The 57,671-nt window shown below is 68.2% G+C and carries 42 protein-coding genes, 6 pseudogenes and 2 CRISPR repeat arrays; of the genes and pseudogenes, 30 read left to right on the plus strand and 18 right to left on the minus strand.

What is annotated here, in order from left to right; translation table 11 throughout:
- Positions 1 to 142 precede the first annotated feature (142 nt).
- The 4 genes from JK363_RS36540 to JK363_RS36555 all read right to left on the minus strand — a co-directional run bounded on the left by JK363_RS36540 (position 143) and on the right by JK363_RS36555 (position 4,494).
- Positions 143 to 1,087, minus strand: a complete 945-nt coding sequence (locus JK363_RS36540; RefSeq protein ID WP_201882144.1) for a PrgI family protein — start codon at positions 1,085 to 1,087, stop codon at positions 143 to 145.
- Positions 1,084 to 2,652, minus strand: coding sequence for a TrbL/VirB6 family protein (locus JK363_RS36545; RefSeq protein ID WP_201882146.1), 1,569 nt, complete (start codon positions 2,650 to 2,652; stop codon positions 1,084 to 1,086). Before JK363_RS36545 ends, JK363_RS36540 begins: the two co-directional genes overlap by 4 nt.
- A 377-nt stretch (positions 2,653 to 3,029) precedes the next feature.
- Positions 3,030 to 3,407 carry a pilin gene (locus JK363_RS36550; RefSeq protein ID WP_201882148.1) on the minus strand — a complete coding sequence of 126 codons (378 nt, stop codon included), beginning with the start codon at positions 3,405 to 3,407 and terminating at the stop codon, positions 3,030 to 3,032.
- 325 nt (positions 3,408 to 3,732) lie between these two features.
- On the minus strand, positions 3,733 to 4,494 hold the full coding sequence (locus JK363_RS36555; protein WP_201882150.1) for a hypothetical protein: 762 nt from the start codon (positions 4,492 to 4,494) through the stop codon (positions 3,733 to 3,735).
- A gap of 468 nt (positions 4,495 to 4,962) precedes the next feature.
- Between JK363_RS36555 and JK363_RS43260 the strand changes: the two genes are divergently transcribed.
- From JK363_RS43260 to JK363_RS36570, 4 genes are all read left to right on the plus strand, one after another.
- Positions 4,963 to 5,616 carry a hypothetical protein gene (locus JK363_RS43260; RefSeq protein WP_236076413.1) on the plus strand — a complete coding sequence of 218 codons (654 nt, stop codon included), beginning with the start codon at positions 4,963 to 4,965 and terminating at the stop codon, positions 5,614 to 5,616.
- Between the two features lie 14 nt (positions 5,617 to 5,630).
- Positions 5,631 to 6,584, plus strand: coding sequence for a TRM11 family SAM-dependent methyltransferase (locus JK363_RS36560; RefSeq protein ID WP_236076414.1), 954 nt, complete (start codon positions 5,631 to 5,633; stop codon positions 6,582 to 6,584).
- 502 nt (positions 6,585 to 7,086) lie between these two features.
- Positions 7,087 to 7,479: a helix-turn-helix domain-containing protein gene (locus tag JK363_RS44870; protein ID WP_201882153.1), complete on the plus strand. Its 393-nt coding sequence runs from the start codon at positions 7,087 to 7,089 to the stop codon at positions 7,477 to 7,479.
- A gap of 114 nt (positions 7,480 to 7,593) precedes the next feature.
- Complete coding sequence (locus tag JK363_RS36570; protein ID WP_201882154.1) at positions 7,594 to 8,823, plus strand: tyrosine-type recombinase/integrase; 1,230 nt, start codon at positions 7,594 to 7,596, stop codon at positions 8,821 to 8,823.
- A gap of 222 nt (positions 8,824 to 9,045) precedes the next feature.
- On the opposite strand, the gene JK363_RS36580 is transcribed toward JK363_RS36570, so the two are convergent.
- Positions 9,046 to 10,737: an ISAzo13 family transposase gene (locus JK363_RS36580; protein WP_215911623.1), complete on the minus strand. Its 1,692-nt coding sequence runs from the start codon at positions 10,735 to 10,737 to the stop codon at positions 9,046 to 9,048.
- A 984-nt stretch (positions 10,738 to 11,721) separates the two neighbouring features.
- Here JK363_RS36580 and JK363_RS36585 point away from each other — a divergent pair.
- Entirely contained in the window at positions 11,722 to 12,813 is a 1,092-nt protein-coding gene (locus JK363_RS36585; protein WP_201882156.1) for an IS630 family transposase, read from the plus strand.
- Between the two features lie 466 nt (positions 12,814 to 13,279).
- Complete coding sequence (locus JK363_RS36590; protein WP_201882158.1) at positions 13,280 to 14,134, plus strand: GNAT family N-acetyltransferase; 855 nt, start codon at positions 13,280 to 13,282, stop codon at positions 14,132 to 14,134.
- Positions 14,135 to 14,140: 6 nt separating this feature from the next.
- Here the strand turns inward: JK363_RS36590 and JK363_RS36595 are convergent, their stop codons facing one another.
- Both JK363_RS36595 and JK363_RS36600 read right to left on the minus strand, forming a co-directional pair.
- The gene (locus tag JK363_RS36595; protein WP_201882249.1) at positions 14,141 to 14,404 is read right to left on the minus strand and encodes a hypothetical protein; all 264 of its coding nucleotides are present in this window, start codon (positions 14,402 to 14,404) and stop codon (positions 14,141 to 14,143) included.
- Between the two features lie 457 nt (positions 14,405 to 14,861).
- Positions 14,862 to 15,143, minus strand: coding sequence for a hypothetical protein (locus JK363_RS36600; RefSeq protein WP_307822013.1), 282 nt, complete (start codon positions 15,141 to 15,143; stop codon positions 14,862 to 14,864).
- 456 nt (positions 15,144 to 15,599) lie between these two features.
- Positions 15,600 to 16,604: a CRISPR direct-repeat array (repeat unit 29 nt; unit sequence CGGAACACCCCCGCGCCGGCGGGGACCAC).
- A gap of 173 nt (positions 16,605 to 16,777) precedes the next feature.
- Between JK363_RS36600 and cas3 the strand changes: the two genes are divergently transcribed.
- The 10 genes and pseudogenes from cas3 to JK363_RS36650 all read left to right on the plus strand — a co-directional run.
- Positions 16,778 to 19,642 (plus strand): CRISPR-associated helicase Cas3', encoded by a 2,865-nt coding sequence (cas3, locus tag JK363_RS36605; protein WP_307822014.1) that lies wholly within the window; start codon positions 16,778 to 16,780, stop codon positions 19,640 to 19,642.
- Positions 19,643 to 20,329: 687 nt separating this feature from the next.
- Positions 20,330 to 21,913, plus strand: a complete 1,584-nt coding sequence (gene casA, locus JK363_RS36610) for a type I-E CRISPR-associated protein Cse1/CasA (RefSeq protein ID WP_201882160.1) — start codon at positions 20,330 to 20,332, stop codon at positions 21,911 to 21,913.
- Between the two features lie 34 nt (positions 21,914 to 21,947).
- Positions 21,948 to 22,565, plus strand: coding sequence for a type I-E CRISPR-associated protein Cse2/CasB (casB, locus tag JK363_RS36615; protein WP_236076415.1), 618 nt, complete (start codon positions 21,948 to 21,950; stop codon positions 22,563 to 22,565).
- 26 nt (positions 22,566 to 22,591) lie between these two features.
- A complete protein-coding gene (gene cas7e, locus JK363_RS36620; protein WP_201882162.1) occupies positions 22,592 to 23,740 on the plus strand; it encodes a type I-E CRISPR-associated protein Cas7/Cse4/CasC in 1,149 nt (382 codons plus the stop codon).
- The gene (gene cas5e / locus JK363_RS36625) at positions 23,737 to 24,510 is read left to right on the plus strand and encodes a type I-E CRISPR-associated protein Cas5/CasD (protein ID WP_201882164.1); all 774 of its coding nucleotides are present in this window, start codon (positions 23,737 to 23,739) and stop codon (positions 24,508 to 24,510) included. Before cas7e ends, cas5e begins: the two co-directional genes overlap by 4 nt.
- Positions 24,507 to 25,154 carry a type I-E CRISPR-associated protein Cas6/Cse3/CasE gene (gene cas6e, locus JK363_RS36630; protein ID WP_201882167.1) on the plus strand — a complete coding sequence of 216 codons (648 nt, stop codon included), beginning with the start codon at positions 24,507 to 24,509 and terminating at the stop codon, positions 25,152 to 25,154. Before cas5e ends, cas6e begins: the two co-directional genes overlap by 4 nt.
- Positions 25,155 to 25,210: 56 nt before the next feature.
- Positions 25,211 to 26,143 (plus strand): type I-E CRISPR-associated endonuclease Cas1e, encoded by a 933-nt coding sequence (gene cas1e / locus JK363_RS36635; protein WP_201882247.1) that lies wholly within the window; start codon positions 25,211 to 25,213, stop codon positions 26,141 to 26,143.
- A 1-nt stretch (position 26,144) separates the two neighbouring features.
- Positions 26,145 to 26,471, plus strand: coding sequence for a type I-E CRISPR-associated endoribonuclease Cas2e (cas2e, locus tag JK363_RS36640; RefSeq protein WP_201882169.1), 327 nt, complete (start codon positions 26,145 to 26,147; stop codon positions 26,469 to 26,471).
- A 17-nt stretch (positions 26,472 to 26,488) separates the two neighbouring features.
- Positions 26,489 to 28,957: direct repeats of the CRISPR family, unit length 29 nt; unit sequence GTGCTCCCCGCCGACGCGGGGGTGAACCG.
- Positions 28,958 to 29,075: 118 nt separating this feature from the next.
- Positions 29,076 to 30,187, plus strand: a pseudogene (locus JK363_RS36645) (integrase core domain-containing protein).
- Between the two features lie 51 nt (positions 30,188 to 30,238).
- Positions 30,239 to 30,379, plus strand: a pseudogene (locus JK363_RS36650) (FAD-dependent oxidoreductase); the annotation flags it as partial.
- A 45-nt stretch (positions 30,380 to 30,424) separates the two neighbouring features.
- Here JK363_RS36650 and JK363_RS43265 read toward each other — a convergent pair.
- Positions 30,425 to 30,676 (minus strand): annotated as a pseudogene (locus tag JK363_RS43265) (transposase); the annotation flags it as partial.
- Between the two features lie 195 nt (positions 30,677 to 30,871).
- Here JK363_RS43265 and JK363_RS44030 point away from each other — a divergent pair.
- The 3 genes and pseudogenes from JK363_RS44030 to JK363_RS36665 all read left to right on the plus strand — a co-directional run.
- A pseudogene (locus JK363_RS44030) lies at positions 30,872 to 31,147 on the plus strand (phosphotriesterase family protein); the annotation flags it as partial.
- Entirely contained in the window at positions 31,128 to 31,448 is a 321-nt protein-coding gene (locus JK363_RS44035) for a phosphotriesterase family protein (protein WP_201882173.1), read from the plus strand. The pseudogene JK363_RS44030 and the gene JK363_RS44035, both read left to right, overlap by 20 nt.
- Before the next feature lie 20 nt (positions 31,449 to 31,468).
- On the plus strand, positions 31,469 to 32,179 hold the full coding sequence (locus tag JK363_RS36665) for a TetR/AcrR family transcriptional regulator (RefSeq protein WP_201882175.1): 711 nt from the start codon (positions 31,469 to 31,471) through the stop codon (positions 32,177 to 32,179).
- 926 nt (positions 32,180 to 33,105) lie between these two features.
- Here the strand turns inward: JK363_RS36665 and JK363_RS36670 are convergent.
- Together JK363_RS36670 and JK363_RS36675 are read right to left on the minus strand one after the other, a co-directional pair.
- Positions 33,106 to 34,833 carry an IS1634 family transposase gene (locus JK363_RS36670; protein ID WP_443726313.1) on the minus strand — a complete coding sequence of 576 codons (1,728 nt, stop codon included), beginning with the start codon at positions 34,831 to 34,833 and terminating at the stop codon, positions 33,106 to 33,108.
- Between the two features lie 422 nt (positions 34,834 to 35,255).
- On the minus strand, positions 35,256 to 35,924 hold the full coding sequence (locus JK363_RS36675) for a substrate-binding domain-containing protein (protein WP_215911621.1): 669 nt from the start codon (positions 35,922 to 35,924) through the stop codon (positions 35,256 to 35,258).
- Positions 35,925 to 36,029: 105 nt separating this feature from the next.
- Between JK363_RS36675 and JK363_RS36680 the strand changes: the two genes are divergently transcribed.
- The 9 genes from JK363_RS36680 to JK363_RS36720 all read left to right on the plus strand — a co-directional run bounded on the left by JK363_RS36680 (position 36,030) and on the right by JK363_RS36720 (position 45,650).
- A complete protein-coding gene (locus JK363_RS36680) occupies positions 36,030 to 36,797 on the plus strand; it encodes an IclR family transcriptional regulator (RefSeq protein WP_201882182.1) in 768 nt (255 codons plus the stop codon).
- A gap of 104 nt (positions 36,798 to 36,901) precedes the next feature.
- Entirely contained in the window at positions 36,902 to 38,113 is a 1,212-nt protein-coding gene (locus JK363_RS36685; RefSeq protein ID WP_201882184.1) for a 4-hydroxybenzoate 3-monooxygenase, read from the plus strand.
- 26 nt (positions 38,114 to 38,139) lie between these two features.
- On the plus strand, positions 38,140 to 39,168 hold the full coding sequence (locus tag JK363_RS36690; RefSeq protein WP_201882186.1) for an amidohydrolase family protein: 1,029 nt from the start codon (positions 38,140 to 38,142) through the stop codon (positions 39,166 to 39,168).
- A gap of 17 nt (positions 39,169 to 39,185) precedes the next feature.
- Positions 39,186 to 39,875: a 4-carboxy-4-hydroxy-2-oxoadipate aldolase/oxaloacetate decarboxylase gene (gene ligK, locus JK363_RS36695; RefSeq protein ID WP_201882188.1), complete on the plus strand. Its 690-nt coding sequence runs from the start codon at positions 39,186 to 39,188 to the stop codon at positions 39,873 to 39,875.
- 2 nt (positions 39,876 to 39,877) lie between these two features.
- A complete protein-coding gene (locus JK363_RS36700; protein ID WP_201882190.1) occupies positions 39,878 to 40,825 on the plus strand; it encodes an amidohydrolase family protein in 948 nt (315 codons plus the stop codon).
- Between the two features lie 25 nt (positions 40,826 to 40,850).
- The gene (gene ligA / locus JK363_RS36705; protein WP_201882192.1) at positions 40,851 to 42,137 is read left to right on the plus strand and encodes a protocatechuate 4,5-dioxygenase subunit alpha; all 1,287 of its coding nucleotides are present in this window, start codon (positions 40,851 to 40,853) and stop codon (positions 42,135 to 42,137) included.
- Positions 42,138 to 42,357: 220 nt separating this feature from the next.
- Positions 42,358 to 43,563: an IS110 family RNA-guided transposase gene (locus JK363_RS36710; protein WP_372444924.1), complete on the plus strand. Its 1,206-nt coding sequence runs from the start codon at positions 42,358 to 42,360 to the stop codon at positions 43,561 to 43,563.
- Positions 43,564 to 43,647: 84 nt separating this feature from the next.
- Positions 43,648 to 44,622 carry a Gfo/Idh/MocA family oxidoreductase gene (locus tag JK363_RS36715; RefSeq protein WP_201882194.1) on the plus strand — a complete coding sequence of 325 codons (975 nt, stop codon included), beginning with the start codon at positions 43,648 to 43,650 and terminating at the stop codon, positions 44,620 to 44,622.
- A 59-nt stretch (positions 44,623 to 44,681) separates the two neighbouring features.
- The gene (locus JK363_RS36720) at positions 44,682 to 45,650 is read left to right on the plus strand and encodes an aldo/keto reductase (RefSeq protein WP_307822015.1); all 969 of its coding nucleotides are present in this window, start codon (positions 44,682 to 44,684) and stop codon (positions 45,648 to 45,650) included.
- A 175-nt stretch (positions 45,651 to 45,825) separates the two neighbouring features.
- Here the strand turns inward: JK363_RS36720 and tyrS are convergent.
- The 7 genes and pseudogenes from tyrS to JK363_RS45100 all read right to left on the minus strand — a co-directional run.
- A pseudogene (tyrS, locus tag JK363_RS36725) lies at positions 45,826 to 47,086 on the minus strand (tyrosine--tRNA ligase).
- Positions 47,083 to 47,985, minus strand: coding sequence for an amidohydrolase family protein (locus JK363_RS36730; RefSeq protein WP_201882199.1), 903 nt, complete (start codon positions 47,983 to 47,985; stop codon positions 47,083 to 47,085). Before JK363_RS36730 ends, tyrS begins: the two are co-directional and overlap by 4 nt.
- 22 nt (positions 47,986 to 48,007) lie before the next feature.
- The gene (locus JK363_RS36735) at positions 48,008 to 49,987 is read right to left on the minus strand and encodes an acetoacetate--CoA ligase (RefSeq protein WP_201882201.1); all 1,980 of its coding nucleotides are present in this window, start codon (positions 49,985 to 49,987) and stop codon (positions 48,008 to 48,010) included.
- Between the two features lie 62 nt (positions 49,988 to 50,049).
- Positions 50,050 to 51,501 carry an amino acid permease gene (locus JK363_RS36740; protein ID WP_201882203.1) on the minus strand — a complete coding sequence of 484 codons (1,452 nt, stop codon included), beginning with the start codon at positions 51,499 to 51,501 and terminating at the stop codon, positions 50,050 to 50,052.
- A gap of 43 nt (positions 51,502 to 51,544) precedes the next feature.
- On the minus strand, positions 51,545 to 52,855 hold the full coding sequence (locus JK363_RS36745) for an aspartate aminotransferase family protein (RefSeq protein ID WP_201882205.1): 1,311 nt from the start codon (positions 52,853 to 52,855) through the stop codon (positions 51,545 to 51,547).
- The gene (locus JK363_RS36750) at positions 52,852 to 54,213 is read right to left on the minus strand and encodes an aminotransferase class III-fold pyridoxal phosphate-dependent enzyme (RefSeq protein WP_201882207.1); all 1,362 of its coding nucleotides are present in this window, start codon (positions 54,211 to 54,213) and stop codon (positions 52,852 to 52,854) included. The genes JK363_RS36745 and JK363_RS36750 overlap by 4 nt, the downstream gene beginning before the upstream one ends.
- A 161-nt stretch (positions 54,214 to 54,374) precedes the next feature.
- A pseudogene (locus tag JK363_RS45100) lies at positions 54,375 to 55,253 on the minus strand (IS3 family transposase); the annotation flags it as partial.
- A 522-nt stretch (positions 55,254 to 55,775) separates the two neighbouring features.
- Here JK363_RS45100 and JK363_RS45105 point away from each other — a divergent pair.
- Positions 55,776 to 56,132 carry a hypothetical protein gene (locus tag JK363_RS45105; RefSeq protein ID WP_236076417.1) on the plus strand — a complete coding sequence of 119 codons (357 nt, stop codon included), beginning with the start codon at positions 55,776 to 55,778 and terminating at the stop codon, positions 56,130 to 56,132.
- The gene (locus tag JK363_RS36770) at positions 56,096 to 57,082 is read left to right on the plus strand and encodes a glycoside hydrolase family 31 protein (RefSeq protein WP_201882212.1); all 987 of its coding nucleotides are present in this window, start codon (positions 56,096 to 56,098) and stop codon (positions 57,080 to 57,082) included. Before JK363_RS45105 ends, JK363_RS36770 begins: the two co-directional genes overlap by 37 nt.
- A 264-nt stretch (positions 57,083 to 57,346) precedes the next feature.
- Here JK363_RS36770 and JK363_RS36775 read toward each other — a convergent pair whose 3' ends face one another.
- A complete protein-coding gene (locus JK363_RS36775; RefSeq protein WP_201882214.1) occupies positions 57,347 to 57,607 on the minus strand; it encodes a hypothetical protein in 261 nt (86 codons plus the stop codon).
- Positions 57,608 to 57,671: the final 64 nt, after the last annotated feature.

Below are 57,671 nucleotides of genomic sequence, written 5' to 3' on the forward strand. Positions count from 1 at the left end.
ACCACCAGCGTGGAGGCCAGATGTCCGCCGACCGCGAGGGTGCGCGCGTGGACCTCGACGGCCTCCGGGCCGACTGGTTGAAGCAACTCCTTGGCGGAAGTGAGGGTGCCGGCCGCCATGCGGCGGGCCTTCAACCGTCGGATCACGCGTCGTCTCCTTCAGCTTCGGCACCAGGCGTGGAGGAGGATTCGGGATTGCACGCGGCGGTGATCAAAGCCGCCGTGTCGTCGGCGTCGAGCGGGGTGACGTGGATGTCGGCGGGGGCAAGGGCCCGGGCTGCTTCCTGGACGCGCTGGATGGCCCTGCCGCCGCGCGCGGTGCGTCGGGACTGGTGCCGCAGGGCTTCTTCACGTGCCACGAGGATCATTTGGCGGGTCAGCAGGTCTGCTCCTGCCGCGAGTTGGGCAAGGTAGTCGGCGTGGGCCCGGGCCGCGCGTTCCAGGGCGGGGTGCGGCAGGGCAGGCGCGTGGTGGTGGAGCCGGTCGGCCAGGGGCGCGAGGTCGGTGCGGTGGCAGCGGACCAGGACCTGGGTGGGGCCGGTCAGCGAGTTGAGCCAGCGGGCGAACGCAGCGACCAGGCTCTGCTGCTCGGCGCCGCTGCGCAGATCGAAGTTGACCGTCGAGCACGTCGCCAGCGCTGCCTGCCCCCACCCGCGCAGGCCCAGAACACCCTCGGGGCTGACTCCTTGGTATGGCATCCGCATCGCCGCCGGCATGGGCCCGGCCGCCTGAGTCAGGCGCGGGTTCACGATGTCGGGCAGCGCCGGTACACCTTCTGGGGCGTGTACACGCCGCTTAGGGGCACGGGCGTGGGCGCAGGCGGCGAACAGGAACCGGTCCAGGCCGACGCCCTCCCGGGAGCCCAGCGCGATCGCGGTGACGACCCCGGCCACGGGCACGGCCATCACCACATAGGCGAGCGGTGCCATGACCGGGCGCAGGATCCAGTACCCGCCGTACAGCACCAGGGCGCAGGCGGCCAGGGTCGCGGCCTGCCGCGCGGTGAGCGGGCCCAGGATGCGGTCGGGCCGGGCGATGTCGGCGGGGATGCGCGTGGCAGCTGTCCCTTCGTCGTGCACATCGGTCATGAACACTCACCCCTCCGGGGCTGTTCGAGCGGCAGCCTGAGCTGCGCTGGACGGGTGGGTCGCAGACGCACCCGCTCGGCGGGAACCGGCAATACCAGCTGGCGCGCACGCATCCTCGGGCCAACCGGCCCCACCGGCGGTCGCACCGAAGAAGGGGAAGACGGACTGGGGGGTGTGGCCTGCGAGCGCGGGATACGTTCGGATCGGATGGGCAGCCAGGTCTGGACGGGGCGTGGCGGGCGGCCGGGGACACGCTGCGCGGCCACAGGCAGCTTCAGCTGCTGCTTGCGGCGTGCCTGGGAGGGGTGCATCACCGTGCGCGGACCTTTCAGACTCGGGGTGCGTGATGCGGCGGAAGCCGCATCGGCTCGTGGACGGCCAGACGGTGGCCCCTGGGCCAGGCGCATTGCCGCCGGAGCGAGCGCCGATCCGTCGGCGCCTGAGGCCACGGGGGTGGAGAGGCTGCCGCGCGGCGCGGTTGAACCGGCGGTGGCCGCGCTGGTTCCTGGGACCCTCGCCGAGCCGCTGGCAGGATGTGGAGTCGGCCCACGGCCAGGCAGTGTCCGGAACCAGCCGGGCCCCGGTCCCGGACCCGGCCCTGGGGGCCGGATGCCTCCACGGCCGGGCAGCCCGCCTCCGCCGCCGGGGCGGCCACCCCCGCGCCCGCGGCGGAGCAGGGGCATGCCGGGCAGGTAGCGGTCCATGAGCCGGTACATGGCCAAATGGCGCAGGATCCGCACCGCCGTGGGGGCGTGTGGGTTGTGGACCGGGGTGGCGCGGAATACGACCTGCATCGTCCAACCGGGGATCTTGAACAGCACCCAGAACAGCGCAAAGCTGGCCAGCATCGTGCCCAGCTTGTCCGCGTACGGAATCCCCAGCGCGGTAGCCCCGGGGGCGAAGAACAGCTTGAGCGCGACGATGAACGTCATCGACTGCGCCACCTGGATCACCAGGCAGCCGGCCAACGCGCGCCACCACAGCCGAGCCATCGGCTCGGTAACCGGGTGGGCGTGGCATGCCAGGGCCAGCGGGCCGGAGACAGCGAGCAGAGCCATGACGGCAACCCGTACGAAGAAGCCGATCAGCACGGCCAGGATCAACGCGATCATGACGATCGAGACGATCAGCAGATCGATCTTCAGCCCCGGGGCGCCGAACAGGGAGAAGGGCAGGGCCCGCTCAACCAGTCCCTGACCGGCATCGGCCATGCCGATGCCCATGATCGCGTGGGAGAGCCCGTTGCCGAGGGCGATGGTCTTCCCCATCACGGTCAAAGACGTCGCGGAGGCGATCATCCCGACGAGAAGGCGTGGGGCGACCTGCTTGAGCGCGTACCGGGTCTGGACCGTCTCATACCCCATCACCGTGACCCCGCCCGCAGTCACGAACAGCACGTAGATACCGGCCGTGATGCCCATCGCCCCCGTCCACAGGCGTTTGAGGTCGGCATGCTTGGTGACATCGGGCGTGGCGAGGAGGGTGTCGGCGAGCAGCTCCCGCAGCGGTTTCATGATCTGCTCGACGATCAGCCCCAGGAACGAAGTGATCGCGTTCACGATCATCCCCGGGATGTCGATCAGGTCGTCCAGACCCCAGCCGACCGGGGAGCAGTCACCGCCGGTGACCTCACAGGCCGGAGGCGTCGGTCCGGGAGTCGGCTCCCGAGCCGGCGTGCGCGAGTGCCCCTCGGACGGACGGCCGGGCGCCGGGCTCGCCCCGGGTGTGGCCCCCGGCCGGGGAGATGGCGCCACCGGTTCCGGCGGGCTTGCTCCAGGACCAGGCTCAGGCCGCGGCCTCGGATCGGCCGGCGCGGCGGGCGCCTGAAGGGCCGGTGTGGGAAGGGGCATCGCCTGCGCGGACTGGGCGACGAGCGGACCAGCACCCATGAAGAGGACAGCGGGGGCCAGGAGAAGAGTCTCCACGAGTCGGCGGGTGCCGGTCATTGCCCGCTGCCGCCGTCGAGGCCCACGATGTGCCGCAACACGAGCACAATGACCGGGGCGAGGATCGCCAGCCCGTAGCCGATGGCAGCGCCTTTCAGCGCACGCTTGGCCCCCTCGATCTCCCCCGGGTCGCCGCCGGCCGCCAGATAGCGCACACCCCCGAAGGTGAGGAACAGCGTGGCGAGTCCGGCGAGCAGACCCACGACATAGTCCCGCAGGTTCGAGATGACCTCCGGAATCGTGGCCACCGCCCACACCACGGGCGGATCCGCCAGCAGCACAGCGGCGGCCACAACGGCGACGAACACCAGCCGGACCCCACGGCGCAGGGGCCGACGCTTGGCACGGTGTGGCCGACGGAAGCGGCAGAGCATGGCAGGGCACCTCCATCAGGCACGAGAGCAGCCAGACAGACAACAAGCGGACACAGAACGCTGGTTGGGGGTGAGCCGGACCTCTTTGCCCGGGGCTGCCTCCTTCGTAAGCAACCGGACGGGTCTCGGGGTGTCAGCACGAGACGGCGTGCCCACCCCCACCCAGCACAGGGCCCGAAGCATGAGAACGCCGCAATACGGGCCCCTTGCCCAGGCCGGGCGGCTTCTCCCGACCCGGGAGAAGCCGCCCCCTTTCACCCCTGATAGAGAATCCGGGCCCGGGATTTTGACAGCCCAGGACCGAAAGTCCCCCGTCACCCCCCTCTTACTGGGGGCGATGCTGACGCAGGTGACGGGCCAGGCGCTGCTCTGCGGCGCCCCGGTGGCGGTAGAGCTGACGCATGCTCACACCACGCTCGCAAGCAAGCCGCTGCATCGGCTCACCGTGCAACCGAGTACGGGCAATCAGCTGCGCCTCAGCCAGGTCCACCACCCGCGCCCGTACCGCACGGAGGAGCACCTGGTGCTCGTCTCCCTCTGCGTCGACGGTGGCGTGCAGGCGGCCCAAGTGGGCCATCGGCTCGCCGCCCTCGCGCTCACTGCGGCGGCGGGCCGCATAGATGAGCCGGTGCACGGCGCGATCCGCCGCACCGAACAGCACCCGGTCCAGCCCCGGGTCCGCCGCATCCACCTCCGCGAGGGCAACCGCCACAGCCGAGAGGGCTTCCTGCTCGACCTCCTGACGCTCCAAGTGGGCAGGGCGGGAGAGACGGGCCAGCATCCGGCGCAGCACCGGAATGGTCATGGCCACAGCCACCACGGTCCACGGCTCGCCGAGCGTGTGCGCGCGGCGCACGACCTCGCTCCACGTACGGGCCCGCAACTCTGGCCGGGTGCTGGCATGAGCCAGCCGGATTCGGATCTGGTCCACGGGCCATGCCCCCTCCGCGAGGTCGTCGCAGACTAGATGCGCGGGCAAGGTGAGCGGCGCCTCAGCGCGAGCCAAGGCAAGGAACGACTCCTCCAGCACCTCCAACGGCGAGGTGGTGGCGGTGTGCTGGCGGCGGTGTGCAGGGCGGTGGTTCATCACGCGACTCCTGTGAGGGGGGTTCGGACAACTTCCGCCACCAGCCCTGTCACCCCGCCGCGCCACCACCGGCCCGTCGGCGCACCACTGCCGGACGACAAGCAGCCCCGTGGTCCGCCGTGTGCGATGGCTCGTGTCTGGCCCGCCCGCTGCTTGCAGGACAGGTGGCTGTTCAGGAGCAGAAGGAATCGAACGCAAAAAATCTTGAAGAAGTCCCCAGACCCTTCAACGCCCTCTGATGGAACGGGCCCGAGGTGGCTCCCTGATGGCTCGTGACCGGCTCGCACCCGCGCCGAACTGCGATTCAAGGCGAACCATTGATAGCTCGTCCGCTGCTGCTCTCAGCGGACGGCTGAGCACGCGACAGATCGAACGGTGCGTGGGAGATGGCAAAGATGCACGTCCGGAACCTCTATTGACCACGTCAGCACCAGACGGTCGGACCCCTACTCCGGGCCCCACCAGCCAATGCACGAGCCCCACCACCGCGGACCCAGCCGCTCCGGCACCTCTCGCCCACTGCCGACCACCATCTGGCTCCCCGACCCGGACGACCCCCACCACATCCCCGGCCCGCACGGCGTGCTACCCAGCTGGGCGATCGACAAGATCCGCACCGACTTCACCCGCCGCTCCGCGCCCCTGATCAAAATCTCCATCCGCGATACCGAACCCGGAATGGACGTCCGCACCCCGTGCGTCACCTATACCGGCGCAACTGGCAGTGACAGCGAAGCTAACCGGAAGCCGGTCTTGCTCGCCGAACTGCACCCCGACACCCTCCCCACCCCCAGGGATGAGCTGACCGCCGACGGCGGCGGAATGCCCGGGGCGATGGAGAACGGCTGGCCCGGCTTCTTCCACCGCGCCCATCGCCTCCTGTCCGGCGACGGCCTCCTGCTGCTCGCAACCAGGCAGCGCCGAGATGCCGGACGCCTGACCGACCCCCTCGGCTCCCTCATCGCATCAGCACGCACCGCAGGATTCCGCTACCTGCAACACATCGTGGTCGTCCACGGCCACCCCGCCGGCGACCGCATCGACCCCACCCCGCCTCAGGGCGCCCCACCAGGACTGATTCACTCCGACCTGCTCATCTTGCCCGCGATCACCAGCGCATAAGGAAAGAGGACGCCATGTCCCTCCGGGAATCGGTGTGGAACACAGCTCCCACCTCCGCACCCGCCCAGCGCACCGACCGCTACGTCCCCGGCTCGAACACGCACCCGGCCAAGATGCTCCCCGCGATCGCCGCCCACGCCATCCGCACCTACACCCAACCCGGCGACCTGGTCCTGGACCCGATGTGCGGCATCGGCACCACCCTGGTCGAGGCCATCCACCTCGGCCGCCACGCTCTTGGAGTCGAGTACGAATCCCGCTGGGCCCGGCTCGCGCACGCCAACGTCGCCCACACCACCCAACACACTCAACGCGGCAGCGGCCAGGTAGTGTGCGGCGACTCCCGCCAACTCACGCAACTGATCGACACCAACTACCGCGGAAAAATCGCGTTGGTGGTCACCTCACCCCCATACGGACGATCCGTCCACGGCCACGTCCGATCTACCCGCGAAACCGGAGACCACGGCGTGGTCAAAAAGCACTACCGCTACAGCCGCGACCCGCACAACCTCGCCCACGTCTCCACCGACCAGCTCCTGGATGCCTTCACCCAGATCCTCACCCAATGCCACACCATGCTGCGCCCCGGCGGCACCGCCGTCGTCACCACCCGGCCCTGGCGCACCCGCGGCGAACTCATCGACCTGCCCTCCGCCGTCCTCGCCGCCGGACAAGCCGCCGGACTCATTCCAGCCGAGCGCTGCGTCGCCCTCCTCGCCGGCATCCGCAACAACCGCCTCATCGCCCGCCCCTCCTTTTTCCAGATGAAGAACGTCCGCGACGCACGCCGCCAAGGCATCCCCCTCCACCTCGTACAGCACGAAGACGTGCTCGTCTTGACTCGTCCCCAGCACAGCAACGTCGCGCCCCGGCCGACAGCATGCACCGGCCGCACGCAGCGCCCCCTGCAGCGCACCACCACGCGCTGCAGCTACCGTCAGACCGACCGACGGAGCAATCGGTGAACCGGCGGCAGCCAGCCAATACCATGCCCTCCCCTGGACCACGGCAATGGTGACGGCCCGCAGATCGCAGTCCGTGTCCCGAGAGCGGGCAGCCTGGACCTCGGCGTCCACATCGCCTGGCACGCCGAGACGGAACGCCCTCAACCACCTGCTCACCGATGGCATTGCGCACCATCAGTGCCTGCCGCACCGAGATGGACTCACGTGCCGCGGGTAACTCGGCTCGCCGTCCCTGCACAGCCCGCGCAGCCCCCCGACCATCCGGGACACACGGCCTCGCCCTCCTCCAGCCGCTCGCCACGCGGAGACAAGGTGACCCGCATGTCCCTCCGTGTGTCACCCGGACGGAAAGAACCGCAGCTGATCACACCCGTCTTAAAGCCCGGACTGCTGCCGGTCAGGATCGCGACCCACGGCCAAAACCAACCCCGCCCGGTGACGGTCTCTTGAGTCGGACGCGCGCCCAGTCCTTCCGCACCCGTGGGGATTCTCCGAGGTCACAGTGAAGAAACCGCACAACACAGTCGAGCCCAATAAGCTCCGTCCCCCTTTGCTTACAGCCCGTGCAAGCAACCCAGCCCATGGCCCTCCACCCGAAACTGCCTACCCCTCTCCACCGGCTGCAGCTTCCTCAGCAGATGATCCGGAAGCTGGCCCGAACGCTCCCGACCCTCCCGATTCAGGAGCGCACAAGCCACAGCATCACCCGCATCAGCTGCTGAACACAGCAGAACAGGCTGCTGTTCTGCTGCAAGTACCAGCCTCCTGGCTACGAAAGAAAGCGGCCGCAGACCAGATCCCCTACACCAAGGTCGGGCGCCACCTCAGGTTCTCCACAGATGACCTGAACGCCATCATCCGCAGCGGCGCACGAGGCCACCGCCACCACACCTGACTGCAATCACCCGCCAGGGTCGTTCCGCTCTACCGCCCACCCGAGCGTCCATGGAGACCCGGCGACACCCAACAGGTCGCCCCTGTTCACCGCTCACCCCAAAGGAATCTGACCATGGCATGGGTCGAACGACGCGGCAACAAATGGCGCGTGCGGTACTGGAAGCCCGACGGAAGAGCCGGCAGCGTCCCCGGCAGCTTCGAAACCGAGGAAGCCGCCAGCACACACGCCGAGCAACTGACCACCGCCCCTCCAGCCACCGCCGAATACAAGCAACCAACCTCACGCGGTTCTCTGCCTGCGGTTACGCTCTCTACCACCCAAGAACCGGAACCCCATCACGCAGTGACCGTGGCCGAATGGGCGGAGATCTGGTGGCAGACCGTGGACGTCGGTGACAACACGGAAGCGACCTACCGCAGCCTGCTCACCCAGCACATCCTGCCCCGCTGGGGCACCACCCCCATCGGCCAGATCACTCCCGCCGACGTCCAGGTGTGGCTCAAGCGACTACGCACCACTTACGCCGCCAGCACCATTACCAGCCTCCGCAAACTCTTCGCCATGCTCATGGCCGACGCCGTGGACAACCGGCTCCTGGCAACCAGCCCTGTACGCCCCCGCAAACGCGGAAGGGGCTGCCTCGAACCTACCCGCGAACGCCTCTGGGCGGAGGAACATCAAGTCCTCACCATTGCCCACCGCATCCTCCGCCTGGCCTCCCGTAACCAGTGCCTGCTGGTGATCACCGCGGCCTACACCGGCATGCGCTGGGGCGAACTCGCCGGCCTGCACCGCGACAACCTCGACCTCACCCACGGCCGCATCCACATCACTGCCGATGCCGGAGCCCTGCATGAGGTCAACGGTCATCTCAGCCTCGGCCACCCCAAGACCCGCGCCAGCGTCCGCACCATCACTCTCCCACCCTTCCTCACCCAGCTATTGGCCACCGACCTCGCCGCGTCCACCCGCCCCTTCGTCTTCACCACCCTGCGCGGCAGACACCTACGCCGCTCAGGCTTCCAACGCCGCCTATGGGCCCCAGCCGTGGGCGGCGGCAGCTACCTCGGCGAAACATGGGCCCCTGTCCGGCAGGGGCTGACGTTCCACGGGCTGCGGCACTCACACAAGACCTGGCTGATCGAAGACGGCGTCCCCGAGGTCGCCCAGGCACGTCGCCTCGGCCACACCATGGAAGACAAGATCGACGATGTGTACTCCCACGTCGCCGCCAGCATCGACACCCGCCTCGTGGCAGGTCTCGAAACCCGCTGGCACCGCTCCATCGAGCGCTACCGCCACAACAGCAGCGGCCAAGGACCCCAGCCGATCGCCTCCTGAGAAACGCCGACCCCGGCGAGTGCCGCCCGGTCGGGAACGCGCAGCCGCCCGGGGTAGCGGCGGCGCCGCTCAGGAGCGGGCGGCAGCAGCGGAGCCACGCGCTCCCACAGGTCATCCGGAACAAGACCAGCACGCACCCGGACACCCTGCCCACGAAGATCACCGGGCATAGAACTTACGACTCAACTCATTCTGAAACGATCAGTAAGGGCGTGCAGATCATTAACCCGTCTCTTTGATCTTGGTTTGGGTGAGGTCTGGACTGAGGAAGGCCGCGATGTCGGCAGGCGTGCGGAAACGAGCGGTGGAAGCGTTGACGTGGTGACCGTGTGCTTCCAGGAGAGGCCGGACTTCCTGGCTCGCTCGGCTGATGGTCATGGCAGTGACTCCGAAGAGCTGGCCCAAGAGGTCCATGGTGGCCAGTTTGCGCAGGTGGAGGACGGTGGCCAGGATCCGGTCCGCCGGCGTGAGCTTGGCTTTGGCACCTGTGCCGGCGGCCACCAGGCGCTCGCGACCGCGACGGGCACGAAGAGTCTGCTCGCGCTGTAGCTCCATCTCGGGGACGAGTGTGTCGATCAGCTCGCTGAGTTGTTTGTCGGACGTGCCGGTGAGTTCGGGGTGCCGCAGGCAACGCGCCGTCAAAGGTGGCGGGTTGCGCACTGGCGGCTGGTCCGTCGTGTCACTGGCCTTGGTCTCTTCCAGTGGTGGTTGGGGGTGAAGGGTGTAGTTCCAGTCGCCGTGGAAGCGGTGACGGGTGATCGGCAGGGCAGCCAGTTCGGCGTCGGTGACCTGGATGCCCGTTGGGTAGCGGTGAGTGTCGAGTTCGGCATGCACGGCCAGGCCGGTTCTGGTGGTGGTCGCGGCGATGCTCTGGACGATGACTTCGTGGCTGGTCAGGGGCCTTCCGCGCCAGTTCATGGTGATGTGGGAGAACAGCCGGTGCTCGATCCGGTTCCACTTCGCTGTGCCGGGCGGAAAGTGGCAGACGGTGATCGCTAGCCCGGTCTCGGTGGCCAACTGTGCCAGCTCGGTCTTCCAGGTGCGGGTGCGATAGCCGTTGGACCCGCCGGCGTCGGCGGTGATCAACAGTCGGTCGGCTGCCGGATAGGCGTTGTGTCCGGCACCGTTCCACCAGCGGCGGATGGACTCGACGGCGAACGCGGCGGTGTCGTGGTCGGTGCCCACGTTGACCCAGCCGGTGTCCGCAGCGATGTCGTAGATGCCATAAGGCACCGCCTTGCCCAGCTCACGGTCGGGAAAGTCGTGGGTGTCCACCGCCACCGGCTGCCCCTTCGGCTCCCACTCCCGGCCGTGGTTCTTGAAGGGGCCGACCAGCTCCTTCTTCTTGGTATCCACGCTGATCACCGGTTGCCCGGCGTCCTGGTGATGGCGGGCCTGGTCGTTGAGATAGCTGAACTGGGCATCACGGTCGGGATGCTGCTTGCCCTCCAGGATCTTGGCGTTGCCCTGCAGGCTGAAGCCCTCCTCGCGCAGCAGGTCGCCCACCGTGTCCGGGCCGATCCGGTATCCCTGACGAGTCAGCTCGTCCGCGAGTTTGCGGGTGGACTTGCAGGTCCAGCGCAGCGGCGACATGGGATCCCCGCGCACATCAGGCTCGACGAGAGCCAAAAGTGCATCCCGCAGGGCCGGCTCGCGGTCGACCAGGCGCTTGCGGCCGCCACCAGCCCGGCGGACACGTCCCAACGGAGCCTCACCGGAATCAAGTTCTCGCACACCGAGCGACACAGTGCCCTCACGGACACCAGCGGCACGAGCAACCGCCCTGATCCCACCGCGACCGAGCGACCGGGCTTCCGCCCCTATCAGCAGGCGACGCTGCCGCTCGTCCAGATGCGGCAGGATCGCCGCGAACTTTGCCGCCAGTGTCACCCGTTGCTCGTCCGACCCGCCCATGCCAGACCAACGAACCACCGAGCGGAAAGCCACGGGTTAATGATCTGCACGCCCTAAGCGGCAGCCTCCCCCTCGAGAGCTGGCGACGACCGGCTGCCAACCCGCCCCTCCCGGGCGCGGGAATGGGCGGGCAGCAACGGCTCCACCTCACTGCCCGCCGGGCGCAGCGGCACCGGGTCGACCACGGCGGGCGAATCCCCGCCCATCGCGGCGGTCAGTGGTCCGTGCACGGGCTCGCCGTTACTAGCACCCGATTAGTGCTGCGGGGAACGACTGGTCTCTTCCGCGGCGTCTCTGCTTGGCAACTCGTGTGCAGTGCAGCAGGGAGGTCTCGGACGCCCCGAGGCCTCCCTGCTTCGACACCCGCTTAGGAGTTCGATCGCTGGTTGCCTCGGTGCTGCTGAGCACCAGGTCAGGGGCCGTAACTGGGTCCATGGGTGGTCTTCTGGGTGTCGCCGAGAACCTGAAAAGAAGGCTAGCCCTCCGCGTACGGAAGGTGAGCTGGCTTAGCTGGTGAAACGATCCCTGAACGTCCGTGGTTGTGCGTCGCTGTGCGGCACCGGTGTGTGCCAGTTGGTGTTACACGCCTCCGGCGGAAGACGCCTTCGGCGCCTGCGTCTCGCAGCGGTCAGCTTTGATGACGGGCTGCAACACCTCGGGGTGTTGCAGCCGTTTGTGACCGGGCAGGCCGGACACCGGCTACTTCCCCTGCCCGGGCCGTTGATACAGGTCAGAGCGGCAACCGGACAGTCGGACAGCCCGGACACTGAACAAGCCCTGCGCTCGTCTGGGCGGTTCCTCAACGTCGCGGCCCTGTCCGTATGTACGAGGAGAGGTCGCTCCAGCGCCTCTGTCCTGACTCCCTTCGCCCCGCGCTCTTCCCGAGGCTTGCAGCGACAGGAATGATCAGTCTGAACGATCCGACTAGTGTCCTGAGTCGTTAATTCGCTGCGTAAGTTGGTGATCGTTCGGCATGATGGCCGGATGGCGAGGACGGGACGGCCGAAGGCCGAGCTGGTGCTGACCGACGATGAGCGCGAGACGTTGAACCGCTGGGCCAGGCGTCGTACCTCCTCGCAGGCTCTGGCCCTGCGGTGCCGGATCGTGCTGGATTGCGCGACGGGGACGACGAACAAGGACGTCGCCGCCCGGCTTGGTATCGAAGCGCACACCGTCAGCCGGTGGCGGGCTCGGTTCGTCCGTGACCGGCTGGAAGGACTGACGGACGAGCCGCGTCCCGGTGCCCCCAGGAAGATCACCGACGAGCAGGTCGAAGAGGTGGTCGTCAAAACGCTGGAAGCCACCCCGAAAGACGCCACTCACTGGTCAACGCGCTCGATGGCCACTGAGGTGGGCCTGTCGCAGTCAGCCATTGCGCGGATCTGGCGGACCTTCGGCCTCAAGCCGCACCTGGTGGACACCTTCAAACTGTCGAAGGACCCGCAGTTCATCGAGAAGGTCCGCGACGTGGTCGGACTGTATCTCGCCCCGCCCGAGCACGCCCTGGTGCTATGCGTAGACGAGAAGACCCAGATCCAGGCGCTGGACCGGTCGGCGCCGGTGCTGCCGATGATGCCGGGCATGCCTGAGCGCCGCACCCACGACTACGTGCGTGGCGGGGTGACCACCCTGTTCGCCGCGCTGAACACCGCGACGGGAGAGGTGATCGGGCAGATCCACCGCCGCCACCGGGCCGTGGAGTTCAAGAAGTTCCTCGCCCGTATCGACAGGGAAGTTCCCGCTGGGCTGGAAGTCCACCTGATCTGCGACAACGCCTCGACGCACAAAACACCCGCCATCCAGCGGTGGCTGGCCGCCCGTCCCCGCTTCCACGTGCACTTCACCCCCACCAGCTCCTCCTGGCTCAACCAGGTCGAGCGATGGTTCGCCCTGCTGACGACCAAGCAGATACGGCGAGGCGTCCACAGATCCGTCCAGGCCCTGGAGAAGGACATCCGCACCTGGATCAAGACCTGGAACGAAGACCCCAAACCCTTCGTCTGGACCAAAACCGCAGACGAGATCCTCGAACGCCTAGCCGGATATCTGAACCGAATCAATGACTCAGGACACTAGAGCCATGGAGCAGAGCACATGACCGAGCGGACTTGCCACCTTGTCGCTGATCCGAGGAGTCGGGACACTAGGAAGGTCCGGGTTCGGGCCTCACGCTGGTTCGCCGCTGTCCAGCTCGACCGAGATAGTTACGTCGATGCCGAGTCCTCGCGGGGCGACGAACCAGATCTACCCGCGGACTACGTAGAGGCAGTCGACAAGGCGCGCGATGCGGCAATGGACTGCATTCGGTATGACGGCTATCGGGGCGCCTTCTACTTCGGGCGGGGCCCTCGGTGGATCGATTTGTGCGTTCGTTTTCGAGACATCGAGGCTACGGTCGAAGCGTTGCGTGCAGCAGAGCTCGAACACGACTACAGCGGACTGCACGCACTCGCCGATCGGCTCGTATTACCCCTTGACGAGTGGCTGTCTCCCGGTGAGCGAGAGCTGATCCGCGGAGTGGACTTCGACTCACCCCCCCGGGGTGTTCCTGAAGTTCCTGCGCGCCAAGGCCACTACGTACGGTTTGCGCCTCAACGGTCGGGCGACGGCTGGCAGCGTGTGGGTTCGCCCCACACTGTCCACAGCTCAGAAGCAGATTCGGGAGATGTTCCCCGAACAGTATCCGGGGTGGGTGGACCGCTGGACCGGTTACATCGAATCGGAGGATGCACCCTTCCGACCTTGGGTGGGAGGCAGTGACGAGGACCTGAGCCGCGGTGCGATCCCAGTCCAATTCCAGCAGTTGGAAACAGAGAATGGCGGCGAGTGCCCGTGTGGCATGCGTCTTCAAGATGTGGGGGATGACGACAACGTCCACCGCGTACATCATGCGAATTGGGCGCTAGGCGTTCGGGTGCCGAAAAGCCTTGACTGGTGGGGTGATCTGGTAGTGGTCACCACGCAGTCTCCCATTTCGTGGCGGAAGTTGGCCTATCAGGTGGCACGCATGCCGCAGAGGGAGGACAACTACGACTTCCCGTCGTGGTCCCACATGGGCGAGCCCGAGGCGACTTCGGACAGCTATCGCGCATATCTGTTGAAAGTGGACGAGCGCATCGTCGGCTACGTGGCCGCGCACGACACCAACGAGCACCGACGTTGGGATTTGGCCGACGGGTCCAAGTACGGAGTAGAGGACGCCACCCTGCGCCCCCGAATCATCCTCATTTGGGTAGCAGACGCCTATCGGCACCGCGGCATTGGCACCACACTCGTGCAGGCACTCGCCACCAACTTTGGATGCGAGGTTGCGGATGTGTCCTGGTCGACTCCCGTAAGCGCTGCGGGCCGGCGCCTTGCTCGCCGACTCTCACCCGACGGCATCTGGGTCAGCTGAACGGCCTTACAGCGCCTGTGGGGTTCCAGAACGTGGCCACCTGCGATGACCTGTGTGTCTACGCCGCTCGCTCGTACTCGTTGATAAGGCCTCCGATGCCCGATCGCTGGGCGTGAGCCGGACCTTGTCCTTGCCGAGTTGGCGTTCCAGCACGGTGATCTGGTGGCGCAGGGCGAGGACCTCCGCGTCCTTGTCCCGGTCGGTCATCGGCAGCAGGCGAAGCATCGCGAACGCGTTCGACACACCCAGGTAAGCCAGTCGCAGCAGCACGATCGATCATCATGACGTGCTGACGGCAACTGCGCGAGAGCGCCGGCTCAGACGACCGCGGCCAGATTTCGGGAAACCCGATGCACCGGCTCCTACCAGGGCGGATGAGGTTTCTGGCAAGGGCACGGCCGGGCCGCCCTGTTTTCGACCACCTTTGGCGCCCTCGGTGCCCTTGGTGCCTGGGCCGCAGGTGGTGGACTCGGGGGAAGCGCATGCGTGCTCGCGGGCGTCGTTGTGGCGGCCGCCATGTTCACCGTCCAGCTCATCGGCATTCTGGCGAGAACCATCCGGTGATCCACGGAAACCGGGCAGTCAAGGCGGTGCGCAGGACAGTGGTGGGCTACGCCTCAGTCCTTCCGGCGGTGGGCGGAGATGCAGCACCCCAAGCACCCAGCCGCGGGCCTGGCCCACCGTGCCGGGCCCGCCACTGTCGAGCAGCTCCAGAACACGCCGTGGGCTACTTGTGGATCTTTGCGCAGGCCAGACGGTCGGGCTCGTGGGCAAACGCGGCACACAGCTGGCTGTTGTGCGGGAACCGTTTGTTGATCCGCCACTTGGCGACTTGGAATGTGCGGCCCCCTGCGTGAACGCTCTTCGTGTGCTTCCAGCCGGTGACCCATCGGCGCCAGTCACCGTGCTGCCACAAGGAGATGCGGGCTTGTGCCCCGGGCTTCCGGCCATCGAGCGTGGCTCGTACCTCCCGGACGTGAAGCTGCTCACCGATGACGCCGATGCCCACGGGCCCGTCGTGTCCGCTCCCGGAGGCATGAGCGGGAGTGACTGGCGCCACCAAGAGCATAACGGCGGTCGCTGTAGCGGCCATTGATCGATTCATGCCGTGCTTAACGTCCACGCGGATCCGGGGTTGCGCGTCTACCTCCGACACCTTTGCCGGTCTGACCGCTGGACCCGCCCTTGGCACGGCTCTGACCGGTTGGGCACAGTCTCCGGTTCAGGCGCGGCGTGAGCCGGTCGGCCACCATCAGGGCATGGTGTAGATCACACAGGACCGGTCAAGATCTTTTGACGGTCACTGGACCTCCCGGGACCGAGAGGTGTGCAGTGGCAGCCGGTGCAGCAGCGCTGCCAGGAATGCCCGATCCCCCGGGCGTGAACCGGATCTTGTCCTTGCCGAGTTGGCGCGTCAGCACAGTGATCTGCTGGCGTGAGGTGAGGGTCTCCGCGTCCACGGAAGGGGCACACCCCTGCGTCGGCGGGGACCACCCGCCGATCCGGCGCCGGGTGGTCGTCGTCCGCGGAACACCCCCGCGCCGGCGGGGACCACGAGGCAGCGTCAGGAAACTACACATTCGGAACCGGAACACCCCCGCGCCGGCGGGGACCACGACAGCTACGACGAAGCGCTCGCCGACCTGGCCGGAACACCCCCGCGCCGGCGGGGACCACCCGCGCTGCCGGAGCGACTGGGTGATGCCCTGCGGAACACCCCCGCGCCGGCGGGGACCACATCAGGTCCTGAGACAGACCCCGCTTGGACAGCGGAACACCCCCGCGCCGGCGGGGACCACGAGGGCTTGCGGCATGTACGTCTCGAGGAGGGCGGAACACCCCCGCGCCGGCGGGGACCACGCCACCCAGTCCCCAATGAGGCCGCCCCGCGTCGGAACACCCCCGCGCCGGCGGGGACCACCGACGCGTCGGGGGACGCGGTCGCCACAGGGGCGGAACACCCCCGCGCCGGCGGGGACCACACATCTCACCGAGAGGGATCTCCATGCGTCATCGGAACACCCCCGCGCCGGCGGGGACCACGGCGTCCGTCATGGCCTCACCTCATCCACGATCGGAACACCCCCGCGCCGGCGGGGACCACACGGGTGCGGACAGCACCCGCTGAACGCTGGACGGAACACCCCCGCGCCGGCGGGGACCACATGCCGAGCCCGTCGGTGGCCTCGTACTGCTGCGGAACACCCCCGCGCCGGCGGGGACCACGACTCCGGGCCTACCGCCCGTGCCGCCTTGTTCGGAACACCCCCGCGCCGGCGGGGACCACTCTTCGAATTCACCAGCCAGAGCACTGTAGGTCGGAACACCCCCGCGCCGGCGGGGACCACCCAAGGATCGTGCGCTTCTTGGGGCGGGTGGACGGAACACCCCCGCGCCGGCGGGGACCACCTGTGTGCGCTGGGTGTTCCGAGTTTTTGAATCGGAACACCCCCGCGCCGGCGGGGACCACACTTCCTGACCTGGTCTTTGGTAGGCGATTTGTCATCCCTTTGCGAACGCTCCTTGCACCGGGATGCCCTTCCTTGCGTTCTGGTGGGGCTGTATTGATCTCTGCCCGGTGGATGTCAGTGCTGTGTGGTTGGGTCGTTGGGCATGGTTGGTGTGAGGGAGGAGCCTACCGTCGTGGCGGTGTTGTTCGAGGGAGCGGATGAGTCCGCTTGGGGGAAGTCACGGGGGCTGGATCCGTCGCTTCTGCCGTATCCGTTGGTGCGGCATCTGCTGGATGCGGCTGCGATGGCGCTGCATTTGTGGGACAGGTATCTGTCGGAGTCGCAGAGGCGTTGCATTGCTGCTGGGCTGGGTTTGGGGCGAGACCTTGGTCGGGCTCGTGCGATGACCGCGCTGTGCGCTGGTCTGCACGATTTGGGGAAGCTGTCGGGTTTTCAGTTGTGTGATGTGCGCGCTCGTGAGGGGTTGAGTGAGACCTTGCGCGGGGATCTGGGCCGTATCGGTGTAGAGCGGATGCCGCACGAGGTGGCTGGGATGCGTGCGGCTGGGTCGGTTCTTGCCGGGTTGGGGTTTCAGGAGGACGGCGGGTCCGTCAACAGCGCGATGCGCAGGGTGGCGGAGATCATCGGCGGTCATCATGGGCGGTTCCACGACGTTGTGGGGTTCCATACGGCCAACCTGGATTTGCTGGGTGGTCGGGCGTGGGTCAGGCAGCGGGAGGCACACGCCCGTGTCGTGTTCGACATGCTGGGCGCGCCGATGGCGCCGGAGTCGGTTGATGCTCCGGCTGCGGTTCTGGTGACGGGCCTGGTGATTCTGGCGGACTGGCTGGTGAGCCAGGAAGAGTACCTACGGCGTCGCCAGCGCCAGCTGGACGACTCGCTGACCGTGCATTTCGAACAGTCATGCGCGGATGCGGAGGAGTTGGTGCGTCAGGCTGGTCTGCTGCCAGTGGAGTTGGAACGTAAGGGATTCGCCGAGACCTACGGTATCCGAGGGGCGCCGAATCCATTGCAGCGGTCGGTGGCCGAAGAACTCGCCGCTGCCCTCGCCGACGCAGACCCGGTGGATCCGGGCGGGCGCAGTGGCGGGATCATGCTGGTCACGGCGGCGCCCGGCGACGGTAAGACCGAGACCGCGCTGCAGGCCGAGCGGGTGCTGTCGGCACGCTTCGGCACGCGAGGGTATGCCTTCCTGCTGCCGAACATGGCCACCAGCGATCAGATGTATATGCGGGTGGCTGGGGTGGTGGCCCGGCAGGCGGGGGAGGGGGCCGGACTGACGCTTACGCACAGCATGGCATGGCTCAACAGCGCCTATGCCGAGGACGACATCGGTGAACTGCGGGTGGTGACGTGCGAGGGGGAGGAAGAAGGCGCGCACGGCCTGGGGCGCCGGGAGGCGGACATGAGGCCGGTGCGCTGGCTGCGGGGAGCGAAGCGGCCGCTGCTGGCCCAGTTCGCGGTCGGCACGGTGGACCAGGCGCTGATGGCGGTGCTACCGGTGCGGCACAACGCGCTGCGTCTGCTGGCGTTGTCCGGAAAGACTTTCATCCTGGACGAGGCGCACGCTTACGACCCGTACATGCAGGTGCTGTTGGGCCGTCTGCTGAACTGGCTGGGCAGGTACGGGGTTCCGGTGGTGCTGCTGTCCGCGACCTTGCCTGCCTCGGTGAGCGACCGGCTGATCAAGGAGTACCTCCGGGGCGCGGGACATAAGACGTCGCAGCTCAAGGGGCGGACGTTCGCGGCGCCGTATCCGGGCTGGCTGTATGTGGACGCGGCTGACACGTCGACCGTCGAGATCTCCGAGACACGGCAGAAGGAGCAGACCCGGGAGCGCAGCCTGCGGCTCGCGGTGCAGGTGGAGGCCGTAGTGCACGGCGCGAGCGGCGGCACGCGCAATCGGCTCAAGGTGATCGAGCGGCTCCTTGAGCCGGTGCTCGGGGATGAGGGCGGCTGTGTGCTGGTGGTATGCAACACCGTCGCCGAGGCCCAGGACACCTTCAACAGCCTGCGCACCCTGCTGGACAGCCATCGGCAGGCAGGCGGGGACGACGTACAACTGCTGCACGCACGGTTTCCCGCCGAGGAACGCGAACGGCGCAGCAGGTCGGTTGCCAATGGGCTGGGACGCGGCGGGCCGCGTCCTCAGCGGCGGATCGTAGTGGCGACCCAGGTGGTCGAACAGTCGCTTGATCTTGATGCGGACCTTGTCATCAGCGACCTGGCTCCGCTGGCTCTGCTTCTTCAGCGGGCGGGGCGTTGCTGGAGGCACGAGGCGTGGTGGTCGAAGCACGGACGGCCGCAGGGCCGTCCACGTCCCGCTTGGACGGCTGGGCCGCGGCTGGTGGTGCTGGATCCGCTGCTCGGCGGGGGAGCGGTACCGGTGCAGTGGGGAGAGGTGTATGCGCCGTTCTTGCTGTCCACCACGTCTGAGGCGTTGGCGCGGCAGGGGGAGGAGCCCATCGCGGTTCCGGAGGGAGTGCAGGATCTCGTTGAGCAGGTGCACGGCCACCGGGCGGAGCTGTTCGTGTGGGATGACCCGGGTAAGTCGGCGGCCTTCACCGCCTACCGGGGCAAGGAACTTGCCGAACGCGGTGTCGGGGACGTGCTTGTCATCCCCCGGGCCGGCGGCGTCGTGGGCCTGCACGATCTGCATCACCTGACAGGTGCGGAGGAGGAATGGGAAGCGGCGACGCGGCTCGGTGCAGACTCCGTACGCGTGATCTGCGTCTACGCGCACGCCGACGGCTCCGTCACCTTGGACGAAGAAGGCGCCAGGAGACTGCCAGGAGCTGAAGGCGGGACTTTGACGACTGCGGATGTCCGCACAGTGATGGCTCGCACCATCCCGGTGAACGCCGACTGGTTCAAGGGGGAGTTGGAACAGCACATGGTCCCCACGGAGTGGAGCGAGCACCCGCTGCTTGGGGACCTGGTGATGCTGCGGCAGCCAGTAATCGGCGGGCGGGCACAGGCCGTGGTCGTGTGTGGGAAGAACCTGTACCTGGATTCGGATCTGGGACTAATCCGATGAGCAGGCGTCCTGCCGCTGGACGGTGATCACCCCCGCGTCGGCGGGGAAAGCATCAACCAGGCAAGCCCGGCGAACGCTTCTATCGAAACACCCCCACATCGGTGAGGACCATGAGGCGCGGACCGCCGGTGGGGCGCATGACTTCAGCACGCCCCGCCAGCGTAAAAGGGTGCCAGGTACTACGCGGACGTGGAACCACGACGAAGCCGACTGTGGGCCTCTGTGAGCGTGGCCAGTATGACGCCACATGCGGCTGCAGCGGAGGGAGTGGGCCGGACGAAGAGGATCACGAGAATGAGCACCACGAGCAGAGTGATCGTCCAGGGGTGGTGCCCGGGCGGTAATGCGGTTGGTGAGTTCCGTGACAAGGCGTCCTCCTCGGAGGGTGGCGAAGCGGGTTCCTGCGAGAGTGCCGCTGCTGCCCTGTGCGCGCAAGGGGGCCCATCAAGCCAGGCTAACGCTTCTATCTTGCCGTCAGGTAGGCGCGCCTCTGCCGTCGACACGCGCACAACTTGCCTACCCTACCGAGGTGTTGCTGGAGAGATCGGTGTTGCTCGTTTACTCGGCGCCGTTGTCAGCGGTGCCTGCTTCACTGTGTCTGCGCCCTCACTCCTCGCCCGGGTGAGGGTCGCACGGCTGTGTCATGTCCGCCTGCAGTTGGCAGCCGGCGAGCGAAGGAAGGGGAGTATGGCTGACGGATTCGACCTGCGTGATGAGCCGTGGATTCCGGTCTGCTGGGTCGACGGTGCGTCGACCTGGGTGGGGCTGCGGGAACTGTTCCACAAGGCGCACGAGATCGCCGACCTGGAGTTGCCCGTACCGCCGGCGGCGTCCGGGCTGGTGCGCATACTCGCTGCGATGACCGCGCGGATCGCCCGCGACGAGCAGGGCGTCGGCCTGGACGACGGGGACACGGCGGAGGAGATCACCGAGTGGATCGACCTGCGCGGACGGATCCTGGCAGGCCGGTGTTTCCGGCCGAGGGCCGTGGACGCGTACTTGGACGAGGAAGTGCCAGTCGGGTCCTTAAACCTGTTCGACCCGGTACGGCCTTTCCTCCAGGACCGGCGGCTGCGCGCGGAGTGCGTGGATGCGCAGGGTGCGCCGAATCCGTCGGGTGTGAACAAGCTGGTCTTCGGGCGGCCCACCGGCGTCAACGGTGCCGTGTTGTTCGGTCATTTCACGGATGGCGATCCGGTGAGTGTTACGGCTGCGGAGGCGGCCTGGCATTTGATCGCGCAGTTGTACTACGGGCCGTCCGGGCAGTGCACCCCGCGCCGTATCACCGAGGTGCGGGCCGGTAGCACGGATGCGGGGCCGTTGCGCAAGGCGGTCTCGTTTCATGCGTGGGCGCCGGATCTGTTCACCAGTCTCGTCCTGGCGGTCCCCGTCCCGGACCGGGGCGTCGACGCAGAGGTGTCGGACGAGTGCCCGTGGGAAGCTCCGGCCCCTGCGGACCCGCTTGCAGCGCCTGCAGAACCAGCCTGGCCGGGGCGGCTGCTGACCGGCAGGTTCCGCCACAGTGTTCTGCTGGTTCCGTCCGAGAACCGGACAGCGGTGGTTGATGCCTATGTGACCTGGTCCACTCACGAGCCCAGGCATACCGTGTGGGACCCGTACGTCATCCTCGACCGTGACAGGGAAGGGCAGTTACGTGTCCGGGAAGCCGACGGGCGGCGTGCGGTGTGGCGGGACGTGGACGCGCTGCTGCTGATGGACGGCAGTCACTCCACCGTGCGACCGCCCAGTCTCAACCATCTCCCTCCGCCGCTGCGTTCGCGTCTGTCCGTGCGGGCCTACGGCTTTCACCAGGACGGCAAGCAGACTGACACGACTTGGTTCGAGGCCACGACCCCGCCCGTACTTCAGTGGCAGGAGGAGGCCGACCCGCTTATGGCGCGTCATCTGGCCCGGTGCCATGAGGCGGCCGAGGACGTCGGCGCACGCCTCGACTACGCCGCCCGCTTGGCGTGGAAGGTGGCCACCGACGCCGGTGTCGCGGCCGATGCCAAGGTCAAACTCGACCGGCGCAGGCCAGGCCCGTGGGCTGAGGTAGCTTCCAGGCGATACTGGCCGGCTGCCGAGCGGGAGTTCTGGCGGATGGCCACCCCGCAACGATGCGACAACCCCCCGCTGCTGCCGCTGATCGAAGCAGCGCTCGTGGCGTTGGACGAGGCGATCGGCCCCGTGAACCGGGCCGACATCCGAGTGGCTCGCGCCCGCAACCGAGCCCGCGCCGCCCTCCGCGCTCTTCTGCGTGCCGCCGCCTGATCAGCTGCCTTCCTGTCTGCGAGGAGTCCTGTCCATGACCAGTACACCCCCATCGACGGCATCCGCGGCGCCACGGGCCTCCGACAAGTTCGTGGCCTACGTCCTGTCGCTGTGCGAGAACAAGCGGACCCAGTCCGACCTGCGCACCGGGCTCGCCCTGCCCGTCGAACGCTGCAACTACCTGCACCGCTACCTCGTACGCCGCCTGCCCAAGGTCATGCACCGAGACAGCCGACGTGCCCACTACGCGGTGGCCGCCCTGATCGCGGCGCGGCCCCGGGCGGCCCGGGCTGCGGAGGCGGAGCGGGCCGAGAGCAGCCAGGACACACCGTCGTGGTTCACGCGCCCGAATCTCGGTGCCAGCCTGGCCGCCGCGGTCAACGCCAGCATTCTCAAGTCGGATTCCGCTGAAGGCGACCTGCACCTGTTCGCCCGGCAGAGCAGCGACGCCCTGCACCCGCGCCTGCCCGCACTGACCCGGCACCTGCTCAGCGGCGGCATCGCCGTCGACTGGGCCGTGCTACTGGAAGACCTCAGCTGGTGGGACCGCGACCGTGACCGGGTGGTGACCCGTTGGCTGGAGAGCTACTTCCGCACCCTCGGAGACGAAGACGACGACGCTCCTGCCCCGGACGACACCACCGCCCGCTAGGCCGACCAGCACAAGGAGAACATCTGATGTCGTTGTACCTGGACCTGAACGCCGTCCAGTCAGTACCGGCCGCCAACCTCAACCGTGATGATCTTGGTTCGCCCAAGACTGTCCGCTACGGCAACGCGTCCCGTATCCGGGTGTCCAGCCAGTCCTGGAAGCGGGTCATCCGGCATGGGGTCGAGCAGGACCTGGGGGAGAAGGCCGCCCGTACCCGGCAGGTGCCCATCAAGATCCGCCAGGCCCTCACGTGCCAGGGCTGGCCGGAGGAGCTGGCCGAGTTCGCCGGAACGCAAATCGCCGCGAGTGCCGGAAAGAAGGGCATCGGGACGGAGAAGGAAGGCCACACCTCGGTTCTGCTGTTCCTGCCGGAGAGCGGGCTTGAGGAACTCCTCGCCATCTGCATCGAGCACCGCGACGCCCTGGAGCAGAACTTGGGGAAGAAGAAGCCCCCCGCGCTCCTGCCCGCCGACCGTGTCGAAGAGATCCTCAAGCGGCGCACCGCGTCCATCAGCCTGCTGGGGCGGATGCTGGCCGAACTGCCCGGAGCCAACGTCGACGGTGCCGCCCAGGTCGCCCACGCCTTCACCACGCACGCTTCCGAGCCCCAGAGGGACTACTTCACAGCGGTGGACGACTGGCTCGGCGAAGCCGACACCGGCAGTGGCCATCTCGACACCAGCGAGTTCAGTGCCGGTGTCTTCTACCGCTACGCCACCGTGAACATCGCCGACCTGCTGACCAACCTCGACGGGGACGAGAAGGCGGCCCGCACGGTCCTCGGTTCGTTCGCCGAACACTTCCTGATGTCGCTGCCCCAGGCGAAGAAGAACAGCACCGCCCCGCATACCGTCCCCGACCTCGCCTACCTCGCCATCCGCACCCAGCGCCCCCTCTCTCTGGCTGCCGCGTTCGAGACACCGGTCAGGCACAGCAACGACGGTTTCGCCCGCGCCTCCCGCAAGGCACTCGCCGGCCACGCGAGCGACCTCAACCGCCTCACCGGCGACCGCCATCGCCCCTTCCACGGCTACACCACGGTCACCGACACCGCACCGGCCGCCACCGACGATCCCCTCGACCTGACCCCCCTCGGCACGGAACACGCCTCGTTCTACGATCTGATCGACGCCGCTCTCGACGCGGCCCTGCCCGCCGCCGGAGGACAGGCGTGAGCGGGCTGGTCCTGCGGCTGGCCGGACCATTGCAGTCATGGGGTGAACGCTCGGCGTTCCCCCTGGACCGCGACACCGCCCCCTTCCCCACCCGCTCCGCAATGATCGGCATGTTCGCCGCGGCCGAAGGCATCCCCCGCCACGACAGCACGGCCCTGGACTGCTACACGGAGCTGGAGTTCACCGTCCGTGTCGACCGGCCCGGCATCCGTCTCACCGACTACCACACCGTCGGGGGCGGCCGGCCAAAGGACCAGACCGCCGCCACCAGCGGCGGCAGCAACAAGGGCGCGGCCGTCATCACCCACCGCCACTACCTGGCCGACGCCGTCTTCGTCGTCGCCGTCACCGGCCGCGACACCCTTGTCGACCGTATCGCCCACACCCTTCACCAGCCGCACTGGCCGCCTCACCTCGGCCGCCGGTCCTGCGTCCCGGACGAACCGCTCCTGCTCCGTCCCCGGACACCTGACGCGGCCGCGGAACTGCTCCAGCACGTCCCACTCAGCCCCGACCCCGCCCGGCCACTGCCCCAGGACCGCACCGTCGCCGTCACCTTCCTCTGGGAGCGCCCACGCCTCCAGCATCCGGACGGCGCGGACCTCATCACCGTCCAAGACATGCCCCGCAGCTTCCACCCCCAAGGCCGCCGCCACGACCGGCGGCGCCTGCACCGCACCGTCGAACACCTCCCCGCCGAGCTGGCCGTCAGCCCTCACACCCTCCACCGCCAGCTGATCGACTACGCGACGAAGGAGACCGCCGCATGACCCTACGCGGCGCAGTACTCGCCCGGATCCGCCTCAACCCCCAGCACCGCGCAGTGCAACGGGACCTGCGCGACGCCACCGAGATGCATCGCACCCTGATGCGGCTGGTTCCCGACGGCCTGGGCGCATCCCCACGCCAAACCGCAGGCTTGCTCTACCGCCTCGACGAAACCGACACCACCAGCACCCTGCTGGTCCAGGCCACCTCCCTTGACCTCGCCCACCTGCCCGCCGGCTACGGCCACGGCGACCTCAAAGACCTCACCCCGATGTTCAGCGCCCTCACCAAAGGCCGCGCCGTCCGCTACCGCATCACTGTCAACCCCACCAAGACCGAGCGCCTCCCCATGGACCAGAAAGGCAAGCGCGGCCAACGCCTCCCCCTCACCGGCCCGGACGCCGACCAGTGGTGGACCCGCCGCGCAGCCGAAGCCGGACTCACCCTCCACACCTGCCTGCCCACCCCCGTCGCCCCCGCACGCCACCCCTCCAAAGACGACGGCAAACCCCCGCACCACCACCTGGTGCGCTACGACGGCACCGCCACCGTCACAGACCCCGACACCCTCGCCGACGCCGTACTCACCGGCATCGGCCGAGCCAAGTCCTACGGCGCCGGCCTCCTCAGCCTCGCCCCCGCATGACCACATCCCCCACAGACGGCCAGGCCCGCAGACGCCTAGCCGCCCCTACCCTCGCCATGCTCCCGCGCATCGCCGACTCCCTGTCCTTCCTGTACCTCGACATGGTCCGCGTCGTCCAGGACGACACCGGCGTCTGCGCCCAGATCAAAACCGACGACAATCGCATAGACACCGTCTACGTCCCCACCGCCGCACTCACCTGCCTCCTCCTCGGCCCAGGAGTCTCCATCACCACCCGCGCCCTGACCACGCTCGCCCGCCACGGCACCAGCGTCGTGTGCACCGGCGCTGGAGGCGTCCGCGCCTACGCTGGCATCCTGCCCGACTCCCTCACCACCCACTGGCTCGAACAGCAAGCCACGGCCTGGGCCGACCCCGAACGACGGCTCGACGTCGCCACCCGCATGTACGAAAAGCGCTTCGGTGACGACACCGTCCCTTCGGGTACCACTCTTGCCCAACTACGCGGCATGGAGGGCCAACGCATGAAGGCGCTCTACAAACTCCTTGCCCAGAAACACGGCATCGGACGCTTCCGCCGCAACTACCACCCCGACCAGTGGCACCAGCAAGACCCGGTCAACCTCGCCCTGTCCGCCGCCAACACATGCCTCTACGGCATCGTCCACGCAGCTCTACTCGCCCTCGGCATCTCACCAGCCCTCGGCTTCGTCCACACAGGCACCCAGCACGCCTTCGTCTACGACATCGCCGACCTCTACAAAGCAGACACCACCCTCCCCCTGGCCTTCTCCCTCCACCAGTCACCCAAACCCGAACAAGACGCACGCCGGAAATTCCGCGAAGACCTCCGCCTCTTCAAGCTCCTGCCGCGCATCGTCCGAGACCTCCAAGACCTCCTCACTCCCGGCTCCACTACCACCGACGACGACCCAGCCGAACGCCACGACATCCGCCTCGTCCACCTCTGGGACCCCCAAACCGGCACCATCCCCGCCGGAGTCAACTACGCACCGGAGGCAGGCTGACATGCCCTCCATGCTCGTCATCGCCACCACCGCAGTCCCCGACCACCTCCGCGGCGCTCTGAGCAGATGGACCACCGAAGTAGTCCCCGGCATCTTCGTCGGAACCGTCTCCGCCCGCGTACGTGACCAACTCTGGGACAGCGTTCAAGACGTCGTCGGCGACGGAGCTGCCGTACTCATCCACCCAGCCCCCACAGAACAGGGCTACACCCTACGCACCGCGGGCACCCGCCGCCGCGTCCCCATGGACTTCGACGGACTGACCCTCATCCGGATGACGGCACCCCTCGCACGGAACTCGGCAAAGACACGGCAAAGCGCCTACTAAAGCGCAGCTCGCGAAGTGTGCTCCCCGCCGACGCGGGGGTGAACCGATCCTCGCCCAGCGGCTCCCCCAGTGCTACGAGTGCTCCCCGCCGACGCGGGGGTGAACCGTCGTCTCCAACGTCTCCAACAGCGCCACAACAGTGCTCCCCGCCGACGCGGGGGTGAACCGTCCTTGATCATCATGCGGAACTGTTGAGCGGTGTGCTCCCCGCCGACGCGGGGGTGAACCGCTCCGGCGTAAGAAGGTGCCCTTCGACGACCCGTGCTCCCCGCCGACGCGGGGGTGAACCGCCATGTGACGGCTTCGCGGGCGGCTGGGGCCGGTGCTCCCCGCCGACGCGGGGGTGAACCGCGGCTCACGTCCTCTCAGGCGAGCGTTCTGGGGTGCTCCCCGCCGACGCGGGGGTGAACCGTCCTCTGCGGTGGATACGGCTTGGGAACCAGAGTGCTCCCCGCCGACGCGGGGGTGAACCGGCTTCACCCTCGTTCGGCGCGGACCTGGTCGGGTGCTCCCCGCCGACGCGGGGGTGAACCGGAAAGAGGGAGACCCGTTTCCATCTCCACTGCGTGCTCCCCGCCGACGCGGGGGTGAACCGCACACGACTTCACCGCGCAGGACGGTGACGCCGTGCTCCCCGCCGACGCGGGGGTGAACCGCTGCCGGTCGCGTTCGACCCGGCCGACGCACCGTGCTCCCCGCCGACGCGGGGGTGAACCTGCTTCTCACCGTTCCTCCGCGCCACGGGAAGAGTGCTCCCCGCCGACGCGGGGGTGAACCGACACAGAAAGGGGCGGACCAGATTTGGGAGGGGTGCTCCCCGCCGACGCGGGGGTGAACCGACCCGCGGTTAAGGGACGGAAAACCATCCCGTGTGCTCCCCGCCGACGCGGGGGTGAACCGCCGAACCGGCAGGCGCCCGGCTCCGCGTGCTCGTGCTCCCCGCCGACGCGGGGGTGAACCGGTGGACGTCCACGTGCCGGACAGGGACGGGGAGTGCTCCCCGCCGACGCGGGGGTGAACCGGAGGCGTGACATGGGAGCAGCGCTCCACCTCGGTGCTCCCCGCCGACGCGGGGGTGAACCGTCGACCGGTGAAGCAGCCCGGGTTTTCGGCAAGTGCTCCCCGCCGACGCGGGGGTGAACCGTCATGACCACACAGCAGCGGATCGAGCGGGCCGTGCTCCCCGCCGACGCGGGGGTGAACCGGCGGAGAAGCGCCGGGCCGAGGCTCTGATGCTGTGCTCCCCGCCGACGCGGGGGTGAACCGCGTCTGCTACAGCGAGCGGCGAGCCCGCTGGGGTGCTCCCCGCCGACGCGGGGGTGAACCGGCGGTTCCCCTCCCCTTGGACATCTCGATCAGGTGCTCCCCGCCGACGCGGGGGTGAACCGACCGTCCGCGACGCCAAGAAGCTCGGTGAGTAGTGCTCCCCGCCGACGCGGGGGTGAACCGTTGAGCAGGTCCGGCCGCCCGCTGACCAGCGAGTGCTCCCCGCCGACGCGGGGGTGAACCGCCGCGGGCGAGGCTTACACCGCGCGCGGCACCGTGCTCCCCGCCGACGCGGGGGTGAACCGCGTGAATTCCGCGCCCCCCGGCATTTCTCGAAGTGCTCCCCGCCGACGCGGGGGTGAACCGTCGACGCTGTGGGAGACGCTGAGGAGGTAGTTGTGCTCCCCGCCGACGCGGGGGTGAACCGTGAGCAGACGATGACAGACCTCCCCTCGGGCTGTGCTCCCCGCCGACGCGGGGGTGAACCGTCCAGCGCCTCCAGACCGACGTGGACAGCGCTGTGCTCCCCGCCGACGCGGGGGTGAACCGGGCCCGGCACCGGGCGGCGGGCCAGATGAGCTGTGCTCCCCGCCGACGCGGGGGTGAACCGCGGCCGTTGTGGCGGACGAAGGGCCCGGTGGTGTGCTCCCCGCCGACGCGGGGGTGAACCGAAGAAGCGCCGCAAGCGCCGGTGAAGCGCGCGGTGCTCCCCGCCGACGCGGGGGTGAACCGGCTCTTTCCTTGTCCTGGTACGCCGTGGTCAGGTGCTCCCCGCCGACGCGGGGGTGAACCGACATCGGCGTGGTCGTGCAGCAGCGGGTCGATGTGCTCCCCGCCGACGCGGGGGTGAACCGCCATCACGCCTGCGACGCCCGCTGCGAGTATTGTGCTCCCCGCCGACGCGGGGGTGAACCGACGGGTACAGGGGCCCCGCAGCAGCGGCGAACGTGCTCCCCGCCGACGCGGGGGTGAACCTCCACCCTCTCCCGCAAGCTCGAAACCGCCCTCGTGCTCCCCGCCGACGCGGGGGTGAACCGCTCCTCGCCCAGGTCGCGGAGATCGACGAGGAGTGCTCCCCGCCGACGCGGGGGTGAACCGTGGCCGGGGCTCACGGCCTCGGCCACGCCCCGGTGCTCCCCGCCGACGCGGGGGTGAACCGCCGGGCTGGAGGACGTAGCCCGCTACTGGGCCGTGCTCCCCGCCGACGCGGGGGTGAACCGCCCAGCGGCTGGTGCTGCTGGAGTTCCTGGATGTGCTCCCCTGAAGGGCGTCTTTATTTCCGTACGGTGGTTGACCTGGATCTTTTCGATCGCCCAAGTATGGGCATGATCTCTGATCGTGGGTCTGCGACTGCTCTACCTGATCTTCTGCCGACTCCTGGGCTGCTTCCTTGTGCTGGGTCGATCGACCGCGGCGAACAACGCTGAGATCCTTGCTCTCCGCCATGAGGTCGCTGTGCTTCGCCGGCAGGTGGAGCGGCCGCGGCTCTCGTGGGCTGACCATGCCGTGCTCTCTGCTCTCGCCCGGTACCTGCCACCCGTCTTACGTCGCAATCGGCTGGTCACCCCCGGCACCCTGCTGACCTGGCACCGTCGTCTCGTGAGCTGGAAATGGCGACAGGCACCAGCGAGCCCCGGTCGGCCACCGTTACCGGAAGAGATAGTCGTGCTCATCCAGCGCCTGGCGAGAGAGAACCCGACCTGGGGGTACGTCAGGATCCAGGGCGAACTGCGACGGCTCGGTCATCGGGTCGCCGCCGCCACCATCCGGCGTGTCCTACGCCGTTCCGGCCTGCCGCCCGCACCGCAGCGAGCATCTCAGCAGACCTGGCGTACTTTCCTCCGATCCCAGGCCCACACGCTGCTCGCCTGTGACTTCATGCACGTGGAGACCGTCTTCCTCAAGCGTCTCTATGTCTTCTTCGTCATGGAGATTGCCACTCGGCGCGTCCATGTCCTGGGCGTCACCGCCCACCCGACCGGCGCATGGGTCACCCAACTCGCCCGCAACCTGCTCATGGCCCTCGAAGAGAGGGCGGGGTACTTCCGGTTCCTCATCCGTGACCGGGACAGCAAGTTCACCGCCGCGTTCGACGCCGTCTTCGCCGGCAACGGCACAGCCGTCATCCCGACGCCGCCGCAAAGCCCACGGTCCACGCGTTCGCCGAACGATGGATACGCACAGCCCGCGCCGAATGCACCGATCGACTCCTCATCATCGGCGAACGACACCTGCGAACGGTCCTCACCAGGTACACCGAGCACTACAACTCCGGACGAGCTCACCGCAGCCTCGACCTACGTGCTCCAGACGACGACCCGAACATCATCCTCCTACCCGCCGCCACGGTCAGGCGCAAGCAGGTATTCGGCGGACTGCTCAACGAGTACCACGCCACGCCACCCCGACCGCCTCATCATCCACAGGAAATGCCCAGCCCAGCGGCCTGATCGGAATATTGACACCCTTCAGGCCAGTCCGGACTGGCCGCGGCATACGAGCTGACCCGGCAGGGTCTGAAGCCAGTGGTGCTGGAGGCATCCGACCGAGCGGCCGGCTCCTGGCCGCGCTACTACGACAGCCTCACCCTGTTCTCGCCCGCCCGGTACAGCTCTCTGCCGGGAATGCCGTTCGACGGAGATGTCCCGCTCGGTTGCCAGCTTCCGCTCGCTCGCCTCGAGCTCTGCCACCCTCGCCTCCAGCTGCCGGATCCGCTCGTCCGGAGCGTCGGACGGCACCGCCGCTTCCGGTTGGACGGTCGGCTTTGCAGCCGTGGCGGTGACGCCGCGGCGTTCGCGGTCCCGCAGCACCCACTCCCGCAGGGTGGCCCGGTTGACGCCCAGATCGGCGGCGATGCTCTTGTAGGTCGCCCCGGGTGTGGACTCGTACAGGGCCACGGCATCGGCCTTGAACTCGTCCGAGTAGTCCTTCATCGCCATCGGCGGTCTTCTCGCTTCCTCCGGATCAAGCAGATCCAGTATCAGCGTGTCCACCACTCAGGGGGAGGCCCCACCGTGATCCGTTCCTGGACCGCGCATGGTTCGACCAGCACGACTCCGATGCCATCGCAGCGCAGATCATCCGGGATCTCACCGAAGGATTCCCCCATACCGCAGGTGTCCGCTACCGCAGGTGTCCGCGTCGGCCTCATCGGGGAAGTCGGCTGCGATAAGTGGTACATCTCCGCTGCGGAAGAACGTTCCTTGCGCGCCGCCGCTCGCGCCCAGCGCGCCACCGGAGCAGCCATCTACACCCACGCCGCCCACTGGCCGGTCGGACCGCTCCAACTCGATCTGCTCCTTAGCGAGGGGGCGGACCCGATCCGCATCGCCATCGGCCACTGTGACACTGTGACCGTGCCCGACTACGCCTTCCGGGTCGCCGAGCGCGGTGCGTACGTCGGCGTTTGACACCATCAACACCGCTCACCCCGGCGAGGTCCACCGCCGGGTACGAATGGTGATCGCCTTGGCCAGCGCCGGGTACACCGACCAGGTTCTGCTCTCCCGCGACGTCTGCCTGGTGTCCCAACTCAAGATCCACGGCGGGGGCGGCTTCGGCTTCGTTCACACCACCTTCCGTGAACATCTGCTCGCCGCAGGCCTGGACGCCGAGGTTCACGCACATCACTACCGTGAACCCGTCCCGCTTGCTCTCCCCATGAGGACCAGGTCCAGCGGCTATGGTTGTCCCGATCGGCAGTGGCTGTGAACTGGGAGGGAACCAAAACGATGGGCGAGAACAAAACCCGTCGGCGCGCACGGCAACCCGAGCGCAACCCGCTCTCGCGCGCCGACGTGGTGGACGCTGCCCTGCGCTACGTCGACGAGCACGGCCTGGATGCACTGACCATGCGAGCCCTGGCCAAGGAGATGGGCGTCTACCCCACGGCTCTCTACTGGCACGTCGGCACAAAGGCACAGCTCGTCGCGGCCACTTCAGCCCGGGTCCTGGAGAACGTCGTGCTTCCTTCCCGGCACGACTTGCCCTGGGACGAATGGCTGACCGATGTCGCCCGGCTGATTCGCAACGCCATGCACCGCCACCCCAACCTCGCCCCGATCATCGGCTCCGAACTCGTCGTCACCACGACCGCCCTGCCTTTCGTGGAACGCGTCGTCGACGTCCTCGAACGCGCCGGATTCTCCGGACCGGACCTGGTCCACACCTACAACGCGTTCGTCGGATTCGTCCTCGGCTGGGTCACCATGGAACTCTCCAAAAATCCGGTGGACGTCGAGGAGGGATGGCAGAAGGACTACGCCGCAGAACTGCGCGCCGCCAACCCGAACACCTTCCCTGCACTCACCCGCAACCTGGGGATCCTAGAGAACAGCGCGTTCCTCACCCGCTGGGACTCCGGCCGCGAGAACCCGCTGGACAGCAGTTTCGAAGCGGCACTGGAGGCCCTGGTCCTAGGCCTGCGTACCCGCCTCGCATGACCTCCTAGGCGTCAGCCCTGCCCATACTGGCGTCCAGGACGGCTTGCAGCACGATCGCATCACGCAGTACGAGCTCGGGCCCCGGGACCTTCCGGCAATGGACGGGTGGCACGTCCGGATCACTCCGCCCCGCACGGTCTCTCTCCGCTGGCGATGCCGCAGCGGGTGACCAGCAAGAGCGAACAGCCTGCAGAAGGCACAGCGGCAACGCCCCTCACCCTCCCAGCACGGCCTCCCATCAGTAGATCACCGATGGAGTCTGCCCGCTGCCCTCCGGAGCGTCCTCGGCATGCGCGCCGCCGCCGAGAACGAGTGCAGCCGTTCTTACACATCCTTGCTCTTGGCCCATGCACAAGATACTCTTGGCCCATGTACAAGATATACTGGACGCGATACAGGAGATGAGGTGGAGAAGATGCCACTCATGGACCCTCTGCAGGAGCTGTGCCCCGCTCTGGCGCATGCTGACGAAGCATGCACACCCACGCAGGGAGTGACTCTTGCGCCGCCCACCCGCCGCCCAGGCGTAGATTCGTCCTCTCCTTTCCTTGCAACCGATCACATGTGGCTGGTGGGCTTTCGCTACCGCATGACTGACGGCCGGCTCGTAAGGCGCTTCTACCTCGTCCGCGATGCCGTGGACGAGCACCATGCAATAGTGAACGCGGCTCAGCGAGCCAGGTCGGTAGCCAAGCACGAGACGCACACTGCGGCGCTCGATGCCAGTTGGATCGAACTGCGACGCATGGCTCAGGACTCGCTCGGGAACTGGCAGCTGTCTGCCGCGCACGACCGTTAGGGACTTCCCTGAAGCCTGCGTTCCGCGTAATTCAGCGTCCTATAGTCACGAATCTAGGGCGTGAACTGCGCGGACATGGGTGAGGGCGCCTGAGAGGCGTTTCTCTAGGCGCTGGTGTTCGTGCTGGTCAGCGGGGTGCGGGTTCGAGCGCGACGATCTGCTTCGGTGCGGGGATGTTGAGCTTGGCCAGCAGGTCCCTCTGGGGCTTGGTGAGGGCAGTGACTTGCCGGAACAGGCCGGTAGGGCCGGTGAAGGTGCCGAGGTGGAGCCGGTCGAGCTCGCGGCGGACGGTCGTCCAGGTCGCGTCGGCCGTGGTCTCGATGATGCGGATCAGTAGGAGGGCGAGCCAGCAGAGGACGACGTGTGCGCGTATGCGTTCCTCAAGCCGGTGATAGACGGGCCGCGGGTCGATGATCTGTTTCATGCCCCGCCAGCCCCGCTCGGCTTCGAGGAGCTGCTTGTAGCCGAGCGCGATGTCCTCGGCCGACAGATGCGGGTCGGAGCATCGCAGCAGGTACTTGCCGTCGAGGTTCTCCTCGGCCTTGATCTTCGCAGTGTCGATGCGGAGCTTGCTGGCCGGGGTCGTGCGGAGGTAGCGGTTGAGGCCGGGCTTGTCGGCGATTCTCCCGCGGAGCTCGCCACGCTTGAAGTCGCTGAGCTTGTCGGTGTCTTCGATCAGGGTCGTGAGCTGGGCGACGAGTTGTTCGCGTATGTGCTGGTCACGGGTGGCGGCTTCGGGGTTGTGGCAGATCACGAACCGTTCGGTGTCACAGATCCGCACCTCCTTGACCCGCATGTTCCCGGCGATCTCGCCGTAGCGGCCTTGGCGGGACAGGGCGGCCTTCACCTCCGGGCTGCCGGAGCGGAGTTTCTCGCCGACGATGTAGGCATGGTCGCCCTGGCGGAGGTAGCGGCGGTTGCGTTCGCTGGAGAAGTCCCGGTCGGTGACCCATACGATCTTGCTGAGGGTCCAGTCCCGCATGTCGTCCTTGACCTGCCGGATCAGCTTCTGGTCACCGGTGTTGCCGGGCCAGGACCAGACGCGGACCGGGATCCCGTCCCTCGTGACGGCCATCCCGATCACGATCTGCGGCAGGTCATCGCGGGAGTCCTTCGACTTGCCGAAGGTGCGGAACCCGGCCTGGTCCGCGGGCTCGCCGTCCTCTTCAGCGGGTGGGCGGTCGTCCGTCAGGAGGCGGCCCTTGTCGTCGCGGGCGACGGGTTCGTCGGCCTCCTCCAGCTCGAAGTAGGTGCTGGTGGTGTCGAAGAACAGCAGGTCGACCTCGAGGTTGAGGAGGTTCGCGACCTCGTCGAACACCCGCTTCTCCAGGTCGTCGGTCACCTCGTGGAGCCAATCCATCGCCCGATAGCAGGCGTCGTCGTCGGTGGCCGGCAGGCCCTCGACATGCACGTCGTGCGTGACCCAGTCCGCGGCGGCCAGCTTGGACGACGGAGCCAGGGCCCGGTTCGCAACCAGGGAGAACAGCACCCGCTCGGTCACCGACATGTGCCGGCGTCGGCCCCGTTTGGGCTGCCCGACCTGCCCGACGATCCTGTCGATCCTCAGCCGCCGCCAGAGATGATCGAGGACATAGGTGCCGCCGAAGGGGACCGACGAGACGAACTCCAGGTCACCCGCCGCCGTCGACGCCAGTGCCTCACCCGGCTCCAGCAGCCTCGATAGAGACGCGACCAGGCGCTTCACCGCGTCCCGGTCGAGGTCGTCCTCACGGCCGAACGTGAACAGGACCTTCGGGACTGCCCTGCCCTTCACCGGATCCCACTCGTTGTGGGCCAGGTGCAGGTACCGGACCGTGCCGGACTTGTTCTCCCGCTTCGTCGTCTTCACATACACGACTCCAGACCTTACGGAGCAACTCCAGGTCAGCGCGGGCGAATCCACAGAATCGCGTCTCTAGGCAAATCTGCCCGCGTCACCAGCCTCCAACCCACTGACCTGCCCCTTCAGCCCGGGAGGGACTCCAGAACCCCCGAATTACGCGGAACGCAGGTTTGTGGCCGCCGAGGACGACACTATGCGCTGAGCTGTACGAACTGGCGCCGCTGGAGGGGCAGTCTCCCTGAGTCCCCCCTCCCTGCAGCTGGCTAGGCCTCAGCAGCCCAGCAAAATCCGCAGGTCAGACAGCACAATTCTGCTGCAGTACCAGTCGCCTGACCTACTGACACATGCGTCTCAGGCCGCTCGTGAAGACCAAGACCACAGACAAACGTGACGAAAACCGTCGCCCACAGTGTCGGCGACTTCCTTGGCTCAGGTCATTCGTCCCGCGGCGTCCGCATGCCCCGGGCACGCGCAGCCCTCGTCGCCGTGTCGGAGCCGAGGAGGTCGAGGACTTCGCGGGCTCGGGTCGGCTGGATCGAGGAGGCGAGTACGCCCGCGCTGAAGATCGAGTTGATCGCGGTGTCGCCCGGCAGCGGCCCGACGACAACAACGCCTGGCAGGCCCATCAGCTCGCTGTGCTGCTGGAAGGCCAGGTCGGCCTGTCCGGACGACAGCAGGCTGCCGACGGGCACGCCTGGTGCTGCCTGGACGAGTCGGTCCCCGAGCGTGTCGGTGAGATCCAGCCTGTGGATCAGGTCGACGAGCGCCGTCCCGCTCGGGCCTGTGGAGTAGGCGATCTTCCGCGCGGACAGGATGGCGGCTCGCAGGTCGGATTCCGAGCCGAGCGCTGGGACCGATGTTCCCTCCGGCACAGCAGCGACGACCTGGGAGATCCACAGCGGGCGCACCGTACCCGTCAGGAGGTGTCCATCCTTCTCCAGCGCAGCCATCGCTCCATCGGCGAGCACGAGCAGGTCGGCCACAGTGCCCTCTCGCACGCGCCGTTCGGTCTCGACCCCACCGGCGGCTTCGAATCGCACCGGAATCCCGTGAGCGAGCCGGATGCGCTCGGACAGCTCGGCCAGAATCGGCCGGGTCGCCATCGAGGACAGTCCAGAGATCTCTCGGTTCACATAGCCTCCTTGATGTGCGGCAGATGCTACGGCGGGCAGTCGGGCTGCTCAACGCAGGTCTGCGAGACTGGCCGCGTGAGCACAACCCAGATCTCGGCAGCCGGGAAAGTCCTCAAAGTCCTCTCGGCCTTCGACCGTGAGCACCCCTCGCAGACTCTGTCGGAGATCGCTCAGCGTACGGGGCTGGCCCTGAGTACCACGCACAGGGTGGTGGCGGAGCTGGCGAGCTGGGGTGTGCTGGAGCGTGGCGAGGACGGCCCGTGGCATGTCGGGCTGAGGCTCTGGGAGATCGCCTCCGGATGCCCGCGTACCCAGATTCTGCAGGATGTGGCGCTGCCGTTCATGCAGGACCTCTACGAGGTGACCCACGAGAACATCCAGCTCGCCGTACGCGAGGGCACGGAGCTCGTGTTCGTCGAGCGGATCGCCGGGCACCGGTCGGTGGAGCTGCTCACCATGGTCGGGACCCGTTTCCCGATCGCCTCCACCGGGATGGGCCGGGTATTGCTGGCGCACGCACCGCTGGAGATCCAGGAGGAGGTTCTCGACTCGCCGCTGCGGGCCTGGACCCCGCACACCGTCATTGACCCGAAGGCGCTGCGCGCGCAGCTGGACCGTATCCGCCGCGAACAGGTCTTCCTCAGCGACCGGCAGCTGTCGGAGAGCACGGTCGCTGTGGCCGCACCTGTGCGGATCGGCCGGCGGGGTCCTGTCAGCGCCGCTCTGGGGATCGTGATCACGGCGCATGGCGCAAGCCATGCACGCAGGCTGCGGGAGCCGCTCCTGCGGGCCGCGCACGGAATCTCCGACGAGCTCGCCCGGCGTACGCGCACGACTGGCTGAGATCCGGGCAGGCTTCCACCTGACGGAAACGGCAGCGACTGGCCGAGGCCCTGGGTGCCAACGTTCGACGTGTTCGGAACGTTCACAGTTGCCCAGGAGATGCCATGGCTGATGTCGTCGTCGACACCGTTGCCTCGGTTCCAGTCGCTGTCATCGGCGCCGGCCCAGCAGGCCTGATGCTGGCGCACCTGCTGGGGCGCGCAGGGGTCGACACGATCGTGGTCGATACCCGCACCCGACGTGAGATCGAAACGACGCAGCGGGCGGGCATCCTGGAGGCCGACACGGCCCGGGACCTGGTCGAGACCGGCGTCTCCGACCGGATTCTGCGCGAGGGCCACGAGCACGAGGGCGCCGAGCTCCGCTTCGGCGGCCGGCCGCACCGCATCCACTTCAAGGCTCTGGTCGGCGAGTCGGTGTGGCTCTACCCGCAGACCGACGTGTTCACCGATCTGGCCGACGCGCGGGACCGCGACGGCGGCACCGTCCATTTCGGCGTCCGGGACACCGAGGTCCTCGACGTAACAACGAGCGCTCCTCGGGTCCGCTACACCGCGTCCGACGGTTCCCGGCACGAGATCCGCGCGCAGTACGTGGTCGGTGCAGACGGGTCGCGAAGCATGTGCCGCAATCTGGTGCCCGAGGACCGGCGGGTGCGGTACGGCAAGGAGTACTCCTTCGCGTGGTTCGGCATCCTCGCCGAGGCGCCGATGAGCGCGCCCGAGTTGATCTACGCCCACTCCGAGCACGGCTTCGCGCTCATCAGCCGGCGCACCGAGTCCGTGCAGCGGATGTACTTCCAGTGCCGTCCCGACGAGTCGGCCGACGACTGGTCGGACGACCGCATCTGGGAGACCCTCCAGGCCCGGGTGGCCGGCCAGGACGGCTTCCGCCTCAACGAGGGTCCGATCATCGAGAAGACCGTTCTTCGGTTCCGCTCCTTCGTTCAGGAACCGATGCGCTGGGGCTCCATGGCCCTGGCGGGCGACGCCGCGCACACGGTGCCGCCGACCGGCGCCCGCGGGCTCAACCTCGCTCTGCACGACGTGAAGGTCCTGGCCGACGTCCTCCTGCGGGCACTCGGCAGCGCGGGCGAGGCCGCGCTCGACGACTACCAGCCTCGCGCACTGCAGCGGACCTGGCGGGCGCAGAACTTCTCCCACTGGATGACCCAGCTGCTGCACACGGCGCCCGGCGGCTCGCCGTTCGACCTGCGGCGCCAGCTCGGCGAACTCGACAACGTCGTGGGTACGCGCGCCGGACAGACCTATCTCGCCGAGCAGTACACCGGCTGGCCTGTCAGCGCCCTCGGCTGACCCCGACGACCACAGGAGAACAACCCATGATCATCGACTGTCACGGTCACTTCACCACGGCGCCGCCGCAGCTGGCGCGGTGGCGGGACCGCCAGGTGGCGGCGATCGGCGACTCCCCCCAGGACGCACCCGATCCCGACGATCTCGTCATCACGGACGAGGACCTGCGGCAGGCGATCGAGGGCAACCAGCTGCGGCTCATGGACGAGCGCGGCAGCGACCTGACGATCTTCTCCCCGCGGGCCAGTTTCATGGCCCACCACATCGGCGACTTCCAGGTCTCCTCGACCTGGGCGCGGATCTGCAACGAACTGGCCCACCGTGTCAGCACGCTCTACCCCGACCGGTTCGCGATGGGCGCGATGCTGCCGCAGTCCCCCGGCGTCGACCCCGCGACCTGCGTACCCGAGCTGCGCCGCGCGGTCGAGGAGCTGGGCGCGGTCACGGTCAACCTCAACCCCGACCCGTCGGGCGGCCGCTGGACGGCGCCGCCGCTGACCGACCGCAGCTGGTACCCGGTCTACGAGGCGATGGTCGCGTACGACATCCCCGCGATGATCCACGTCAGCACCTCGTGCAACCCGGCCTTCCACACCACCGGCGCGCACTACCTGAACGCCGACACCACGGCGTTCATGCAGCTGATCCAGGGCGACCTGTTCGCCGACTTCCCGACACTGCGGTTCGTGATCCCGCACGGCGGCGGCGCCGTGCCCTACCACTGGGGCCGGTTCCGCGGCCTGGCAATGGCGCTCGGCAAGCCGGACCCGGAGACGCTGCTCGACAACGTCTTCTTCGACACCTGCGTCTACCACCAGCCCGGCATCGACCTGCTGACCCAGGTGATCCCCAGCCGGTCCGTCCTCTTCGCCAGCGAGATGATCGGCGCGGTCCGCGACATCGACCCGCGCACCGGCCACCACTTCGACGACACGAAGCGGTACGTCGACGCCACCCCGCACCTGTCGGACGAGGAGCGTGCCGCCGTCTACTCCGGCAACGCCCTACGCGTCTACCCCCGCCTCGCCACCCGCCTCGCCGCGGCCGGCCGCTGACCCCAGGAGAAGTACGCATGGAACACACCGAGATCGGCGTTGTCCACACGAAGATCGACCGGGCCGACCCGCAGCCCGTCGCGGAGCTGTCGAAGTTCGGCGTCGCCACGATCCACGAGGCCATGGGCCGGGTCGGGCTGATGCGCCCCTACATGCGGCCGGTCTACCCGAAGGCCCGGATGTGCGGCACGGCCGTGACCGTACTGCTCCAGCCCGGCGACAACTGGATGCTGCACGTCGCCGCCGAGCAGATCCAGGACGGCGACGTCCTCGTCGCCGGCTGCACGACCGAGAGCGAGGACGGCTTCTTCGGCGAGCTGCTTGCCACGTCCCTCCGGGCCCGCGGCTGCCGGGGCCTAGTCATCGACGGCGGCGTCCGTGACGTCACCGACCTGGAGAACATGGACTTCCCCGTCTTCTCCCGTGCGGTCAACGCCAAGGGCACCGTCAAGGCCACCCTCGGCTCGGTCAACGTGCCCGTGGTCTGCGCCAACGCTCTCGTGCGCCCCGGCGACGTGGTCATCGCGGACGCCGACGGCGTCGTCGTGCTGCCGCGCGAACGGGCCGCCGAGGTGGCCGCCGCGTCGGCGGCCCGCGAGGCGAACGAGGAGGGCAAGCGCGCGCAGTTCCGCGCGGGCAAGCTCGGCCTGGACCTGTACGGCATGCGCGGCCCGCTGGCCGAGCTCGGACTGCGGTACGAGGACTGACGATGGCGACGAGTTCAGAGAAGGCCCCCAGCTCGACGGGCTTCGAGAAGACCCCCGGCTGGCTGGACTGGTACGCCGGTCCCAGCCGGCCGCAGTTCCGGCTGCCCGAGGGCGCCGTCGACGCGCACTGCCATGTCTTCGGCCCGGGCGAGGAGTTCCCGTACGCCCCCGAGCGCAAGTACACGCCCTGCGACGCCTCCAAGGACCAGCTCTTCGCGCTCCGCAACCACCTCGGCTTCACCCGTAATGTCGTGGTGCAGGCAACCTGTCACGGCGCCGACAACACCGCGATGGTCGACGCGCTGCGGGCCTCCGGCGGCCTGGCCCGGGGCGTGGCGACGCTCCGGCCCGACGTCACCGACGCCGAAGTACGGGAGCTGCACGAAGAGGGCGTCCGCGGAGTGCGGTTCAACTTCGTCAAGCGACTGGTCGACGCAGCGCCGCGGCAGCACCTGTGGGACGTCGTCGAGAAGATCGCGCCGTACGGCTGGCACGTCGTCGTCTACTTCGAGGCGGCCGACCTCGCCGACCTGCGGGACTTCTTCCTCTCCATCCCCGTGCCGCTGGTCATCGACCACATGGGTCGGCCGGACACCGCCAAGGACCCGGAAGGGCCCGACTTCGAGGCGTTCCTCAACTTCATGCGGGCCCGGCCCGACATCTGGTGCAAAGTGACGTGCCCGGAGCGCCTGTCGGTGAGCGGCCCGCCGGCCCTCGACGGGGAGCGCGCAGCATACCGCGACGTCGTCCCCTTCGCCCGGCGGGTGGTCGAGGAGTTCCCCGACCGGGTGCTGTGGGGCACCGACTGGCCGCACCCCAACCTCACCGACCACATGCCCGACGACGGGCTGCTCGTCGGCTTCGTCCCGCACATCGCGCCGACGCCCGAACTCCAGCGCAAGCTCCTCGTCGACAACCCGACGCGCCTGTACTGGCCCGACGCCAACTGACCCCTTCCTCGATTGGAGCCCCAGCATGTCGCTGGACAAGACCTACAAGCTGGTACCGGGGACGACCATCTTCGACTCCGAGCAGTCGGCCAAGGGGTACCACCTTAACCAGTTCTGCATGTCTCTCATGACGGCCGAGAACCGCGCGGCGTACCTCGCCGACGAGCGCGCCTACCTGGACGCGTGGCCGCTGCGGGAGGAGCAGAAGCAGGCCCTGCTCGAACGTGACCTCAACGCGGCGATCCGCGAGGGCGGCAACATCTACTTCCTGGCCAAGTGGGGCGCCACGCTGGGCTTCTCGTTCCAGCAGATGGCCGGTTCGATGACCGGTATGACCGAGGAGGAGTACCGCGCCATGATGGTCGGCGGTGGCCGCTCCGCCGAGGGCAACCGCATCGACCACGCCGTCCTGGAAGCCGCGCACGCCGACCCGAGGCCCCCTGCCGAACGCGCCACGATCACCGGCGCCGTCTTCACCTCTCACGTGCCCGCGATCGGCGCGGCGATGGACCACGGCAAGACCGACGAGCCCTATTGGCAGCCGGTCTTCGACGGGTACGAATACTCCAGGCAGTGGGAGCGGGAAAACGTCCCCGACGTGATCTTCCTGGTCTACAACGACCACGCCAGCACCTTTGACCTCTCCCTCATCCCCACCTTCGTTCTAGGCACCGGCGTTGCCTTCCCGACCGCCGACGAGGGGTACGGGCACCGCCCCGTCCCTGGCATCGAGGGCGACCCCGACCTGGCCGCGCACATCGCGCATTCCCTCATCCGGGACGACTTCGACCTCACCCTCGCCAACGAGATGGCCGTCGACCACGGGCTGACCGTGCCGCTGTCGCTGATGTTCGGCGACGTCGAGAAGTGGCCGTGCAAGGTCATCCCGTTCCACGTCAACGTGGTGCAGTACCCGGTGCCCTCGGGCGCCCGCTGCTTCAGGCTCGGCCAAGCCCTCCGTAAGGCCATCGAGTCGTACGACAGGCCGCTCAAGGTGCAGGTGTGGGGCACCGGCGGCATGAGCCACCAGCTCCAGGGCCCGCGCGCTGGCCTCATCAACCGGGAGTGGGACAACGCCTTCCTCGACAGGCTTATCACCGACCCGGCCGGCTTGGCGCAGGTCCCGCACCTGGAGTACGTGGAGGAAGCCGGCTCGGAGGGCATCGAGCTGGTCATGTGGCTGATCGCCCGCGGCGCGATGAGCGACGTCGACGGCTCGGGCGAGGTCGAGGTCAAGCACCGCTTCTACCATGTGCCCGCGTCCAACACCGCCGTCGGGCACCTGATCCTGGAACCCCCCGCTACCTTCTAGGCGGCCCGATCTTGGGGCTCCCGGCCTTCTGGCCCGGCATGACTATGTCCCCCTGTCGACCATGACCTGGGAGGATGGGGTCACCGGGCCGGGAGGCACCGGTAGATCGCCTGATAGGGGCAAGAGCGCCGGTTTGCTGGCAACGCTCTTCGTAACGTGGTTGCCGGATGTCGGTACCGCGCCTTGGCCGGGAAGAACGAAGCCTCCCAGGAGGAGTGAAGTGATCGACACCCGCGACGTCGCCGTGTTCCTCGGCCTGGACGTCGGCAAGGGCGCAAACCACGCCACCGGCATGACGCCGGACAGCAAGACAGTCCTCGACAAGCCGCTGCCCAACAGCGAGCCGAAGATGCGGGCCGTGCTCGACAAGCCGACGGCGAAGTACGGGAACGTCCTGGTCGTCGTCGACCAGCCCGCCTCGATCGGCGCCCTGCCACTGGCCGTCGCCCGGGACGCGGGCTGCGAGGTCGCTTACCTTCCCGGCCTGACAATGCGGCGGATCGCGGATCTCTACCCCGGCCAGGGCAAGACCGACGCGAGGGACGAAGCGATCATCGCGGATGCCGCCCGCACCATGCTTCACACGCTCCGCTCGACCGAGCTGGACGACGAGACCATCGCCGAACTCCACATGATCGTGGGCTTCGGCGACGACTTCGCCGGTGAGGTCACCCGGGTCGCGAACCGACTGCGGGGCCTGCTCACCCAGATCCACCCGCACCTGGAACGCGTGCTCGGCCCGCGCATCCAGCACCCGGCCGTGCTCACCCTGCTCGAACGCTTCGGCTCGCCCAAGGCGATCCGCACGGCCGGACGGCGCCGGCTGGTGACACTGCTGCGGCCCAAGGCGCTCAGGATGGCCGAGCGCCTGGTCGAGGACATCTTCACCGCGCTTGACGAGCAGACCGTAGTCGTCACGGGCACCGACGCGGCCGCGGTGATCGTGCCCAAACTCGCCAAGAACCTCACCGCACTGCTCGACCAGCGCGAGGAACTCGCCCTGGACATCGAGGAGTTGTTCAAGTCGCACCCTCTTTCCGAGCTCCTGACGTCGATGCCGGGGATAGGCGTCAGGACCGGAGCCAGGATCCTCATCGACGTCGGCGACGGCACCGCCTTCCCCGCTGCAGGCCACCTCGCCGCCTATGCCGGACTCGCCCCGGTGACTCGAAGAGCTGGGTCCTTGATCCGAGGCGAGAGCCCGTCCCGCCGAGGCAACAAGCACTTCAAACGGGCCTTCTTCCTGGCCGCGTTCGCCGCGCTGTCCGATCCGGCCTCCCGGGCCTACTACGAGCGCAAGAAGGCCGAGGGCAAGCGGCACAAGCAGGCTCTGATGTGTCTCGCTCGCCGCCGCGTCGACGTCCTGTTCGCCATGCTCCGCGACGGCATGTTCTTCGAGCCTCAAGCCGTCCCCCAAGCTGCCTGAAACATCACTAATCAACCGACTCGCCTCTTGACGAAGGAGATAGGGGCACCCCCCGGGCCGAAGCGCCCGCCGAGAAGGAGTGACATGACTGACGACCGGACCCTGCGGATCGCCCTGGCCGGCGGCGGCGCCTTCGGCGCCAAGCACGCCGCCGCGCTCAAGCAGATCGATGGCGTCGAGGTAGCCGCCGTCGTGAGCAGCAACCTCGAAAGCGCCCGGAAGTTCGCCGCGGAGCAGGGCGTGGGCCGCGCCGTCGCCTCCCTGGACGAGGTGCTTGCGATGGACGACATCGACGCCGTCATCCTCGCGACCCCCACCCAGATGCACGCCGCGCAGACTCTGGCCTGCCTGGAGGCGGGCAAGCACGTGCAGGTCGAGATCCCGCTCGCTGACTCGCTCGGCGACGCCGAGGCGTGCCTGGCAGCGCAGGAGCGCACCGGGCTCGTCGCGATGGTGGGCCACACCCGCCGCTTCAACCCGAGCCACCAGTGGGTGAAGCAGCGGATCGACGCGGGCGAGTTCACCATCCAGCAGATGGACGTGCAGACGTACTTCTTCCGCCGGCAGAACCTCAACGCGCTCGGCCAGCCCCGCTCCTGGACCGACCACCTCCTGTGGCACCACGCCGCCCATACTGTCGACCTGTTCGCCTACCAGACCGGATCGCCGATCGTGCAGGCCAACGCCGTGCAGGGGCCGATCCACCCCGAGCTGGGCATCGCGATGGACATGTCGATCCAGCTGCGCGCGGCGAACGGCGCCATCTGCACCCTGTCGCTGTCGTTCAACAACGACGGCCCGCTGGGCACGTTCTTCCGCTACATCGGCGACACGGGCACCTACATCGCCCGGTACGACGACCTGTTCACCGGGAAGGAGGAGCCGATCGACGTGAGCGGCGTCGACGTGTCGATGGACGGCATCGAGCTCCAGGACCGCGAGTTCGTCGCCGCGATCCGCGAGGGTCGCGAGCCGAACTCCTCCATCGCCCAGGTCCTTGCCTGCTACCGGACCCTCGCGGCCCTGGAGGAGCAGCTGAACGCGGCCACGGGCTCGTGACCGCGCCGACCTTTACCGGCGCGGGACGGGCCGCCCCGCGCCGGATCGGGCCGTTGGAGGTGCCGGCGGTCGGCCTTGGCTGCATGAACCTGAGCCACGCGTACGGTGTCGCGCCGACTCTGGAGGCCGCCGAGCGCCTGCTCCTGACGGCCGTCGAGGAGGGCGTCACGCACTTCGACACGGCCGCGCTGTACGGCTTCGGCACCAACGAGGAGCTGGTCGGGCGGGTGCTCGCCGGCCACCGGGACCGGATCGTGCTCGCCAGCAAGTGCGGCATGACGGGTGTCGACGGCCGGCGCGTCATCGACGGCCGGCCCGAGACCATCCGGCGCACCGCTGACGAGGCGCTGGCCCGGCTGCGTACCGACGTCATCGACCTCTACTACCTGCACCGCCTCGACCGGGCGGTTCCGGTCGAGGAGAGCGTCGGCGCGATGGCCGAGCTCGTCAAGGCGGGCAAGGTGCGCGCACTCGGCCTGTCGGAGGTGTCCTCCCAGACACTGCGCCGGGCCCACGCCGTGCATCCGATCGCCGCGCTGCAGAACGAGTACAGCCTCTGGTCGCGCGACCCCGAGGAGGGCACCCTGGCGACGACCCGCGAGTTGGGTGTCGCCCTGGTGGCCTTCAGCCCGCTGGCCCGCGGCGTCCTCACCGACGCCCCGCCGGACCCGGAGACCCTGCCGGCCTCCGACATCCGCCGGGGCATGCCCCGCTTCGGCGCCCGTCACTATCCCGCCAACCTGGCCCGGCGTGCCGAGCTGGCGCGGCTCGCGGAGAAGGCCGGCATCAGCCTTCCGCAGCTGGCCCTGGCCTGGGTCGTCTCGCGGGGGCCGCATGTCATCGCCATCCCCGGCACCCGGTCGACGGCCCACCTGCGGGAAAACCTTTCGGTACTCGACGTCGAAGTACCCGGCGAGGTCCTCGACGCGGCCGGGCGGGTGCTGAACGCCGCGACCGTGAACGGCCCCCGCTACAACGAGGCCACCCTCGCGGAGATCGACACCGAGCGCGGCGGGCGGGCAGGCTGAGGCAGGGCCGGGGAAGCTGACCCGCCACCGGTCCAGTCATCCGGCGTCATCGTGCGGCCAAGGCCTGTCGGCCCGAAGGCTATAGGTAGGCCGACAGGCGGATCTCGGCGATGAAAAGAGGGTGGCATCCCTGGATTGACTCCAGGGATGCCACCCTCTTTCTTTGTGTGCCGGTTCAGCTGGCCGTGCCTTCGACTGCCGCCAGGTTCTTCTTGCCCCGGCGCAGCACCAGCCAGCGGCCGTGCAGCAGGTCCCTCTCGGCAGGGATCTCGTCCTCGGCGATGACCTTGACGTTGTTCACGTAGGCGCCACCCTCCTTGACCATGCGGCGGGCGGCGGACTGGCTGGCCGCCCCTTGGTCAACAGGTCGACCACGGACAGGAGTTCACCCACCTGAATGTGCGGTACCTCCGACAGGGCCGCGGTGAGGGTCCGCTCTTCCAGCGCGGCCAGCTCGCCCTGCCCGAACAGGGCCCTGGAGGCGTCAATTACGGCGGCGGTCTGGTCGGCGCCGTGCACCAGCGTCGTCAGCTCCTCCGCCAGTGCCCGCTGTACCGCCCGTTCCTGCGGACGCTCTCGCGTCTGCTGCTCCATCTCCTCCAGCTCCTCGCGGGACTTGAAGGACAGGATCCGCATGTAGGGGGAGACATCTCGGTCGTCCATGTTCAGCCAGAACTGGTAGAACGCGTACGGGGTGGTCATCTCCGGATCGAGCCAGACGGTGCCGCTCTCGGTCTTGCCGAACTTGGTGCCGTCGGCCTTGACCATCAGTGGGGTGTTCAGGGCGTGTGCCTCAACTCCGGGCTCGAGCCTGTGGATCAGGTCCAGTCCTGCTGTGAGGTTGCCCCACTGGTCGCTGCCCCCTGTTGGAGTGTGCATCCGTAGCGGCGATGGAGCTGGAGGAGGTCCATGCCCTGCAGGACCTGGTAGCTGAACTCGGTGAAGCTGATGCCCTGCTCGGACTCCAGGCGTCGGGCGACGGAGTCCTTGGCCAGCATCTTGTTGATGCGGAAGTGTTTGCCGATGTCGCGCAGGAAGTCAATCGCGGAGAGGTTCGCGGTCTAGTCGAGGTTGTTGACCATGACGGCGGCGTTTGTGCCCTCGAAGGACAGGAATGGCTCGATCTGGCGGCGCAGCTTCTCCACCCAGCGGGCGACGGTCTCCGGGGCGTTCAGGGTGCGTACTGCTGTCGGGCGCGGGTCGCCGATCAGGCCGGTGGCGCCTCCGACCAGCGCCAGCGGTCGATGTCCGGCCTGCTGGAGCCGGCGGACGGTGAGGACTTGGACCAAGTGCCCGACGTGCTGTGACGGCGCAGTCGGGTCGAAGCCGCAATAGAACGTGACAGGGCGGTTCGCGAGCACCTTGCGCAGGGCATCCTCGTCGGTGGACAGGGCGAACAGTCCGCGCCACTTCAGCTCGTCGACGATATCCGTCACGGTTCTCGCGTCTCCTCGGTGTTTTTCTCTGGTGCCGCCAGGCCCAGCATCCGGGCCGCGTTCTCCTTGAGGATCAGGGGCTGTACGTCGTCCTTGATCTTCAGGTCGGCAAAGTCGGCCATCCAGCGGTCCGGGGTGAGGACGGGGAAGTCCGATCCGAAGAGCACCTTGTGCCGGAGAAAGCTGTTGGCTGCTCGAACGAGCTGGGGCGGGAAGTACTTCGGTGACCACCCCGACAGGTCGATGTAGACGTTGGCCTTGTGCGTGGCGATGGAGATTGCGGCGTCTTGCCAGGGGACCGAGGGGTGGGCCATGACGATGGTGAGGTCGGGGAAGTCGGCGGCCACGTCGTCGAGCAGCATGGGGTCGGAGTAGCGCAGCTTGATGCCGCGTCCTCCGGGCAGGCCGGCACCGATGCCGGTCTGCCCGGTGTGGAAGAGAGCAGGGACGCCGAGTTCAGCGAGCGCCTCGTAGAGCGGGTAGTAGCGGACGTCATTGGGCTGGAACGCTTGCAGGCTGGGGTGGAACTTGAAGCCGCGGACGCCGTGGTCCGTGACGAGTCGACGGGCGCGTCGGATCGCGGCCTGTCCGGCGTGCGGGTCGACGGATCCGAACGGGATGAGGACGCCGGGGTGTGAGGCTGCTTCGTCGGCGATTTCTTCGCTGGACAGGGCCGGGTGGCCGGTCGCGGAGGTGGCATCGACGGTGAAGACGACTGCTGCCATGCTCCGGGAGCGGTAGTAGTCGGTGATGTGGGAGAGAGTAGGGGTACGGTTCGCGGAAGCCTTGAAGTAGGACGCCGACGCATCTATGAGTTCGTCGTCGAGTGAGTGGCAGCCGTGACTGTCCTGCTCGACGTGGACGTGAACGTCGATCGCGTCCAGGGTGGTGATATCCATGGTCCTCTTTCGTGTGGTGACCTTAGCGTGTTGCCTCGCTGGACGTGCGCTGCGTGGCCAGCGCGGCAAAGGTTTCCAGTGCCGCGGGGTCGGCCAGGGTGTCGCGGCTCGCGACATCGGACGGGGCGGCGCCCAAAAGGATCTTCTTCGCCGGAACCTCGAGCTTCTTGCCAGTACGGTTGCGAGGAACTGCGGGAAGGGTGTGGATGCTGTCGGGCACGTGACGGGGAGAGAGGGCGTTGCGCAGCGCCGTCGTGATCAGCTTCCGTAGGGCGTCATCGAGGTGGGCACCCTCGTGCAGTGCGACGAACAGGAGCAATTCGCCGGGCCCGCTGGCGGAGTCCTCCAAGTGGATCACCAAACTGTCGTCGACTTCGGGGAGCTCCTCGACGACGCGGTAGAACTCTGCGGTACCCAGTCGCACTCCGCCGCGGTTGAGGGTGGCGTCCGAACGTCCAGCCACGGTGCAGCTGCCTGTCGCGGCCGAGAAGCGCACCCAGTCGCCGTGGCGCCACACGCCGGGGTAGGCCGCGAAGTAGGTGCCCCGATAGCGGGAGCCGTCAAGATCGCCCCAGAAGTAGATCGGCATGGAGGGCATGGGCTGGGTGATGACAAGTTCGCCGAGTGCGTCGGTCACCTCGTGGCTGGCCTCGTCGTACGCGGTGGCTGCGACACCCAGGCAGGGACCTGATATGGCTCCGGCCCACACCGGCTGCAGGGGGCTGCCCTGCAGAATGCCCGAGCACACGTCGGTGCCGCCGCTGCCCACGTTGAGCAGCACGTCGGGTCCGAACTGCTCGCGCACCCAGTGGAATCCCTCGGGGGGTAGCGGGCTGCCCGCAGCCCCGATCTGGCGCAGCAGGGACAGGTCGTGATCTGCGGCGGGGGTCAAGCCCTCCTTTCGGCAGGCCATCAGGAATCCCGGGCTGGCGCCCATGAGGGTGGCGCCAGTCTCCTCGGCCAGGCGCCACTGCCAGTCGAGGTCGGGATGGATGGGGTTGCCGTCGATCAGGACGACCGAGGCGCCAATGAGCAGCCCTGAGACCAGGGCGTTCCACATCATCCAGGCTGTGGTGGTGAACCACAGGATGCGGTCGCCCGGGCGCAGGTCCCAGCTCAGGGAGTGATTCTTGAGGTGCTCCAGCAGGATTCCGCCGTGGGAGTGGACGATCGGCTTGGGTTTGCCGGTGGTTCCGGAGGAAAACAGCACCCACAGCGGGTGAGAGAACGGGACTGGCTCGAAGCCGGGTTCGGCGGGACCGGCGAGCAGGTCGTCCCAGGAGACCGTGTCCGGGAGTTCCCCCGGCCCGTAGGGCACGTGGACGGTGTGGCGCAGGGTGGGCAGTGCCGCCCTGATGGCTGCGACCTCATCGCGTCGGTGGATGGCCTTGTTCCCGTAACGGTATCCGGCCGTCGTGAGCAGAATGGTGGGCTCGATCTGCGAGAACCGGTCGATGACGCCGCGGGCGCCGAATTCAGGTGCGCAGCTCGACCAGATGGCTCCCAGGCTGGCGGTGGCCAGGAAGGCCACGAGCGTTTCCGGGATATTCGGCAGGTAGGCCACGACGCGGTCGCCTTGGCCGACGCCGAGTCGGCGCAGGCCGGCGCGGGCGCATGCGACCTGGTGGGCAAGCTGTTCCCAGGTCAGGTCCTTGGGGCCGCGGGTCTGGGAACGGCCCAGTACGGCCAGGTCACCGGGTGTTTTCTCCCCTGAGCGCAGCGCGTGCTCTGCGTAGTTGAGAGTCGCGCCTGGAAACCAGTCGGCGCCGGGCATGTCTCGCCGGCCGAGCACTCGGTCGTAGGGTGTGTGCGCGTGGACGCCGAAGCAGTCCCAGATCGACGTCCAGAAGCCATCAAGGTCTGTGACGGACCAGCGGTGCAGGTCGCGGTAGTCGGTGAAGGTAAGACCCCGGTGTCGTTCCAGCCAGGCAAGGTAGTCACCGACGGCCGTGGTGTGGCGTACGTCGGATGCCGGTGCGCGCAGCATCTCCGGCTCGTTCATGGGGTGTGCTCCTTGTCGGGTGTGGTCGGTCAGGCCGGGTGGCCGGCCTGACCGACCACGGATCAGGCTCCTGTTGCGGCCGGTGGGCTTGGCAGGTTGGGGTCTGCTGGCACGGGGTCCGTCTGCGGAGACTGCGCCGGGGGTGCAGGGTTGCGAAGCTGTCTGATCACGCCGGCGGTCAGGGCTACTGCGGTGGCCAGGCCGCTGAGCGCCAGCGATCTCTGGCTGCCCTCGTCGAAGGCGAGTCCGGCCACGATGCCGAGCAGGACCAGCACGACGAACACGGGCAGATAGGGGAAGCCCCACATCCGCACGGGGAGCTCTTGTGCCGCTGACTTGCTCATGCGGCGGCGGGTCTGGATCTGCGTGAGCGCGATGAAGAGGTAGACGGCGACGCCGATGGTCCCCGAGGACTGCAGCAGGAAGAGGAAGATGGTGTCGGTGGGGAAGAAGTAGTTGGCCACCACGGTGAGGAAGCCGCCGGAGCTCGCGACGAGGACGGCGTTTACGGGAACGCCGCGCTCGGTGACGCGGCCCAGCGTGGCGGGCAGTTCTCCGCGCTGGGCGGCGGCGAACATCATGCGGGAGGACGCGTATATGCCGGAGTTGAGCAGCGACAGCACTGCGGTGAGGACGATGACGTCGACGATCGCGGTCGCGTGCGGGATTCCGATGTGGGCGAGTACGGCGCCGTAGGGTCCGTTAGCGATGCTCTTGTCGTCGGAGGGGAGCAGGGTGACGACTACGGCCACCGATCCGACGTAGAAGGTCATGATCCGGATGATGACGGAGCGCATGGCCCGGCGGACTGCGGCGGCTGGGTGCTTGGCCTCGCCTGCGGCGATGGTCACGCTTTCCGCTCCGAAGAAGGAGAAGAAGACCACCAGGCAGGCCATCCAGACCGGCTGCCAGCCGTGTGGGGTGAAGCCGTGGCCCGTGAGGTTGGCCAGCCCTGGCGCCTGGGTGCCGGGCAGTAGGCCCGCGATGGCCAGGAGGCCGACGGTCAGGAAGGCGCAGATCGCGACGACCTTGATCAGCGCGAACCAGAACTCGAACTCGCCGAAGGCGCGGGCCGAGATGAGGTTGGTGAGGGTGAACGTGATCATGAACACCAGTGCGGCTGCCCACGGTGGCACTGAGGGGAAGAACCCGTGGATGATCGCGGCACCGGCGGTGGCCTCGAAGCCGATCACGACCACCCACGAATAGGTGTAGAGGGAGCTCACCGTGACGCCTGCCCAGGGGCCGAAGGCGCGGGTGGCGTACCTGGCGAAGGAGCCGGAGTCCGGAGAGGCCACGGCCAGTTCCGCGAGCATCCGCATGATCAGGAAGACGACGGCCCCGACGCCTATGTAGGCCAGCAGCACGGCAGGGCCTGCCGCGGAGATAGCTGTACCGCTGCCGACGAACAGGCCGGCGCCGATGACGCCGCCGATGGCGATCATGTTGAGTTGCCGGCCGGACAGTACGGGCTTGAGGGCCCGCGGGGACGAGGGTGAAGGGTTATTGAGCATCTGGTGCCTCCGAGAGGTCGCCGGATCAAGGAAGGCGCGGAGGTCACCTGGGGAGGGTGGGAATCTCCGCTCCTGCGAGCCGCTGGAAGGCCTGGGCATACGCCTGTGCGGCACGTTCGAGGTCGTCCGCGTCGAGCGCGGTTGATATGTTGATCATTCCGCGAGGGGTCGTGTAGATCCCGTCGAGGAGCAGCGCCAGGTGCAGGGCCGCAAGCAGTGGGGTGTCTGCCACTGCTCGGGCTTGCGCTGCGTTGACTGGTGCAGTTGTGCTCAGGTGCACGTTGAGGATGGATCCGGCGCGTGTGACGGTGGCTGGGATCCGGGCTTCGGCCGCTGCCGTGGTGATGGCGTCGGCGAGCTTGTGCGCTGCCAGGTTCAGCTGGTCGATCGCGGAGGCGTCGAGGTGCTGGAGCGTGACAGTGCCGGCAGCTGCGGCGGCGAGGTGGCCGTTGAAGGTTCCCGAATGGCTCAGGCCACCGGTGGTGGTGGCTGCCGTCAGGGAGAGCAGCTGTTCAGGGCCGCCGATGGCGCCGATAGGCAGGCCGCCGCCGATCACCTTGCCCATGACGGTGATGTCGGGTCGAAGACCCAGCTGGCTCTGTTCGCCGCCGGGATGGTTGCGCAGTGACTGGACTTCGTCGAGGACGAACAGTGCCCCGTGGGCGTGCGCCAGGCGGGCGACGGCTGGCAGGAAGTCGGGGTGGCTCGGGATGACACCGCCGGCGCCGAGGAAGGGCTCGGCGAAAACGGCGGCGATGTCGTTGTCCAGGGCTTTTTCGACTGCGTCGAGATCGTTGTAGGGCACGGTGACGACGTCCGGGGTGCCGGCCAGCAGCGGCGGGGCGCTGCCGTGGTAGCCCCCGTCGAACATGAGAAGGCGGTCACGGCCGGTGGCGTGGCGGGCCAGACGGGCGGCGAGCACGGAAGCCTCGCTGCCGGAGTTGGTGAACCGGACGCGTTCCACCGAGGGAACACGCTCGATGAGCAGCTCGGCGAGGGCCACCTGCCGCTCGTGCGGGCTTGAGAGGGCCGCACCGTCAGCGAGCGCGTCGGCCGCCGCGCGGGTGGCCGGTGACCACGCGTTGCCGTGCATCAGGGAGGTGTAGTTGTTGACCAAGTCGAGGTAGTCGGTGCCGTCTACATCGCGGAGGCGCGAGCCGTGGCCGGTCGCCAGGGCGAGCGGATAGGGCGGGTGGTAGGTGGTCGACCGTGTCTCGCCGCCGGGCAGGGCTGCCGCCGCGCGCCAGTGGGCGGCGGCGGATCCTTGCGTGCGGGCGCGGTACTCGTTGAGCAGGCTCTCCAGCAGGGTGCCGGGAGCCGGGCTGCGGGTGGCCGTCGAGGGGGTGGTGGTCACAGCAGCGTACTTTCTTCGGAGGTGAGGCTGGTGAAGGAGGCGTCGAGGAGCTCGAGGAGAAGATCGATTTCCTCGGCGGTGACGGTGAGCGGAGGGGCGACGAGGATCGCGTTGTTGATGCCGCCGGTCGCCGGGTAGACCAGCAGTCCCTGGTCGCGCGCCGCGAAGGTGGCCGCGCGGGTGAGGGAGCCGATAGGGGCACCGGGGCTTCGGGCGACCCGGTCGCTGACGAGTTCCAGCCCTTGGAGCAGGCCGAGACCACGGACTTCCCCGATGACCTCGTGCCGTCTGGCCAGCGCTTCCAGTCCGGCCCGCAGCTGCTTGCCCCGCTCTGCCGCGTTCGCCACGAGGCCTCGGGACTCGATGGCCTCCAGGACGGCGAGCGCCACGGCACTGCCGAGCGGGTTGCCACCGTAGGTGTGCCCGTTGGTGACCGATGCGGTACCTGCCGCGATGGCGTCGATGATCTCCTCGCTGACCAGGACGGCCGACACCGGCGCGTATCCGGCGCCCATGCCCTTGCCGAGGACTACCAGGTCCGGGCGGACGTCCCAATGCTGGGAGGCCAGCATCATGCCGGTGCGACCCATGCCTGTCATGACCTCGTCCGCGATCAGCGGCAGGCCTCGTTCACGGCACAGTCCGGCCAGCGCCTGAAGGTAGCCGTCGGGCGGGGTGATGGCGCCGCCGGCCGCACCTCCTACAGGCTCCACCACCACGCCCGCCGCAGCAGGACCGTGGGCGTCCAGCACCTCGGCCGTATGATTGACGAGGAGCTCGGTGAACTCCGCGTCGTCACGGCCTTCGGCGAATCGGTAGGCGTAGGGCGGGGTGAGTTCGTTGAACTCGTGCAGCAAGGCTTCGGCGACCCGGCGACGCTGCGGATGACCGGACAGCGACAGGCCCCCCAGGGTGGCGCCGTGGTAGCTGACCGCGTGCGAGGCGAACTGTGACCGGTTCGGCTCACCGCGCTCCCGCCAGTACTGCAGCGTCAGCCGCAGTGCCGTCTCGACCGCTTCGGATCCGCTGTTGCACAGGAAGACGTACGGGTAGCCGGTCATGGCGCCCAGGCGCTCCGCCAGCGCCTCGGACTGCTCGCTGTGGAACGTTCCGCGGTGGGCGAAGGTGATCCGCTCGGCCTGCTCGTGCAGGGCGCGCAGGATCTCTGGGTCCGAGTGGCCAAGGTTCGCGGTGACCGCGCCGGAGCATCCGTCGAGGTAGCGACGGCCGTCCGTGTCGTACACGAAAACACCTCGCCCGTGGCTGACGAACGGCAACTCCTCACCGAAGAAGAACTTGATCAGACGACTTCCGGCGGGCTGCATCCGGCCGGACCGAGTCGTTGTCGCCTGAGGCATCAGACACCCTCCTGACTCTTCTGCGCAGGCGGCGCAAAATCGAAGCTTTGTACTGCGTACAGGATGCATTGAACATCGGCCAAGAGCAAGCCCCAGACCCCTCCCCCATTCATCCATAAAACCCCCGCTCGAAACCTTCTCGTTGTACATAGGACAAGCAATCAGCTGAGGTGGCCGTTGGCGGAGTGCCGGCGGCGGGTGTTGTAGCGGGTTAGCCAGGCGAAGACGGTCCTGCGGCAGGTGTCGGCGTCGCCGTAGTCGTGGGCGCCCTGGAGGGTTTGGCGTTTCAGGGAGGCGTGGAAGTTTCGCAGGCCGCGTTGTCGGCGCTGGTGCCCACCGCGCCCATCGACCGGGTGACCCCGAGTTGGTCGCAGAGGCCGGCGAAGGCCCGGGAGCCGTACTGGGCCCCGTGGTCGGAGTGGAACACCGCTCCGTCGAGGCTGCCCCGGGTGTGGGCGGCCATCCGCAGTGCGTCAGCGACCAGGTCGGTGCGCATGTGGCCGGCAATGGACCAGCCGACGACCTTGCGGCTGAAGCAGTCCGCGAGATAGAGGAACTCCCCGCCTGCGAGCGGGAGATAGGTGATGTCGCCCATGTATTTCAGGCCGGGTTCGGTAGCGGTGAAGTCCCGCTGGAACAGGTCCGGGACCGGTGAGACTGCCGAGTCCGGGACAGTGGTACGGACGCGTCTGCGCAGGCGGATACCGGTGATGGAGAACATCCGCATCACGCGGGCGACGTGCTTCTCGTTGATCCGCAGGCCCTTCTCCGGAGCTCGGCGGTCATCCGTGGGGAGCCGTAGGCGCTGTTGGACTCGCCGTGGACCTCGCGGATCCGCTCGGCCAGGAGCCGGTCCTTGCGCTGCCGGGCCGCCCTCGCCTGCCGGCCGGCGACCCACTTGTAGTAGCTGGACCGGTTCACGTCCAGGACCTCGCAGAGCCGCTTCACCTCGTAGGTGTCCCGGTGGTCGTCAACGAACTGGAAGCGGCTCATCACCAGTTCGTCTCTCCGGCGAAATGCTTGGCCGCCTTGCGGAGTATCCAGGCCGCTACCCGCACCGCGACGAGGTCGTCACCTACCTCACCTCCTACGCCGCCCGTCTGGACGCCGACATCCGCACTGGCACCCGCGTCGCCGACATCCGCCCGGACGCGGTCGGCTTCAGCCTCGACCTGGAAGGTGGAGGGCAGCTGTCGGCGCGCGCGGTGGTCGCGGCGTCCGGCACCTTCGGTCGCCCGTACCGACCGGCGCAGACTGCCCGCCGTCTCAGCGGAGAGACCGGCGCCTTCATCAGCTACAGCCCGAAGCGCCGTACCGCGTTCGCCAGGATGTGGAACACCGGGGTGCACGTGAAGCATTGGAGCCAGACGCGGGGCTTCCCCTCCCTACGCAAAGCCGTTGCCGACGGACGCCCCCGCCGTACAGGTGAGACGGATCCGGCAGACGGCGCTGGAACTCAAGCGTCGCCCGACCGCGCACAGCTGCGAAACTACTACCTCAAGCGTAGCCGTACCATCCAGGAGCAGAGCTGGTCCGTCGTCGGCAAGGCACTCCGCGGACGAGTGGCGAAGGCACCCGCGGCGATGGACATCCCGGTCTTCACCCAGGACTTCATCGCCAGGGCGAACCCGGAGGAGGCCGCGGCCGAGGCCGGTTTCGACGCGGAGACCCTGAAGAGGCTGCTGGCCGGAGAGCAGGACACGGTACTGGCCGGCTGCGTCGATCACCTTGCAGGCCCCGAGACGCCGCCGGGCATGCCGTGTACGGCCTCCTTCTTCGCCTGCCTCCAGTGCGACAACGCCCGCGCCCTTCCGCACCAGCTGCCGGTCCAGATCGCTGCCCGCGACCGGCTCCTCGCCACGCGTCCAAACTCCACAAGGGAATGGCCGTCCCCCAGCCCGTGGGCTTCTACGACGTGACCAACCCCGCCACCCGGGACTTCGTCTGGTCCGCCGTACGACGCAACTACTACGACCTCGGTGTCCGAGTCTGGTGGCTCGATGCCTGCGAGCCCGAAATCCAGCCAGGCCATCACGGCAACCTCTCCTTCCACGCAGGACCGGGAGCCCAGGTGGCCGGAATCTACCCACGCGACAACGCCAGGCTCTTCGCCGACGGCATGGCCCGGGCAGCCGCGGAGACCGGTAGGCCCGAGGACGGCGAGACCGTCCTGCTGTGCCGCTCCGCGTGGGCCGGCCAGCAGAAGTACCCGGCAGCCGTCTGGCCAGGCGACATCGGCCCGACCTGGGAGGCGCTGCGGCAGCAGGTCCGCGCGGGCCTGTCCATCGCGATGGCCGGCATTCCCTGGTGGACCACCGACATCGGCGGCTTCCACGGCGGAGACGTCCGCGACGAGGCATACGGCGAACTCGTCGTCCGCTGGTTCCAGTTCGGCGCCTTCTGCCCCCTCTTCCGCCTCCACGGCTACCGCGAACCGCGCCCGGAAGTCGGCTGGAACGGCACCGGCGGGCCGAACGAGATCTGGTCCTATGGGGAAGCCGCCTACGAGATGATCAAGGACGTCGTCCTCCTGCGCGAACGGCTGCGCCCTTACCTCCACACCCACCTCGACCAGGCATCGGAAACCGGCCTTCCGGCGATGCGGCCCCTCCTCGTCGACTTCCCCCACGACAAGACGGCCTGGACCACGGAGGACGAGTTCATGTTCGGTTCGGACATCCTCGTCGCTCCAGTGCTCCACCCCGGAGCCCGGAGCCGGGACGTCTACCTCCCCGAAGGAGCGACCTGGACAGAAGCCTGGACCGGCGGTGAGGGCGGACAGACAATCACCGTCGACGCGCCACTCGACCGCATCCCTCTCTTCCTGCGCAACGGAGCAGCCCTCCCCATCGCGTCCGAGGGGGCGTAGCCTCGCCCCTTGTAGTGGGACCGGCGGGCTTGGGCCTGGCCGTGTCGGTGGAGCACGATCGGCGCCGCCTCCGCCGCGCGCACCCCGCCCCGCACCGGGCGGATCGCGGCCCGGACCCAGTCGCCGATCCGCTCGCCGCGCGCCCCTGCCCGCCGGAGCTGCGCTTCACCTGCCGGGGCAGCTCGGCGATCAGGTCGTCCACACGGACCTCCTCCCGCCCGGCCGTTGGCGATCACGGTGTCGTTGGTCTTGGCGACCGGCCGATCATGGTCTGGTGTCGGCGTACGCGTGCCGTTTCCGGTGGCAGCGGCTGGCGCGGTGCTGGCGGCGCCAGGTGGACCACCACAGCAGGTGCTCGGGGGCCCGTCGGGGCGAGGAAAGGACCAGGGCCCATAGCGGGCGGAGAAGTTCGTGGCTGCTGAGGGAGACGATATCGGCCTCGGCGGGATCGTTCCGGCCGGGCCGTGCGGCACGTTCAAGGGCTGCGGTGACGGCCAGGAAGGCGTAGGCGACCAGGGTGATCACGCGCCAGCGGTGCCAGGAGTTCCAGCAGGTGACCTGGCCCTTGTCGAGGTTGCCTGGTCCCCAA

Origin of the sequence: Streptomyces coffeae, from assembly GCF_016741875.1 — a bacterium.
Lineage (GTDB): Bacteria > Actinomycetota > Actinomycetes > Streptomycetales > Streptomycetaceae > Streptomyces > Streptomyces coffeae.

Coding starts and splice junctions, on each gene's coding strand:
- JK363_RS36540 (WP_201882144.1), bottom strand. CDS start 1,087: ATGACCGATGTGCACGACGAAGGGACAGCTGCCACGCGCATCCCCGCC.
- JK363_RS36545 (WP_201882146.1), bottom strand. CDS start 2,652: ATGATCGTGAACGCGATCACTTCGTTCCTGGGGCTGATCGTCGAGCAG.
- JK363_RS36550 (WP_201882148.1), bottom strand. CDS start 3,407: ATGCTCTGCCGCTTCCGTCGGCCACACCGTGCCAAGCGTCGGCCCCTG.
- JK363_RS36555 (WP_201882150.1), bottom strand. CDS start 4,494: ATGAACCACCGCCCTGCACACCGCCGCCAGCACACCGCCACCACCTCG.
- JK363_RS43260 (WP_236076413.1), top strand. CDS start 4,963: ATGCACGAGCCCCACCACCGCGGACCCAGCCGCTCCGGCACCTCTCGC.
- JK363_RS36560 (WP_236076414.1), top strand. CDS start 5,631: ATGTCCCTCCGGGAATCGGTGTGGAACACAGCTCCCACCTCCGCACCC.
- JK363_RS36570 (WP_201882154.1), top strand. CDS start 7,594: ATGGCATGGGTCGAACGACGCGGCAACAAATGGCGCGTGCGGTACTGG.
- JK363_RS36580 (WP_215911623.1), bottom strand. CDS start 10,737: ATGGGCGGGTCGGACGAGCAACGGGTGACACTGGCGGCAAAGTTCGCG.
- JK363_RS36585 (WP_201882156.1), top strand. CDS start 11,722: ATGGCGAGGACGGGACGGCCGAAGGCCGAGCTGGTGCTGACCGACGAT.
- casA (WP_201882160.1), top strand. CDS start 20,330: ATGGCTGACGGATTCGACCTGCGTGATGAGCCGTGGATTCCGGTCTGC.
- casB (WP_236076415.1), top strand. CDS start 21,948: ATGACCAGTACACCCCCATCGACGGCATCCGCGGCGCCACGGGCCTCC.
- cas7e (WP_201882162.1), top strand. CDS start 22,592: ATGTCGTTGTACCTGGACCTGAACGCCGTCCAGTCAGTACCGGCCGCC.
- cas6e (WP_201882167.1), top strand. CDS start 24,507: ATGACCCTACGCGGCGCAGTACTCGCCCGGATCCGCCTCAACCCCCAG.
- cas1e (WP_201882247.1), top strand. CDS start 25,211: ATGCTCCCGCGCATCGCCGACTCCCTGTCCTTCCTGTACCTCGACATG.
- cas2e (WP_201882169.1), top strand. CDS start 26,145: ATGCCCTCCATGCTCGTCATCGCCACCACCGCAGTCCCCGACCACCTC.
- JK363_RS36665 (WP_201882175.1), top strand. CDS start 31,469: ATGGGCGAGAACAAAACCCGTCGGCGCGCACGGCAACCCGAGCGCAAC.
- JK363_RS36675 (WP_215911621.1), bottom strand. CDS start 35,924: ATGGCGACCCGGCCGATTCTGGCCGAGCTGTCCGAGCGCATCCGGCTC.
- JK363_RS36685 (WP_201882184.1), top strand. CDS start 36,902: ATGGCTGATGTCGTCGTCGACACCGTTGCCTCGGTTCCAGTCGCTGTC.
- JK363_RS36690 (WP_201882186.1), top strand. CDS start 38,140: ATGATCATCGACTGTCACGGTCACTTCACCACGGCGCCGCCGCAGCTG.
- ligK (WP_201882188.1), top strand. CDS start 39,186: ATGGAACACACCGAGATCGGCGTTGTCCACACGAAGATCGACCGGGCC.
- JK363_RS36700 (WP_201882190.1), top strand. CDS start 39,878: ATGGCGACGAGTTCAGAGAAGGCCCCCAGCTCGACGGGCTTCGAGAAG.
- ligA (WP_201882192.1), top strand. CDS start 40,851: ATGTCGCTGGACAAGACCTACAAGCTGGTACCGGGGACGACCATCTTC.
- JK363_RS36715 (WP_201882194.1), top strand. CDS start 43,648: ATGACTGACGACCGGACCCTGCGGATCGCCCTGGCCGGCGGCGGCGCC.
- JK363_RS36730 (WP_201882199.1), bottom strand. CDS start 47,985: ATGGATATCACCACCCTGGACGCGATCGACGTTCACGTCCACGTCGAG.
- JK363_RS36735 (WP_201882201.1), bottom strand. CDS start 49,987: ATGAACGAGCCGGAGATGCTGCGCGCACCGGCATCCGACGTACGCCAC.
- JK363_RS36740 (WP_201882203.1), bottom strand. CDS start 51,501: ATGCTCAATAACCCTTCACCCTCGTCCCCGCGGGCCCTCAAGCCCGTA.
- JK363_RS36750 (WP_201882207.1), bottom strand. CDS start 54,213: ATGCCTCAGGCGACAACGACTCGGTCCGGCCGGATGCAGCCCGCCGGA.
- JK363_RS36770 (WP_201882212.1), top strand. CDS start 56,096: ATGGCCGTCCCCCAGCCCGTGGGCTTCTACGACGTGACCAACCCCGCC.